Raw genomic sequence first — 56496 nt, 5'->3', positions numbered from 1 at the left:
CGCCGCTCATCACGCCGAAGTCCGCGCCGGTGCGCGCCATCTGGGCGCTGAGCAGCAGATGGCCCATGTTGGTCTGTACAAAGCGCACTTTACTGCGATCCCCTTCCAGATGGCCGTTCACCTCGCCAATCTTCACGCCAAGCTGGGCGCGCCCCTTATTCTGGAACGGCGTCAGCAGGGAGAGCATCTGCGGATTTTCAGGGATTTGCGGGGCGTAGAGTATGCGCTCACTTTTGCCGTTGTCCCAGGTCACTTTTTTCTTCAGGTTGACCGGGATCAGCTTATAGTGCACCAGCTTCATCTCGCCGTTGCGAAACTCAAAGTCGGCGCGTCCCACGTACTTGCCCCACTCGTGGGCCTGCACGATCCAGATACCGTTCTGCCGGTCCGGCGCGCAGGGCGTGCCGGGCACGTAGTCGACCTGCTTCTTGTTTTCCGAGGCCATGCAAACCGGGTCCTGCGAGTGACCGCCCACAATCATCGCCAGCGAACCGGCGGGCAGGCTGCGGGCCATTTCCACATCGCCTGGCGCGTTGGAGCCGTGGTTACCGTTATCGTAGTGCCCCATGTGGGTCGCCGCGAGAATGACGTCCGGCTTTTCGTTCTGCTGCAGTTCCTGAATCACCAGCTTCGCCTCGTCCGCCGGCTTGCGAAATTCGATATCGGTGAAGTTTTCCGGATTGCCGATTTTCGCCGTGTCGTCGGTGGTTAAGCCGATCACCGCAATCTTCAGGCCGCCGCGATTAAACAGCGCCCAGGGCTTAAACAGGCGCTCGCCGGTACTCTTCTGATAGATATTGGCGGAGAGAAACGGGAATTTTGCCCACTTCTCCTGCTGGCGCAGAACGCTGAGCGGATTGTCGAATTCGTGGTTGCCGACGGCCATCGCATCGTAGCCCACCAGGTTCATGCCGCGAAAATCCGGCTCGGCATCCTGCAGATCTGACTCCGGCACGCCGGTATTGATATCGCCGCCGGAAAGCAGCAGCACGCTGCCGCCGTCGGCCGCCACCTCGCGGCGAATGCCGTCCACCAGCGTTTTCTGCGCCGCCAGGCCGTACTCGCCGTACTCGCTGCGCCAGAAATGGCCGTGGTGATCGTTCGTGTGCAGGATGGTAATTTTATAGGTTTTATCCCGCTCATAAGCCTGCGCCTGCAGGCTGGTGAGTGACACTGCCGCCAGCATGGTCAGCGCCATGCCGCGTTTAATAAACTTCATTTTTCTCTCCCTGACATCATCAACAGCGCTGAAATTACAATAAGTAACAAGCATAGACAAAAATGTTTTCAGATTTGAGACTTTCTTCCGACGTGTTAGACGGTTATCTTAGGCAGATAATTATTAGACTCCCCAATTACTCCAACATCGCAACCAGACTTTTTGAGTGAACCCTATGGCAATCAGTGAAACCAGCCCGGCCGCGCCGGGAAACGCCGCGCCCCAGCGCAAGGCCGGAACCTCTTTCCGCATCCTCGGCGCCATCAGCCTTTCTCACCTGCTTAATGACATGATCCAGTCGCTGATTCTGGCGATCTATCCTCTGCTGCAGTCCGAGTTTTCGCTGACCTTTGTGCAGATCGGTATGATAACCCTCACCTTCCAGCTGACCTCTTCTCTGCTACAGCCGGTAGTCGGCTACTGGACCGATAAGTATCCGATGCCGTGGTCGCTGCCGATTGGCATGTGCTTTACCCTCAGCGGGCTGGTGCTGCTGGCGCTGGCGGGCAGTTTCGGCACCGTGGTGCTGGCCGCGGCGCTGGTCGGCACGGGTTCATCGGTGTTTCACCCGGAGTCATCGCGGGTGGCGCGCATGGCCTCGGGCGGCCGCCACGGCCTCGCCCAGTCGCTGTTCCAGGTCGGCGGCAACTTCGGCAGCTCTATGGGCCCGCTGCTGGCGGCGCTGATCATAGCGCCCTATGGCCGGGGCAACGTCGGCTGGTTTGTTCTCGCGGCGCTGCTGGCTATCGTGGTACTGGCTCAGGTCAGCCGCTGGTACGCCGCTCAGCACAGAATGAATAAAGGGAAGCCTAAAGCCGCCGTCGTCAGCCCGCTGCCGCGTAATAAGGTGGTACTGGCGGTCTGCGTGCTGCTGGTGCTGATTTTCTCGAAATATTTCTATATGGCGAGTATCAGCAGCTACTACACCTTTTATCTGATGCATAAATTTGGGTTATCGGTGCAAAATGCGCAGATCCACCTGTTTACCTTCCTGTTTGCCGTCGCGGCCGGTACGGTGATTGGCGGGCCCGTCGGCGATAAAATCGGCCGTAAATATGTCATTTGGGGCTCCATCCTCGGCGTTGCGCCCTTTACGCTTATTTTGCCTTATGCAACGCTCGAATGGACGGGCATTCTGACGGTGATCATTGGTTTTATCCTTGCTTCCGCCTTTTCGGCCATTCTGGTCTACGCTCAGGAGCTTTTACCGGGAAGGATCGGCATGGTTTCCGGGCTTTTCTTCGGCTTCGCTTTCGGTATGGGCGGCCTGGGAGCCGCGGTGCTTGGCGTCGTTGCCGACCATACCAGCATCGAGTATGTGTATAAAATCTGCGCCTTCCTGCCGCTGCTGGGCATGTTGACGATATTTCTGCCTGATAATCGCCATAAAGCCTAATCTGACGGCTGCCAGAGTCGCAACCTGGCAGCCGTAACCTCCTTGTTTTACCTCACAATCCCTCTCTTTAACTGCCATTATCTCCATAACGCCCCGATTCAGGTTCAAATCTCATTTTTATTCACCCTTCAACACATTTTAATAAACAAAGTCGATAAAATTGTCATAAACTATTACCAGGATTTTTGACTTCCGACAGCAACGGATCGCTGCCACGGCAAAGGAGACGCAATGCACCACGCCACACCGCTCATCACCACCATCGTCGGCGGGCTCGTCCTCGCTTTTATTCTCGGCATGATCGCCAATAAACTTCGTATTTCTCCGCTGGTGGGTTATTTGTTAGCGGGCGTGCTCTCCGGTCCCTTTACGCCGGGCTTTGTTGCCGATACGCAGCTGGCCCCCGAGCTGGCGGAACTGGGCGTTATTTTGCTGATGTTCGGCGTTGGCCTGCACTTCTCGCTCAAGGATCTGATGGCGGTAAAGAAAATCGCCATTCCCGGCGCGATTGCGCAGATAGCCGTGGCCACCCTGCTGGGCATGGGACTGTCTGCCATGCTCGGCTGGTCGCTGATGACCGGCATCGTCTTTGGCCTGTGCCTGTCAACGGCAAGCACCGTGGTGCTGCTGCGCGCGCTGGAAGAGCGGCAGCTGATTGATACCCAGCGCGGGCAAATCGCCATCGGCTGGCTGATTGTCGAAGACCTGGTGATGGTGCTGACGCTGGTGCTGCTGCCCGCGGTGGCAGGGATGCTGGATAAGGGCGACGTCGGGCTGGCCAGCCTGAGCCTCGATATGGGGCTGACCATCGGCAAAGTTATCGCCTTTATCGCCATTATGATGGTCGTCGGACGCCGCCTGGTGCCGTGGATCCTTGCCCGCAGCGCGGCCACCGGTTCACGAGAACTGTTTACGCTGTCGGTACTGGCCCTGGCGCTGGGCATCGCCTTCGGCGCCGTCGAACTGTTCGACGTCTCCTTTGCGCTGGGCGCCTTCTTTGCGGGCATGGTGCTGAATGAATCCGAGCTGAGCCACAGGGCTGCCAGCGACACCCTGCCGCTGCGCGACGCGTTCGCCGTGCTGTTCTTTGTCTCCGTCGGTATGCTGTTTGATCCGATGATTCTGATTGAGCAGCCGTTTGCGGTGCTCGGCGTGCTGGCTATTATCCTTTTCGGCAAGTCGGCGGCGGCGTTTATGCTGGTGCGCCTGTTCGGCCACTCCCAGCGCACGGCGCTGACCATCGCCGCAAGCCTGGCGCAGATCGGCGAATTTGCCTTTATTCTGGCGGGCCTCGGCATGGCGCTGGATCTGCTGCCGCAGGCCGGACAGAATCTGGTGCTGGCGGGCGCTATCCTCTCCATTATGCTCAATCCGGTGCTGTTTGCGCTGCTGGAGAAGTACCTCGAAAAAACGGAAACCCTCGACGAGCAGACGCTGGAAGAGGCCATCGAGGAGGAGAAGCAGATCCCGGTGGATATCTGCGACCATATCCTGCTGGTCGGCTACGGCCGGGTCGGCAGCCTGCTCGGCGAGAAGCTTATCGCGCAGAATATTCCGCTGGTGGTCATTGAAACATCGCGCACCCGCGTCGATGAACTGCGCAACCGCGGCGTTCGCGCCGTGCTGGGCAACGCCGCCAGCGAAGAGGTGATGAACCTGGCGCACCTCGACTGCGCCCGCTTCCTGCTGCTGACCATCCCCAACGGCTATGAGGCCGGCGAGATTGTCGCCGCCGCCCGCGAGAAGAATCCGCATATCGAGATTATTGCCCGCGCCCACTACGATGATGAGGTGGACTACATCACCGAGCGCGGCGCCAATGAGGTGGTAATGGGCGAGCGCGAGATTGCTAATACCATGCTGGCGCTGCTGACCACGCCGGCGTCAGAGCCGGCGGGAGTTTAAAGGATAAAGGGCCGGAGTGGCCCTTTTTACACCATCAGGCGTTTGGCGGCTTTACTGACGCCGAGAAAGATTGCTTCACTGATGTGCTGCGGAAAATCCTTGGGAAGCAAACGCGCGGCCTCGGCTAAAACTCGCGGCGTTTGTTCACCAAATTCCCGCAGCAGCTCCACCATGCGCTCTTCACTGAAGCCGCATTTTTTAGCTGTAGCGATAAAGTGGCGAGGAAAAATAGTGCTCCATTCATACTTCTTTCCGCGTCCGGTGGCCGTGAGCGCCATCGCCATCTTAATATCCTGCTTTGCCAGACCGCGGCCGCCAATTAATGGGTAGCAGGACATGATGTCGTAAAGAGGCGTCAGCCGATAGCCGCCTCCCGGAAGAATAGCCACAGAGTAGTTCTTCGCATGACCGTCGCTTGCCGCCAGTAGCCAAAAAAGAATGTGGCTGCGCATAAACGTTTCCCGATCCTGCTCCGCAGCATCAGAGCCCAGTAAAAATCGCATTATCGCCTCAATTCCCGGCCCGCCGTCGCTCTCATATTTTTTTGACGAAGAGACACCAAGCGCCTGACACATATCCTCCTGCGGCAGACGGGCAATCCAGCGTTCACCGTCTACAAAACGGCGATCAAAACGGCGCACGGCTAACGCTTTGGTATTTTGGGTTAACACGATTTCGCAATCTGGGACCTCGAAGCCATATAGCCGGGCGAGCAGCATACTTAGCCACTCATTCTCAACGCTATCGCGCAGGTCAAGCGTAAAACTGTGCCCCTGAATTTCACCAACAGGCAGTTTAAAAATATGGGTCGTTGGCGTAATTCCCTTCGGAACCTGCCAGTCGCCCTGATAGTGAAGGAGTGCCGTTTTCTCCTGGGCCCCTGCGATGGAGATTCGAAAATCCGGTATTTCCTGCTGACGAAAGCGAGTGGTGCTCAGATACCCTGTTAGGATCGCGTCCAGCTGAGCCTCATTCAGACGTTCACTGTAAATATGCTGTATATCCTGGATAGCCTCATCAGGAGGCTGAAGGATCACCGCGCCGACGCAGTCGCGTCCGATCTCATACAAAAGATCGAACGGACGCAGAGAGTCAGCGTGATAGCGGGCGGCAATACGCTCGCGGATTTCGCGACTGTCGGGAAGCAGATTGTCAAAAAAATTAAAGACGACCTCCCCGTCATAGGACCGCTCGCGTAAAGGTAAGGACAGCGATACGGGGCGAGCCTGCGGCGTATTCAGCCAGCTTTGGTGATAGGTAAACAGATTTGCCCCGCCAGGCTCCATGCCCAGCGTGCCGACTAAATAGCCATTCATGTACACCGACAGGCTTTTCATTTACCACTCCTCTTTCCAGCCCTGCTCCGCCTTTTTCGCCTCTCTGGGTTCAAGGTGCAGCTCCATATTTAGCGAGGAGAGGATTTTAAACAGGGTATCAATCTGGCTCTTATCGGGACTGTTCTCAAATTTAGACACCGTGTCCTGACGCAGGCCAACCCGTTCGGCGACGGTGCTCTGCGCCTGCTTCTGCTGCTTTCTGCGGTCCTTGAGGTAGATGGCCAGCTGCGCTGGTGAGGTAATTTTCATGACTGACCTTTTACTGGCAAGTGCGTGTAAAACTCAACTTAACGCCCTTCGCGTGTAAAATCAAATTTAACGCCGATCGCGTGTAAAACGCATTTTAACGCCATTCGCGTGTAAAACTCAGCGCTCCCAGTAGGCCTCCTCCAGGCTGTCCTCGCGCTCGGGCAGGCCGCGGGTCAGGCGCGGGGAGTGCTGGTTGAGCACCTGGTAGCTGACGCGGTTGGCGTATTTGCACACCTGCGCCAGCGAGGAGTAGGTCAGCCAGCCGAGGGCGTGCTTGTCCGAGTTTGGCACCGTGCTGCGGTGGTAGTTATTGGCGGCGATATCGTGCAGCAGCGCCGCCAGCGCGGCGTCGCCCGCGCCGTTGGTGTTCATGATCTTCTCCGGACCGCCCATGTAGGGCGCGATGTGGGAGTAGATGCGCAGCGGCCGATCGCACTCCCGGTAGCGCATGGCGCGGCTGAATTCGTACTGGTTAAACTCGGCGATAGCGCCCGGCAGCAGCGGATGCTGGGTTTCGCGCTTCGCGCTCTCTTCGGTGAAGCCGGCCATATACAGTCCGGCGGGTCCGGCGGTGCAGAGCACCAGATCCACCCAGTCCAGCGCCCTGTCGGCCGCCAGCAGCGGATCGCCGATGCCGGTCAGCGCCTGTGCCTCATCCTCGTTCATCGCCAGGATAGAGACGTTCTCTTTGAGGAATGTCTGCCACCACGCCGGATCGTCGGCAATAATAAATGTCGTCCCGAGGGTCAGCACCACCGGCACGCCGTGCTTTTTGGCGTATGCCACGGCCTGCATCGTCGCCTCGCGCATCGGCTCGCCGGGCCGGCTGCGCAGCAGATAGGCGGTGAGCACCAGCGCCGAGGCGCCGGCAATCACCGCTTCGGGAATACTCGCCGGGCGCAGCTGGTTCATCTGGCCTGGGCTGATGGCAAAGGTGCGCTCGCCGCTGTCGCCTATCAGGGTAAAGCAGCGGCCGATGGCGCCGTCAATGCCCTGGAGATAGTCGAGATCGGTGCGGCTGGAGGTGTTGCACAGATAGCGGTAGGCGTAGCCGCCTATTTCGATATTGCGGCACATCACGCCGAGCAGCACCGAGCGGTCGTCCGCCAGTACGGAGTAGTTGTGCAGGGTATTGCCGATGCTGCCGCCGGCGAACTGGTGGCTGATAAGCCCGCCCTGATGCAGTTCGCGATAGAGCGCCTCCGCAACGTCATCCTCAATCACCAGCGAGTGGCCGACGCTCAGCCCGTAGCGGGCGATAAAGGCGTCGTCCACCTTCGCCTCGATATCCACCAGGGTCTGATCGATGCCCACCACCCACGACGGGCTGGCCTCGCGCTCGGGCGCTGTCGACAGCAGCGGATCGCGGGCGTCGACGGGAAAGTAGTGTTTAAATTTACGCTTGCCGGGAAATTTCATACTCTGCGGTCAGGTTGGGGTAAACGGGCGGAAAGAGTAGCACATCTCCGCCCGTTTCCTCCGACGCAATCAGCGGTAAGGTGCCGTCAGGTTGACCATCATCTCAATATGGTCCGCCGAGGCGTTCAGCGCCGGAATGTAGTGATACTGTTCGCCGCCGGCCTCAAGGAAGAACTCCCGGTTCTGGACGGCTATCTCTTCGAGGGTTTCCAGGCAGTCGGCGGCAAAGCCGGGGCACATCACCTGAATATGCTTCACGCCCTTCTCGCCGAGCATTTTCAGCGTTTCATCGGTATAGGGCGTCAGCCACGGCTCGCGGCCAAAGCGCGACTGGAAGGTCATCATCACCTTCTCCGGCGGGATACCGAGCGCGGATACCAGCTCGCGGGTGGTTCTGCGGCAGCGCTGGGGATAGTCATCGCCCTGGCTGGCGTAGCGCTGGGGAATGCCGTGATAGGAGAGCAGCAGCAGGTCCGGCTCGCCGCGCTCGGCAAAGGAGGCGCGGGCGCTGTTGGCAAGCGCCTGAATATAGTCGCTGTCGTCGGCATAGTCGCGGATAAAGGAGATGCCGGGAATGCGGCGCTTGTTGACCAGGATACGCCCGAGCTCGTCCCAGACGGCGGCAACGGTTGAGCAGGAGTACTGCGGATAGAGCGGCAGCACCACGATGTGGTCCACCTCCTGATCCAGCAGCGCCTGCACGCCGCTCTCCAGCGACGGCGAGCCGTAGCTCATACCCAGCGCCACTGGCGTATCGGGCAGGCGCTCGCGCAGGGCCTGCTCCTGCTGGCGGCTGTAGACCATCAGCGGGGAGCCGCCCTCCAGCCAGACAGACTGATACAGCTTTGCGACTCTGGGCGATCGCAGCGGCAGGATCACGCCGCGCAGCAGCGGCCACCACAGCAGGCGCGGCGTATCAACCACGCGCCGGTCGCTAAGGAACTGGCGCAGATAGCGCTTCACCGCCGCAGGCGTAGGGGCTTCAGGAGTGCCAAGATTGACTAACAGAATGCCGGTTTTCGTCTGACGCATTACCGCCTCGTATTCGTTTAACTGGCTGAGAATTATAGCTGAAACGTTGCTGAGTAGTATCTATTGATACAAGAGGTAGAAATGAGATGTTTTCTCACCCGGAGGGTCCGGGTGAGAGAGAAGTCGCGCTTAGCCGAGGATTTTTTCCAGCTCGGCGCGCACGTCGGCCACCGGCTTAGTGCCGTCAACTTTGGCGTATTTAGTGTTGCCCGCCTGCGCTTCTTTCGAGTAGTAGCCGATAAGCGGCGCGGTCATCTGGTGGTACTCGACCAGGCGCTTGCGCACGGTCTCTTCCTGATCGTCTTTACGAGTGGTCAGTTCTTCGCCGGTCACGTCATCTTTGCCTTCTACCTTCGGCGGATTGAATTTGACGTGGTATACGCGGCCGGAGGCGGCGTGTACGCGGCGGCCCACGATACGGTCAACGATAAGCTCGTCCGGTACATCAAATTCCAGCACGTAGTCGACCTTAATGCCCGCTTCTTTCATGGCATCGGCCTGCGGAATGGTGCGCGGGAAACCGTCGAGCAGGAAGCCGTTGCGGCAGTCTTCCTGCGCAATGCGCTCTTTGACCAGGGCGATAACCAGCTCATCGGTCACCAGCTTGCCGGCGTCCATAATGTCTTTTGCCTGTTTGCCAAGCTCAGAACCTGATTTTACGGCAGCGCGCAGCATGTCGCCGGTGGAGATCTGCGGAATACCGTACTTCTCCATAATGAACTGCGCCTGAGTTCCTTTACCTGCGCCAGGAGCGCCAAGCAGAATAATACGCATTGCGAAAATCCCCTCAAATGTCGTTTCAATTTTTCAAAAGCGCTAAACGATACCACCAGAAGGCAGATCGCTCAAGGAAGGCGGGGCGGCTGAAACGGTTAATGGCGGGAAATAGTGCGAAGCAGATAAAAAAGCCCCTCTCCGGGAGGAGAGAGGCCGTAAAGCCGCGTTAAGAAACCAGCAGCTGGTTCATGCGCTTGATAAACAGGTTCGGGTCTTCCAGCGTACCGCGCTCGGCCAGCAGGGCCTGATCCAGCAGCAGCTCAACCCACTCGCCGAATTTCGCCTCGTCCTGCGTGTCCGCGGCGCGTTTCACCAGCGCGTGCTCCGGATTCAGTTCGAAGATGTACTTCACTTCCGGCACGCTCTGGCCCGCAGCGGCGAACAGCTTCGCCATCTGAGTGCTCATTTCGTCCGCTTCGGTGGTGACGATTGCCGGGGTGTCGGTCAGGCGATGGGTCAGACGTACCTCTTTCACGCGGTCGCCGAGCAGGGTTTTCACGCGCTCGATGAACGGCGTCAGCGCCTTTTCCGCCTCTTTGGTGGACTCGTCCACTTCATCCGCCAGCTTGTCCAGCGATTCGTCGGCTTTCGCCACCGACTGGAAGGACTTGCCGTCGAACTCGGTCAGGTAGCTCATCATCCACTCGTCGATGCGATCGGAGAGCAGCAGCACTTCGATGCCCTTCTTGCGCAGCAGCTCCAGGTGCGGGCTGCTCTTCGCCGCCGCGTAGCTGTCGGCGGTGATGTAGTAGATCTTCTCCTGGCCTTCCTTCATGCGCGACACGTAGTCTTCCAGCGAGACGGTCTGCTCGGACGAGTCGGTGTGGGTTGAGGCAAAGCGCAGCAGCTTGGCAATCGCCTGCTGGTTGGCGCTGTCTTCCGCCGGGCCCTCTTTCAGCACCAGGCCGAACTGCTTCCAGAAGGTCTGGTATTTTTCCGCGTCGTCTTTCGCCAGGCGCTCCAGCATCTGCAGCACGCGCTTGGTCAGGGCGCTGCGCAGGCTGCGGGTGACGCTGCTGTCCTGCAGAATTTCGCGGGAGACGTTGAGCGGCAGATCGTTGGAGTCTATCAGGCCGCGCACGAAGCGCAGGTAGTTCGGCATAAACTGCTCGGCGTCGTCCATGATGAAGACGCGCTGGACGTACAGCTTCAGGCCGTGCTTGTGATCGCGGTTCCACATGTCCCACGGCGCCTGCGCCGGGATGTAGAGCAGGCTGGTGTACTCCTGCTTGCCCTCAACGCGGTTGTGGCTCCAGGAGAGCGGATCGGTGAAGTCGTGGGCGATGTGCTTGTAGAACTCTTTGTACTCGTCGTCGGAGATCTCCGCCTTGTTGCGGGTCCACAGGGCCTGGGCCTTGTTGATCTTCTCCCAGGAGATAACGGTTTCGCCGTCTTTCTCTTCCTGCTTCTCAATTTCTACCGGCAGGGCGATATGATCGGAGTATTTGCTGATGATCGAGCGCACGCGCCAGTCGTCGAGGAACTCGTCCTCGCCTTCGCGCAGGTGCAGGGTGATCTCGGTACCGCGATCTTCTTTGGTGATGTCGGCAACGGTGTATTCGCCTTCGCCTTCCGATTCCCAGAACACGCCTTTGTCGGCGGCGTCGCCCGCGGCGCGGGTGCGCACGGTGACTTTATCGGCAACGATAAACGCCGAGTAGAAGCCGACCCCGAACTGGCCGATCAGCTGGCTGTCTTTCGCCTGGTCGGAGCCCATCGATTCGAGGAAGGCTTTGGTACCGGACTTGGCGATGGTCCCCAGATGGTCAACCACTTCGTCGCGGTTCATGCCGATACCGTTATCGGCAATGGTCAGGGTACGCTTCTCTTTATCAAAAGAGACGCGCACGCGCAGCTCGCCGTCGCCTTCGTACAGATCGGCGTTGGACAGCGCGCGGAAGCGCAGCTTGTCCGCCGCGTCGGAGGCGTTGGAAATCAGCTCACGCAGGAAAATTTCTTTATTGGAGTAGAGCGAATGGATCATCAGGTGCAGAAGCTGCTTCACTTCCGACTGGAAACCACGGGTTTCTTGTCCTTTCATGGGAAAATTCCTCAATGCCATATACAGGGTGAAAAAATGCGTTGAGGGTGAAATGGGGCCGGGGGGGAATTTTTCAAGCGGGAGAACGCGATTGTTCTCCCGTTTGCTTAAAAACGAATCTTCTGACGGCCCGCGAGCGAGTGCGACAGCGTGGTGCCGTCCACCATCTCCAGCTCGCCGCCCACCGGCACGCCGTGGGCGATGCGGCTGGCTTCGACGCCGTACTGGCCGCACAGCTCGGCGATATAGTTGGCGGTCGCCTCGCCTTCTACCGTTGGATTAGTGGCGAGGATCACTTCGCTGATTTGTTCGCGCTCAAGCCGCTGTTCCAGCCGGTCGAGGCCGATATCGTTCGGCCCGATGCCGTCCAGCGGCGACAGGTGCCCCATCAGCACAAAGTAGCGGCCGGAGTACTGGCCGGTCTGTTCGATGGCGTGGATATCCGCCGGGCTCTCCACCACGCAAATCTGGCCGTTTTCCCGGCGGCGCGGATTGGCGCAGATATTACACACCTCCTGCTCGGTAAAGGTGCGGCAGTCGGCGCAGTGGCCAATTTCGGACATCGCCCGGGTGAGGGCCTGGGCGAGGCGCATCCCGCCGCTGCGGTCCCGCTGCAGGAGCGTAAAGGCCATGCGCTGGGCCGACTTGGGGCCAACGCCCGGCAGGGACCGAAGCGCTTCCATCAGCGCGGTAAGGAGTGGACTGGTTTGCATTGATTGAAGGTACTTCAGGTAAAAAAAGTGGGCTATAGCCTACCATCAGCCCGGCGGGCGGGAACAGAAAAAAATGTTCCCCGGCGAAAGCCGGGGAACGGGCTGAGGATTAATCCGCGTAGGTCATCTCTTTGCCGAAGCGGCCCTGGTTGAAATCATCGATCGCCTGATGGATCTCTTCCCGGGTGTTCATCACGAACGGGCCGTAGCCGACAATAGGCTCATCAATTGGCTCACCGGTCAGCAGCAGAACGGTAGCGTCATTGTTTGCTTCAAGCGTGACGCTATCGCCTTTCGCATCCAGCACCACCAGCTGCGCTTCGCGGACCACCTCTTCGCCGTTGACCAGCACGGTGCCTTTCAGCACCACCAGCGCGGTGTTCCAGCCGTCGTTGAGATCCAGTCGGGTGATGCCGCTGGCGTTCAGGCGCAGATCGACAATGCTCATCGGCGTAAAGGTGTTCGCCGGGCCTTTATGGTCGCCAAACTCACCGGCGATCACCCGGGCGTGACCGGCATCGTCCGCCAGCGGCACGACCGGGATGTCGCTATCGAGGATGCCCTGATAGTTCGGCGCGGTCATTTTGTCTTTCGCCGGCAGGTTAACCCACAGCTGCACCATCTCCAGCGTACCGCCGGACTCGCTGAAAGCCGGAGAGTGGTACTCTTCGTGCAGAATACCGCTGCCCGCGGTCATCCACTGCACGTCGCCGGTGCCGATAATGCCGCCGTTGCCGGCGTTGTCGCGGTGCGCCAGTTCGCCCTTATAGACGATGGTCACCGTTTCAAAGCCGCGGTGCGGGTGCTGATCGACGCCGCGCTGGCCTTTACGGCTCGGCTTAAAGTCCGCCGGGCCGGCGTAGTCCAGCAGCAGGAACGGGCTGAGCTGCTGGGCCATCTGAGAATAAGAGAACATTGACCGCACCGGGAAACCGTCGCCCACCCAGTGAGATGCCGGAGCTGAATATACGCCAAGAATGGATTTCATGTTGCTTCCCCTTACGAGTTGTTTCGATGGGATAGAGCTTACAGGTAAGACGATAAGTGCGGTAGAGTGCTAAAATGAACTCAGTGTTCCAATAGCAGGACAATAGTATGCAGGATTTAAACGATTTGGCCTGGTTCGTTCAGGTGGTCGATCACGGCGGCTTCTCGGCGGCCAGCCGGGCGACCGGCATTCCCAAGTCGCGCCTGAGTCGCCGCATCGCGCAGCTTGAGGAGCGGCTGGAGACCCGGCTGCTGCAGCGCTCGACGCGCAGCTTTACGGTGACCGAGGCCGGGCAGATCTTCTATCGCCACTGTAAGGCGATGCTGATTGAGGCCGAGTCGGCCCAGGAGGCCATTGACAGCCTGCGCGCCGAACCGCGCGGGATAGTCCGCCTGACCTGCCCTATCGCCCTGCTGCACGTCCACGTCGGCGAGATGCTGACGCAGTTTATGGTCAAATACCCGCAGGTGGTGATTCAGCTGGAGGAGACCAACCGACGCGTTGACGTGCTCAATGAGAATATCGACCTGGCGATCCGCGTGCGCCCGCTGCCGCTCGACGACAGCGATCTGGTGATGCGCCAGTTCGCGACCCGCAGCATGTGCCTGGTGGCCAGCCCGGCGCTGATCGAACGGTTCGGCCGGCCCGCCTCTCCCGCCGACCTGCACGGCTGGCCGAGCCTGGCGCTCAGCCGTCCGCAGCAGATTTACCGCTGGACGCTGTTTGGCCCGGACCGGCAGGAGGCCGTCGTCCGCCACCAGCCGCGTTTTATCACTACCGACATGATTGCCCTGCGCGCCGCGGCGGTAGCGGGCGTCGGCGTGGTGCAGCTGCCGCTGCTGATGCTCGATGAGCAGATAAAAAAAGGCGAGCTGGTGCACCTGCTGCCCGACTGGCGGGCGCGGCCGGAGATTATCCACGCGGTATTTCCGTCCCGGCGCGGGCAGTTGCCGGCGGTCAGGGCGCTGATCGATTTTCTGGCGGAGCGTTATGGGGAGCTTGAGGAGAAGTAAAGGTAGCGGCCGCCCTCATGCCGGATGCGCTACGCTTATCCGGCCTACAGGTCCGGCAAGCGAAGCGCCGCCGGGCAATACCGGCGGCCTGTCAATCAGAACGGCATCTTAAAGCCCGGCGGCAGCTGCATACCGGAGGAGACGGAGGCCATCTTCTCTTTCTGGGTCTCTTCGATGCGGCGGGCGGCGTCGTTGAACGCGGCGGCCACCAGATCTTCCAGCATGTCTTTGTCATCTTCCAGCAGGCTGGGGTCGATCTCCACGCGGCGGCAGTTGTGGGCGCCGTTGATGGTCACTTTGACCAGCCCCGCGCCGGACTCGCCGGTTACTTCCAGCTGCGCGATCTCTTCCTGCATCTTCTGCATTTTGTCCTGCATCTGCTGGGCCTGCTTCATCAGGTTACCCAGACCGCCTTTTCCACCAAACATAGGCTTCTCTCTTAGATCAAGTCATCGTTAAATAAAGATCGCCACCGGGCGATCAAAGGGGGCGAATGCTCTCCTCATCCAGGTCGGCGTCGAAGAACCGGCGCAGGGTCTGGATGTTGCTATCCGCAATCACTGCCTCGCGCGCCTGCGCGAGCTTTTCTTCATAAATGGCCTGACGCCACTCCAGCGGCGTGCGCACCGCAGGATTATCATCTTCTACGATGGTCAGTTCAACCGCTGACCCCGCGAATTGGCTCATCGCCTCGGTGAGCGCCTTCAGCGCGCCGGGGTTATTGAGATGACGCTGGGAGGGGCGCAGGTGCAGACACACGCGGCTGCCCTCCTGCTCGCGCCAGGCGTTGAGCGCCACCTGTTCTACCAGTTTAGGCAATTTTAGCTGCGCGACGTCGGCCGCCCAGGGATCGCGTTCGATAGCCTCTGCCGCAAGCTTCGCCGCCAGCTCCGGCGTCTTCTCATGCTCCAGCGCCTTTTTCAGCGCCTTCGGCGTGGCGACTTCCTCTTTCACTTCCGCCACCGGCGTGGTCGCCTTCCAGCGGTAGGCCTCTTTTTTCTTTGGCTGCGCCTGCGCGGCGGCCGTCGCCGGGCGCGACTGCACGCGCTCGGTGACCGACGCCAGCCGCTCCAGCGCAGCGTTATTCACCGGCCGCGCGCGGGAAGCGGCCGCCGGTTCACTCTTTTTTGCTTTGGGTGCTCCCTGCGCGCGCTGCAGCTGGCTGCGGGCCGCCAGCACCTGGCTGGTGGTATCCGGAAGCGACGCCGGATCGTAGGCGGGCGCGCTCTGCTGCAGCGGTACCTGGGCCGGGCTCATTACCGCCGTGGGCGCGACCGGCGCGAAAGACTGCGGCTCCGGCTCGGGCAGGGGCTGGCGCGGATGAAACGCCAGCGCGCGCAGCAGGGTCATCTCCACGCCCATCCGCCGGTCGGGCGCATAGGGGAGCTCTTTGCGACCCATCAGCAGCGTCTGGTAGTAGAGCTGAATATCGGCCGGCGGCACGGTGCGGGCCAGTTCGCGCATCCGGTGTTCGACGCTTGCCATATCGCTGCCCAGCGCCGACGGCGAGAGCTGGACCATGGCAATGCGGTGCAGCAGGCTCTGCATTTCAACCAGCAGCGCCTCCCACTCGGCGCCCCGGGAGGCGGCGTCGTGCACCTGGCGCATCACCTCTTCGCCGTTGGCGGCCACCAGGGCCTCAATCAGCGACAGCGCCTGGTCGTCGTCGAGGGTGCCGAGCATGGTGCTGACGGTTTCCGCCGTCAGCTGGCCGTCGCCGCTGGCAATCGCCTGATCGGTCAGGCTCAGGGCATCGCGCAGGCTGCCGTCGGCGGCGCGGGCCAGCAGCTGCAGGGCGCGCGGTTCGGCGGCGATCTGCTCGGCGCCGAGAATATGCTCCAGCTGGTGGCGGATCTGATCGACGTCCAGCGCCTTAAGATGGAACTGCAGACAGCGGGAGAGGATCGTCACCGGCAGCTTCTGCGGATCGGTGGTCGCCAGCAGGAATTTGACGTGCGGCGGCGGCTCTTCAAGGGTTTTCAGCAGCGCGTTGAAGCTGTGGCGCGACAGCATGTGCACTTCATCGATCAGATAGACCTTGAAGCGGCCGCGCGCGGGGGCGTACTGCACGTTGTCCAGCAGATCGCGGGTATCTTCAACTTTAGTGCGCGAGGCGGCGTCGATCTCGATAAGATCGACAAAGCGGCCCTGCTCGATTTCGCGACAGTTATCGCAGACGCCGCAGGGCGTGGCGGTAATGCCGGTTTCGCAGTTCAGGCATTTTGCCAGCAGGCGCGCGATAGAGGTTTTACCGACGCCGCGGGTGCCGGAGAACAGATACGCGTGATGGATGCGGCCAGACGTCAGGCCGTTGGCCAGTGCGGTCAGCACATGTTCCTGGCCGACGACGTCAGCAAAGGTTTGTGGGCGCCATTTGCGGGCTAAAACCTGATAACTCATGGGCTGGCTCTGAAACGCTGGAAGGTGGAATACAGGGGGATAATGCTAACACAACCTCACCCGTTGGGCGAGGCTGCGGGAGAGGCCGAATCAGTGGCCGGGGAAGTTGACCAGGCTGTAGCAGTTGATGCCCATCTTCTCCAGACGCTGTTCGCCGCCGATGTCGAACAGGTTGATAACAAACGCCGCGTCGGTGACATCGCCGCCCAGACGGCGGATCAGCTTCACGGTGGCTTCGATGGTGCCGCCGGTGGCCAGCAGATCGTCCACCACCAGCACCTTGTCGCCCGGCTTGATGGCATCAACGTGAATTTCCAGCTGGTCGGTGCCGTACTCCAGCTCGTAGCTTTCGGCGAGGGTTTCGCGCGGCAGCTTACCCGGCTTACGTACCGGAACGAACCCTACGCCCAGCGCCAGCGCGACCGGAGCACCAAACAGAAAGCCGCGCGCCTCGGTACCGACCACTTTGGTGATCCCGGCGTCTTTATAGCGTCCGGTCAGCAGTTCAATGCTGAGCGCATAGGCTTTCGGGTCTTCCAGCAAACTGGTGACATCGCGGAAAAGAATGCCAGGCTTCGGATAGTCCTGGATGCTTTTGATGCTGTTTTTCAGAAATTCAAGCTGCTGTGCAGTTGCGGTCATAGGTGTATGCCTGATTAAAACGGTGTTACTCACAAGGCGCTAACGTGCGGTCAGGGTCAGAGAAGTTTAACCTTTAACCAGCGGCGCCCGTGCTCGAAAACGCCAGAATGTACTGGCAGTCCGCCATAATTGCAATAACCATTACGGTCATTGCTCTTTTTGTTGCTCTGTATCAACCACCGGGATCCGCCAGAGGAAAAACAGCAGGCAGACCAGCATCACCAGCAGCAGAATGCGTACCCACAAGATCTTCACCAGCCACAGCGAGAGGGCAAAGGTGATAATAATCACCGCGATAGCGCGCGGCCTGGCCCCCGGCGGCATCGCTTTATGCTGCTGCCAGTGGCGCAGATAGGGACCAAACCACGATCGATGAAGCAACCAATGGTGAAAGCGCGGCGAGGAGCGCGAGAAGCACCAGGCCGCCAGCAGGATGAACGGCGTGGTGGGCAGCAGCGGCAAAAACACGCCCAGCGTACCCAGCACTATCGCCAGCCAGCCGATGATGATTAGAATAGTCCGTTTCATAGCGAGAATCGTTACCAAACTGAACGGCAAATGTAGCACAGCTTATTCCCGTTCAGCGGAGAAAACATGAAAACCGATACGCTACTGCAATCGCTGGACGCCCAGCTGTCGCGGCTCGAAGCGGAAATCGCTCCGGTGGCGCAGCACGCCACCCTCGGCGCGCGCTTTGATCGCCAGCTGTTTACCACCCGCAGTCCCCGGCTGCAGGCCTGCGCCGAGGAGGCGCGCGCTAATCTGCGGTCGCTCGAACGAGCCGTTGCCCAGCAGCAACCTGCCCAGGTTCAGTGGCTGGCGGAGCGGCTGGCGGCGCAGCTGGAGGCCATCGCCCGCGAGAGCAAGGCCTGGATGCTGCGCGGTTGGGACAGCGGCTCTCCTGGCCTCACCCGCTGGCAGCGCAGGCGCCTGCAGCATCAGGAGTACGAGCGTCGCCTGCTGGAGATGACCCAGGCGCGCAGGCAGATGCTGGCGCAGGCGACTACGCTTGACGAGCAGCAGCGCCTCAGCCGGGAAGTGGAGGCCTGCGCCGCGCGCCTGGCCCGCTGCCGGGCGGCGCTGGAAAAAATCGAAAACGTACTGGCGCGCATGACGCGCTAATGAGGAGAGAAAATGTCGCTGGAAAACGCCCCGGATGAAGTCAAGCTGGCCGTAGATTTGATTATGCTGCTGGAGGAGAACGGCGTGGCGCCGCAGACGGTACTGGGCGCGCTGGCGATCGTGACGCGGGATTTTGAGCGCAAGGTGCGAGAGGGGGGCGTGCCGCCGGATGCCCTCCCTCCCGTCCCCTCTCCCTGCGGGAGAGGGGAGAAAACCTGAGTTTCCCGCCGCCGGCGCTAGGCCCGCGTCGGATCGTCTCCCTTCAGCTCGCGCTTAACCTCCGTGACCTCATCGCCCTTCTCATTGTGCAGATGCACCTCAAGCTGGTTGAAGGCGATATCGATATTGTTTTCACGGCACAGCCTGTCGATGGCCCGGTTCAGCTCGTCGACGGTATAGCTGCGATCGCGCAGTTCGCGCACGTAGAGGCGCAGCTCGTGGTCGAGGGTGCTGGCGCCGAAGGTGGTGAAGAACACCGCCGGAGCCGGATCGTGCATCACTTTCGGATGCTCTTTCGCCGCCTGCAGCAGCACCTCTTTCACCTTATCGAGATCGGAGCCGTAGGCCACGCCGAGGCTGATCACCAGCCGGGTGACGGTATCGCTCAGCGACCAGTTGATCAGGCGCTCGGTAACGAAGGCCTTATTGGGAATGATCACCTCTTTGCGATCGAAGTCGGTAATGGTGGTCGCGCGGATGCGGATCTTGCTGACGGAACCCGAGAAGCTGCCGATGGTGATGGTGTCGCCGATGCGCACCGGGCGCTCAAACAGAATAATCAGACCCGAGACGAAGTTACCGAAGATCTCCTGCAGGCCAAAGCCGAGGCCCACCGACAGCGCCGCCGCCAGCCACTGCAGCTTATCCCACGAGACGCCGAGCGATCCGAGAACGGTGGTGGCGCCGACGGCGATAATCACGTAGTTGAGAATGGTGGTTATCGCGTAGGAGGCCCCCTGACGCATATTGAGCCGCGAGAGCACCAGCACCTCAAGCAGGCCGGGCAGGTTGCGGATCAGCGCCCAGGCCACCACCAGGATAACCAGCGCAAACAGCAGGCTGCCGAGGGTCACGCTGCGCATCACGCTGCTGCCCGCCTCCGTCACGCTATAGGTCCACAGGGTAATGCTGTCGAGATAGGCAAAGACTGAAATTAAGTCAGACCAGATGGCCCAGAAAACCACGGCAAACAGGGCAAACATCACCAGCATGGTGATGCGCAGCGTCTGCTGGTTAACCTCATCGAGGCCGATGGCCGGCTCCTCCAGCGGTTCGGCGCCCTCCGCGCCCTCTTTAACGAGGTGCTGGCGGCGGGCAAGCGCGCGGCGATAGGCAATGCGCCGGGCGGCAACGCTGAGGCCGCGCATCACCGTATGCCAGAGCAGGTTCCAGAGGATAACGAGGTAAACGGTTTCAATCCAGCGTCCGGCAAGGCGCAGCGTAGTATAGAAATAGCCGGTGGCGGTCAGCACCATTAGCGCCACCGGCACGATGGCCAGCACGGTAATGGTCGCCAGCCGGAGGCCGTGGGACTCTTTGTCGCGCCAGCTTTCGCGGCACATCGGCCAGGTAAGAATAGCGATGACCAGCAGGTTGAGGAAAATAACAAACTGGCCGATGGCGTCGTCCATCAGGTGCAGCGGCGACAGCTCCGCCGCGACCGACCAGAAGTGCAGCGGCAGCAGCGCCAGGCTGATGCGGACAATCTGCCGCCGCCAGTGGCTGGTGAGCTGCGGCGGCATATTGAAGTGCCGCACGGCGACGCCGTCTTTTTCCAGCACCTTCCAGCAGAGGCCAAACACCAGCCAGAATACCGCCAGCTTCTTGCTAAAGGCCCACAGCAGATCGCTGATGTTCAGCTGCATGGTAAGCAGCACCAGCCCCACCGCCAGAATAATCAGCACCACCGGCAGGGCGCGGATCAGGTCAATGAGCAGCGCCTTCGGGGTATGCAGCTGGCTGTCGTTGCGCAGTTGCCCCACCTCAGAAGCGAGCGTCGCCTGGTAGTGTTTAAGCCACGCCAGCCGCCAGCGGATCAGGCCGCCAATCAGCAGCAGCGGCAGTCCGGCGAGAAACGCCAGGAACACCGCCGGCCAGGCCTTCTCCCAGTTAACGGTGATCTTCATTTTGCTGAACTGGTCCTGCACCGCCGATGGAAAGGCTTTAAACCACTCCCAGTCCATTGGCTTGTTGCTGTTCACCCAGAAGATCTGCTGAGTGAGGATATCGCGCAGACTCCTGGAGACGCTAACCAATTGCTGCTGGTTAATCTGCAGATTGATGGCCATCATCAGCTGGTTGCCGAGCTGCTTGTTCATCTGGTCCAGCAGCTCGCGGCGCATGTCGATAACCTGCTCCAGCGCATCGGTCACGTCGTCGTTGACTTCGCTTTCATGGCCCACTTCCAGCTTCGACACATAGTCATCGCTCTGGAAAAGCGCGTCGCGCTGCTGGTTGATTTCAAACTGCTCAAGGCGCAGATCGGCGATGCGCGAGGTCATGTCCTCCAGCTCATCGGCCGACGGAATGCGCTGCTGCTCCTGATAGAGGATCCTTGAGAGCAGTAGGCTGCCCTTGAGCATCGAGATCTGCTCTTTGATATTGCGCTCGGACTGCAAGGCGCGGTCGAGCCACGTCTTGATGCGGATATTTTGCTGGAACAGCTGGTTTCCGCTCTGGGTCGCGGCAATCAGCCGCTCGCTGAGCTGATGATTAGTTTCAAGCTCCTGCTTCACCAGCGGGTTGGCCTGAATGCGCGCCGTATCATCCGGCGTAATGGCCTCTTTCGCCGTCTGCTCGGTCAGCGTCAGCCGCTTGTTGTTCAGCGCCGACTGCAGCAGCTCGAGCTGGTGCTCCAGCCGGTTGCTGTTGGCCGTAACGTAATCCCGCTGTTTCTGCAGCGCATCCTGCAGCACGGTGTTGCCGGAGAGGCTTTTACGCTGCTGCTCAAGCTCGGCGATGAGCAATGCCTGCTGGGCAAGAAGCTGAGTCTGCTGAGTATCGCGCAGGGCGCCCTCGCCCACGGTGGTACCGTTGAGGCGGCTGCGGATCTGCTGCAACTGCTGCGAGGCGGAGTACATCGCGTTCTGCACCCGCTCGGGCTGGGTCTGCAGCGAGACCAGTTGGCTGTTATAAGAGGCCAGATCGTTCTGCGCCGCCTGCAGCTGTTCAATAACGTCGCTGACCCGGGCCTCAAGCTGGCGCACCGACAGGCGGTCCAGCGTGCGGCGGGTCTCGTCATCATTATCAACGTCGCTCAGGGCAGCAAGACCATCGCTGGCCTGGCGCATTTTTACCGGCGCCTGCTCTATCTGCTGCTTAAGTTGCGCCGTTTCATCCTTAACGCGATCTATTTTATCCAGCGTCTGCAGCGTTTCCGTCAGATCCTGTTCGACCAGCTTATCCTGCGGCGTCAGGTCTTTTTTCTTCCCTAATGCGGTCAGCTGTTTTTGAATGTCAGCGCGATCGGGCAAATCAGTGGTAGACTGCTCTTTCGCCAGCGCGGGCTGCGTTACGGCAAAGAAACAGAACAGTGTGACAATAAGTGCGAAAAGCGATTTTCGCCAGAAGAGAGTCGGCTGCATAGCGTCAGTTGTTAGTGATTTGAGAACCCGTGGTTACAGGGCGTGGAATCTGGCGAAGAATAGCACTTCTCTCCTTCGCCGAATAGCGGGAACCCGCAGGAAAATGTTACCGGTTGACAGATGCGTAAATCAGGAGCTCTCCGCCTGCGGCGCAGCGCGTAGCGTAGGGCAGAATTGATACATTTCCAGCAGAATATTCACGTAGTTACGAGCCTCTTTTTTCAGCTCAAAAGAGTCAGGCGCAAATAGCCAGTTTTCGACAATGCCGGAGATATAGCTGCGCATCAGAATGGCGGCCTGGCGGGTGAGTAAATCCTCCGGCAGCTGACCGGCGGCGATGCACTCATTGAGGATTTGCTCAATGCGGTCGTAGCTTTCGATGCAGAGATTACGCTGCTGGTGCCGTACAGCCGCCATTTCCCCGACAAATTCACATTTATGAAAGATTATCTCCATCAATAAGCGACGACGTTCTTCCATCACAGTAGCTTCAAGAATATAGATCAGTATATTGGTAAGAACAGAGAGCGGATCGCCGGGGAGCTGCGCCCGATATTCAGTCTCTTTATCGGTGATGCAGGATTCAGACAGCTGCCAGATCTCACAGAAGAGGTCGGACTTATTTTTGAAATGCCAGTATATGGCACCGCGCGTGACGCCAGCCGCTTTGGCAATCTCGGCAAGTGACGTGGATGATACTCCCTGCTGAGAGAAAAGACGCAGGGCGACATCTAAAATATGTTGCCGCGTTTCCATCGCCTGTTGTTTGGTTTTTCGTGCCATAGGTTGGTGAATTTACAGAGGTTAGATTTACATACATTTGTGAATGTATGTACCATAGTAAGATCAAAATATAAAGCAGCAATGGGTTTGTGGACATTTGTCCATCCAACATTTGAAATCGGACATTCGAGGTTTACATATGAACAAAAACAGAGGGTTAACGCCTCTGGCGGTCGTTCTGATGCTCTCGGGCAGCTTAGCGCTTACAGGATGTGATGACAAAGAGGCCAAGCAGCAGCAGCAGGTGCCAGAAGTGGGTGTCGTAACGCTCAAAACCGAACCTCTCCAAATCACCACCGAATTACCTGGCCGGACCAATGCCTTTCGCGTAGCGGAAGTGCGTCCCCAGGTGAGCGGTATTATTCTGAAACGAAACTTTACGGAAGGCAGCGATGTTGTCGCCGGCGTTTCCCTTTATCAGATAGATCCTGCCACCTATCAGGCCGCTTACAGCAGCGCAAAAGGCGATCTGGCGAAAGCCGAAGCGGCGGCAAAAATTGCCCAGCTGACGTTGAATCGCTATCAGAAACTGGTGGGAACGCAGTACATCAGCAAGCAGGATTTCGATAGCGCCCAGGCCGACGCCCAGCAGGCAGACGCCGCGGTTCTGGCAGCAAAAGCCGCCGTTGAGACAGCGCGTATCAATCTGGCCTACACCAAGGTGACCTCCCCGATCAGCGGACGCATCGGGAAATCGGCGGTAACCGAAGGGGCGCTGGTGCAAAACGGCCAGGCCAACGCGCTGGCCACCGTTCAACAGCTCGATCCTATCTACGTTGACGTCACCCAGTCCAGCAACGACTTCCTGCGCCTGAAACAGGAGCTGGATAACGGCACGCTGAAGCAGAAGGACGGCAAAGCCAAAGTCGATCTGATCACCCAGGACGGTATCAGCTACCCGCAGAGCGGCTCGCTGCAGTTCTCCGACGTGACCGTCGATCAGACCACCGGCTCCATCACCCTGCGCGCCATCTTCCCGAACCCGAATCATACCCTGCTGCCGGGCATGTTCGTGCGCGCGAAGCTTGAAGAGGGTATAAACCCGAATGCGCTGCTGGTTCCGCAGCAGGGCGTGACCCGCAACCCGCGCGGTGATGCCACGGCGATGGTGGTTGACGGCGACAATAAAGTCGCGGTGCGCCAGATAACCGCAAGCCAGGCGATTGGCGATAAGTGGCTGGTGACCGACGGCCTGAAGGCCGGTGATAAAGTGATCATCACCGGCCTGCAGAAGGTGAAGCCAGGGGCGCAGGTTAAAGCCCAGGAAGTGAATCCTGACGACAAAAAACAGCAAAACGCTCAGTCAGAACAACCTCAGTCTTAACTTAAACAGGAGACGTTAAGACATGTCGAATTTCTTCATCGATCGCCCCATTTTTGCCTGGGTGATTGCGCTGGTGCTGATGCTGGCCGGGGGGCTTTCCATACTCAAGCTCCCGGTTGCGCAGTACCCGACTATCGCCCCGCCGTCGGTTGAGATAACCGCCAGCTACCCGGGCGCGGATGCCAAGACGGTACAGGATACGGTTACCCAGGTGATTGAACAGAACATGAACGGCATTGATAACCTGCTGTACATGTCCTCCACCAGTGACTCAACCGGTACCGTTCAGATAACCGTGACCTTTGACTCCGGTACTAACGCCGATATCGCTCAGGTACAGGTACAGAACAAACTGCAGCTGGCGATGCCGCTGCTGCCGCAGGAAGTTCAGCAGCAGGGCGTTAACGTCAAGAAGTCCTCCAGCTCCTTCCTGATGGTACTCGGGATGATCAGCACCGATGGCTCCATGACTCAGGACGATATCGCCGACTACGTGGGGGCGACCATTAAGGACCCGGTCAGCCGTACCCGCGGCGTGGGTGACGTCCAGCTGTTCGGCGCCCAGTACGCAATGCGCATCTGGATGGATCCCACCAAACTCAACAACTACCAGCTGACGCCGGTAGACGTCATTGCCGCTATCAAAACGCAGAACGCCCAGGTCGCCGCCGGCCAGCTCGGCGGTACGCCGCCGGTGAAAGGCCAGCAGCTTAACGCGTCGATCATTGCCCAGACGCGACTGACCTCTACCGATGAGTTCGGCAAGATCCTGCTGAAGGTTAACCAGGACGGCTCCCAGGTGCGGCTGCGCGACGTGGCGCAGATTGCGCTGGGCGGCGAAAACTATGACGTTATCGCCCGCTATAACGGTAAACCGGCTGCGGGCCTGGGTATTAAGCTTGCGACCGGCGCTAACGCGCTGGATACCGCAAAAGCCGTTCGCGCCACAATTGCCAAGCTGGAGCCCTACTTCCCGCACGGTCTTAAGGTCGTTTATCCATACGACACCACACCGTTTGTGAAGGTCTCCATTTTCGAAGTGGTCAAAACGCTGATTGAAGGTATCGTCCTCGTCTTTATCGTTATGTACCTGTTCCTGCAGAACTTCCGCGCGACGCTGATCCCGACGATCGCTGTACCGGTCGTTCTGATGGGGACCTTCGCGATACTGGCCGCCTTCGGCTTCTCGATAAACACCCTGACGATGTTCGGGATGGTGCTCGCCATCGGCCTGCTGGTGGATGACGCCATCGTAGTGGTCGAAAACGTCGAGCGCGTGATGGTCGAAGAGGGCCTGCCGCCCAAAGAGGCTACCCGGAAATCGATGGGGCAGATTCAGGGCGCGCTGGTCGGTATCGCCCTCGTGCTCTCGGCGGTATTCGTGCCGATGGCCTTTTTCGGCGGCGCAACCGGGGCAATTTACCGCCAGTTCTCGATAACCATCGTTTCTGCGATGGTGCTGTCGGTGCTGGTGGCAATGATCCTCACCCCTGCCCTCTGCGCCACGATGCTGAAACCGGTCGCTAAAGGCGATCACGGTGAAGGCAAGAAGGGCTTTTTCGGCTGGTTTAACCGCATGTTCGATAAGAGCACCGAGCACTACACCAGCAGCGTAGGCAATATTCTGCGCAGCACCGGTCGCTATCTCGTGCTCTATATTCTTATCGTCGTTGGCATGGCCTATCTGTTCATGCGTCTGCCAAGCTCCTTCCTGCCTGACGAAGACCAGGGCGTGCTTCTGACCATGGCACAGCTTCCCGCTGGCGCCACCCAGGAGCGTACTCAGAAGGTGCTGGATGAGATAAGCCACTACTATCTGACCAAAGAGAAGGACAACGTTAACTCGGTATTTACCGTCAACGGCTTTGGCTTCTCGGGCCGCGGTCAGAACGTCGGCCTCGCCTTCGTGTCGATGAAAGACTGGGAAGAGCGCCCGGGCAAGGAGAATAAAGTGCCGGCCATCGCCAGCCGCGCCAGCGCGCAGTTCTCCTCTATCAAAGATGCGGTGGTGTTCGCCTTTAACCTGCCGGCCATTATCGAGCTGGGTACGGCTACCGGCTTTGACTTTGAGCTTATCGACCAGGCTAACCTCGGCCACGATGCCCTGACTCAGGCGCGTAACCAGCTGTTTGGCGAAATCGCCAAGCATCCTGACGTGCTGGTGGGCGTGCGTCCAAACGGCATGGAAGATACGCCGCAATTCAAGGTTAATATCGATCAGGAGAAAGCACAGGCGCTGGGCGTGTCGATCAGCGACATCAATACGACGCTGGGCGCCGCCTGGGGCAGTAGCTACGTCAACGACTTCATCGACCGCGGTCGCGTGAAGAAGGTGTACGTGATGTCTGAGGCGAAATACCGCATGCTGCCGGAAGATATCAACAACTGGTATGTGCGCGGCAGTAACGGCCAGATGGTGCCTTTTGCGGCCTTCTCTACCGCCCACTGGGAGTACGGTTCGCCGCGTCTGGAGCGCTATAACGGCCTGCCGTCGATGGAAATCCTCGGTGAAGCCGCGCCGGGTAAGAGTACCGGTGATGCGATGGCGCTGATGGAACAGCTGGTCGGCAAGCTGCCGAGCGGTATCGGCTATGACTGGACCGGCATGTCCTACCAGGAACGCCTCTCCGGCAACCAGGCGCCGTCGCTGTACGCTATCTCGCTGATCGTGGTATTCCTCTGCCTGGCGGCGCTGTACGAGAGCTGGTCAATACCGTTCTCCGTTATGCTGGTGGTTCCGCTGGGGGTTATCGGGGCGCTGTTAGCCGCAACGTTCCGCGGAATGAACAACGACGTCTACTTCCAGGTTGGCCTGCTGACCACCATCGGGATATCGGCGAAGAACGCCATACTTATCGTTGAATTTGCCAAGGATTTGATGGAGAAAGAGGGGCAGGGTCTGATCGAGGCAACGCTGAACGCCGTACGCATGCGTCTGCGTCCGATTCTGATGACCTCTCTGGCCTTTATCCTCGGCGTACTGCCGCTGGCGCTCAGCACCGGCGCGGGCTCCGGCGCACAGAATGCGGTCGGTACCGGCGTCGTCGGCGGTATGGCCACGGCAACGATACTGGCTATCTTCTTAGTACCGGTGTTCTTTGTAGTCGTACGCCGCCGCTTTAGTAAAAAGAGCGATGACCTTGAGCACAGCCATAAGGTTGAGCACCATTAATCAACTCTCGGGTTGACAGAAACAAGGGCCACAGCCAAACTGTGGCCCTTTCTTTCATCTGCTGAAAGCGGCGTCAGACGTGTGATTTAATTTAACGCTTTTTTTAGGTTATATAAGCGCCGGCATATCGCTAATGCCAATCGCAGTAATTGGCCCAACTGTTGGTTAAGAATGCTCTCAATTTTAAGCGGGTGCGAGGAAGGAAGCTTTACGCCAACCGTCGATGTGCTTTACTTAACCCTATGAAAAATAAGAAGCATTGCTGTAGTATTTCACTTATTGTCTGAATTAAACATTAAATACAGTACCTTATTTATAAATCGATCTGCGGCGAATAGCGCTAATTGTAATTTTTCGTAATAGCGCGGTGAAATCTTTTTCGGAGTATATTATAGTTAGAACATCAGTTTTACAGCGTTTGTTCCCGGTCAGACAGCAGTATCCATCCCACACCGTGTTTACGACTTAATGATAAGGGGATGCGTTATGGACGAATATTCGCCAAAAAGACATGATCTCGCACAGCTTAAATTTCTCTGTGAAACCCTGTATCATGACTGCCTTGTTAACCTTGAAGAGAACGGTGCAGGCTGGGTCAATGACCCTACGGCCGCAATCAACCTTCAACTTAACGAATTGATTGAACACATTGCTACCTTCGCACTTAATTACAAAATTAAGTATAACGAAGACGATAAATTGATCGCACAAATTGATGAGTATCTGGACGACACCTTTATGCTGTTCAGTAACTATGGCATTAATGCTGATGATTTACAGAAATGGCGAAAATCTGGAAACCGACTTTTCCGCTGTTTCATAAACGCCAGCCGTGCTAATCCTGTTAGTCTCTCTTGTTGAAAAATATGATAAATGGAAGGTGAAGTTATGTCAGATAAAGCTTTAACGAAAACGGATTATCTGATGCGTTTAAGGCGCTGTCAGAGTATTGATACGCTTGAACGCGTCATCGAAAAAAATAAGTATGAACTTTCCGATAATGAACTGGCGGTTTTTTACTCAGCAGCCGATCACCGCCTTGCGGAGCTGACGATGAATAAACTCTATGACAAGATCCCAACGTCGGTATGGAAATTTATACGTTAACGCTCCCCACCCGGTTCCTCCCCTCTGAGACAGTATGTGGAAAGTACGAGATTGAAGCTCTGTGATGGCGATCACGTCGCCATAGAGGGAACGTTACCCGTTCAGCCCGGAAGGGCTAAAGTGATCTCCCGCTAAGAGGAGAGTCACATGAGTCAGGAAAAAGAGAAGATGATCGCCGGTGAGCCTTATAACCCGGGCGATGAAGTGTTGCGCGCCGATCGGCTGCGGGCAAGGCAAATTATTCACCAGTACAACCATTCTGCTCCACACGAGAAAGCGCTGCGCGTAACGCTGCTTCAAGAGCTTCTTGGCCAGGGTGAGGGAAGCTATATTGAGCCAGCATTCCGCTGCGACTACGGCTACAACATATTCCTCGGGAAAAACTTCTACGCTAATTTTGACTGCGTCATGCTCGACGTCTGCCCTATTCGCATTGGCGACAACTGCATGCTGGCCCCCGGCGTGCACATCTATACCGCCACGCATCCGCTTGAGGCCCAGGCGCGCATCAGCGGCGTTGAGTACGGCAAGCCTGTCACCCTCGGCAACAACGTTTGGGTAGGCGGTCGGGCGGTCATTAACCCCGGCGTCACGATTGGCGATAATGCGGTTATCGCCTCCGGTGCAGTGGTCGTGAAAGACGTCCCGGCAAACGCCGTGGTCGGCGGAAATCCGGCCCGGGTACTGAAAATGCTGGCGTGACTGTTATGCTTTTCTGTTACCTGACTGTTACTTTTCGCTCCCTCTTGCGCAACGTAAAATGGCGGCTCCTGTATTCCGCTTTTACAGAGGATAACCATGAGCGAGATCCGGCGGCTGCTGACCGACACCATTGACGAACTGAACCTCCGCGAAAAGCGCGACAATCGCCCACGCTTTAGCATCAGCTTTCTTCGCCGCTTTCCGTGGCTCTGCCTTGCCATGTACCTGGGGTTTCTGGCGACGTTCATCGTGATGCAGCGTTCCGAAACCCTTGAAGACTCCGTCTGGCTTTTAGTGGTGCTGTTTATCCTGCTGAACGGCTTTTTCTTTTTTGACGTCGCCCCGCGCTATCGCTATGAAGATATCGACGTGCTGGACCTGCGCGTATGCTACAACGGTGAGTGGTACAACACACGCTTTGTGCCCCCGGCCCTCATTGACACCATACTCGACTCACCGCGCGTGGCGCAGGCGCAAAAGGCGCAGCTGCGCAAAATGATCGCGAGTAAAGGCGAGCTGTCGTTTTACGATATCTTTACCCTCGCCCGCGCCGAAAACGCCTGATCAAAAAGCGCGTGCACCTTCCGTGTTACTATCAAAACAGTTCACGTGAGGAGACAGCGATGAGTGAAGTCAATCCATTCGGGCAGCCCGTGGGGCCTCTATTGCCGGACTGGCAGCCGCGCCCACGCCCGCAGCGCATTATTCTTGAGGGGCAGCGGTGCCGCCTCGAACCTCTCAGCAGTAAACACGCTCTGGCGCTGTTTCAGGCCTATCAGCTCGCCGCGGATAGCCGCGGCTGGACCTGGCTGCCGCGGGAGGCCGACACGCGGCCGGAAACCTACCTCGCATGGGTCAAAAGCGTAGAGGCGCTTGAGGACCCCGTTCATTATGCGGTGATTGATCTGCAGACCCAGCGGCCGGTGGGTTCTCTGTCGCTGATGCGTATCGATCCCGCAAATGGCGTTATTGAAGTGGGCTATGTCCACTTTTCGCCGCTGATGAGCGGTACAGCGCTCTCTACCGAAGCGCACTGGCTGCTGATGCGCTACGCCTTCGACACGCTGGGCTATCGCCGCTACGAGTGGAAGTGCGACGCGCTGAATGAACCTTCCCGCCGCGCCGCGCTGCGCCTCGGCTTTCAGTATGAAGGGCGCTTTCGTCAGGCCGTGGTAGTTAAGGGACGCAGCCGCGACACCGACTGGTTTTCAATTCTCGACGGCGAATGGCCGCAGGTGGATAGCGCAATGAGGAAATGGCTTGCCGTCGATAATTTTGACAGCGACGGCAAGCAGAGGACAACCCTGGAAAGTTGGCGAAAGCAGGCCCGTTAGCGCCGTTTTTTACGCCCCTGAACGGCCTTAAAGCGGGGATTAGTCTTGCAGATAACGTACAGGCGGCCTTTGCGCCTGACGATCTGGCAGTCCGGATGACGATTTTTTGCCGTTTTGAGAGAATTCAGCACCTGCATGATTAGCTCCGCTTCGCGTTAAGGAAACCGCCAAAGCGCGCTTTAAATCGCGCGGCGCTGCCTTCGGTGGCGAAGGTTTTCTGTTTCCCGGTGTAGTAAGGGTGTGACTGGGAAGAGACATCGAGAGTTACATAGGGATAGGTCTCCCCTTCGAACTCAATGACGCGCTCGGTTTTAATGGTCGATCCGATTTTGAAATAGACGTCCGCGCTGGTGTCGTGAAACACCACCGGACGGTATTCCGGATGGATACCCGGTTTCATGGCTTACCTCAATTGTTACTGTATAACATTGCGATAATATAATCCCGGGCGCGGCAAACTGCAACCCCCTCCCGCCCTTAGCCCGCGGCTTTTGCTCTCTCCGCCCGCCCGTTCGCCGCGCGGCCGGCGGTGAACCAGGGCAGGAAGAACTGGATCAGCGGCCCGATAGCCAGAGCATAAATCAGGGTGCCGATCCCCACCGGCCCGCCCAGCAGAAAGCCCACCGCCAGCACCGCCACTTCGATGGCCGTCCGAATAAGCCGGATGGACCAGCCGGTTCTCGCGTGCAGCCCGGTCATCAGCCCGTCGCGCGGACCGGGACCGAAACCCGCCCCGATGTACATCGCGGTGGCCAGCGCATTCAGCACTACCGCCGCCAGCAGCAGGAGGGCCTGGAAAATCAGGGCCGAAGCCTGGGGCAGCACCGCGAGCGTCGCATCTGCCGCCAGTCCCAGCACAATGACGTTGCTGACCGTGCCCAGCCCCGGCTTTTGCCGCATCGGGATCCACAGCAGCAGCACCAGCGCGCCGGTGACGATCAGCACCGCGCCGACGCTCAGAGCCATGTGGTTAGCCACGCCAATGTGAAAAACGTCCCAGGGATCGGCGCCGAGGCTGGCGCGGATATACATCGCGATAGAGATACCGTACAGGCACAGGCCAGCATAGAGTTGAACCAGACGACGCAGCATAGAAACCTCATTAACCGTTGCGGATAAGCACATCATCGTTAAAAATGGACTTATAATTAATGGCCAGTTATATAAAAGTGGACTGAACATGGTATTACGCCGATCCGGATCCCAATCGCTGGTGAGCCTGCTGGGCCACTGGCAGGAAACGAACGCCCGCACGCCGCGCTGGCGCCAGCTCGCCGACGCGCTGCGCCTGCTGGTCCTCGACGGCAGGCTGGCTATCGACAGCCGCCTGCCCGGCGAACGCGAGCTGTCTACCGCGCTGGGCGTAAGCCGGACGACGGTGGCCAGCGCGCTGGGCCATCTGCGGGATGAGGGCTTTATTACCAGCCGCCAGGGCAGCGGATCGCGGATCGTTCTGCCGGCCCGCCAGCAGATACCAACCCGAATGACGGCAGGCGATATGCTCGATCTCTCTACCGCCGCGCTGAGCGCCGGTCCGGAGGTCCATCAGGCCTATTCCCACGCCCTGACGCTGCTGCCAGGCCACCTGGCCAGCACCGGCTACGATCCTCAGGGCCTCCCCGCCCTGCGGGAGGCGATTGCCCGCCGCTACGCCGGACGCGGGCTGCCGACAGGTCCTGAGGAGATCATGGTGGTCAACGGCGCCGTCAGCGGTCTGGCGCTGATCCTGCGCCTGATGACCGGCCCCGGCGACCGCGCCGTAGTGGAGAATCCGACCTATCCGCTGGCGATCGCCGCCATTGAAGGCGCATCGTGCCGGCCGGTCGGCGTGCCGCTGTCGCCCACGGGCTGGGATGTTGATGGCCTGACGGCAGCGTTTGCCCAGACGTCGCCGCGGCTGGCCTACCTGATGCCGGATTTTCACAATCCGACCGGCCGCTGTATGGATGCCGCCACCCGCCAGCGGGTTGCCGATCTGGCGGCCCGCACGCGAACCGCGCTGGTGATTGACGAGACGATGGTCGATCTGTGGTACAGCGCCCCCCCGCCGCCGCCGCTGGCGGCCTTTAACCCCCAGGCGCCGATCGTGACGCTGGGATCGTGCGGCAAGAGTTTCTGGGGCGGCCTGCGGCTGGGCTGGATCCGCGCCTCAGCCCGGACCATCGCCGCGCTGGTACAGGCCCGGGACACGCTGGATCTGGGGTCGCCGCTGCTGGAGCAGCTGGCTGCCTGCTGGCTGCTGGATAATGCCGAAGGGCTGCTGCCCGCCAGGCGGAAAATGCTGGCAGGCCGCCGGGATATGTGCAGCGCGCTGATGGCGGAATATTTCCCCGAGTGGCGCTACGTGGTGCCCGAGGGCGGCCTCTCTTTCTGGGTGGAGCTGCCGGATATGCTGGCAACGCGGTTTGCCGCCAGGGCCGAAAGTGCGGGCATTCATCTCGGTACCGGCACGCGGTTTGGCCTCTCCGGCGCCTTTGACCGCTGGCTGCGCCTTCCCTTTACCCAGCACGATATTGATCTGCGGTCAGCGTTTACCACCCTGCGACCGGTCTGGGAATCACTGACCGGTCAGCAGAATAATTTACGGACAAGGAAGATAATATAATAAACCGCCGGCTCACGGCTGGCGGGGAACAGGAAATCCTTTCAGTGAGATAATAAAGTTATTGCCCTGCTTTTTGATTCTGGCGCCGGTATCGCCCCAGTCCGAGACCAGGCGAAATAGCTCGTCGCTGCCAATATCCCAGTTAAGCAGAACATGCTTGACCTGCCCCGATCTGAGCAGCTCGCAGGCTTCGGCGTAGCTGCCGGCAACGCTCTGCGGCTGCTTCATCGTTTTTTCTTCAGCAATTTGCGAACGGCCTTCAGCTCTTTCGCCGTCAGCGGTGCGGTGTCTTCTTCCGTATGCTGACTGTCGATGTCGCCCGTTGCAACAACGTCACCGGCGGCGCCGTCGAGCGCGTGGCGCAGCAGAGCCTCTACGCTCACGCTGAGCGTCTGGCTGCGCGCTTCGGCGTACTGCCGCAGCGCATCTTTAAGCTCACTTTCAATTTTGACATTTAATACTGTCGTACTCATCACGTAACGTCCTGCGTTATAAATCGGCTAAACCGTAAAAAGCGCTATTACTTCTGGCCGTCACGCGGCCATGAAAACTATGACTTTTTTATGTGACAAAACGATGACATTCTGGTGACAGTGCCCGTGATGCAGTGCCTGCGACAATAACATTCCGCGCAGGCTACCGCGATGGCGAAGGTGCCATGAGCCTGCCGTTCACAGGGGCGCTGTAGGTTTAGCAGATGGAATTGATTTACACCGCGGGGCCGAAATTTATTTAAACAGCGAATGCGCATTTAATGCGCTCGCGATATTGTGCCGGACGCCGATAAATAGCGCCTTGATAACTAGAGGGACAGTAATGTTGCTGTCGGCCCGTTTTACTTGATCTCCGCGTATGTTATATTGCGCAAAATTTATCAATGCGTGGAGCGAAACTAACGGCCCCAGATACATTCATACATTGTCAAACTTATTGTTGTGAATGTAATATTTTTGTTGTGCGCTTATTGCAGATAAGAAAAATCAGAGAGTAAGACTATTCCATCATTCTATTGATGAATTTTTGCAACGTTCTGAATGCTTCTTATGCGCCAGCAATACCCGAAAACACATGAATATTTCATCCGAATAACATTATGACTTTATTTGTTAAGAAAAAAGGATTTGGCAATATCGGCCTAAAGTACGATTACAGACTTTTTGGTCTCTCAATATTTAAGATAACCCGCCATATTGGTTATGACCGCGTAACGCTGCTCTCTTTTTTGACGTTCAGGATCAAAAAAAGCAACACCAAAAAGCATATTTTTAACAACGATGCAGCATTATGCACCCTCTCCGAATCCGCGTCTAAAAAAATTGTCTTTGTGATAAAAGATCTGCAGGCGACCGGCGGTGTGGAAAGCCGGCTGTATAAGTTGTCCAGATACTTAAAGAAATTTAATTATTTACCTGTATTTATTACGCAGAGTAACGATCACTGCCAGTTAAGGCATGAGGTTAATCTGTACTGCAACTTATCCCTGCCTGAATCTGCCGGAGATCTCTGTCAGCTGCTGGCCGTCGTAAAGCCCGATGTGGTTGAGTTTCAATTTAAATCAACAAAGCTCTTTCACGATTTAAGCGACGATTTTTTTACCGCGGATTTCCTTACCGGCATCTGTATTCATGAAGAAGTTGAATTTGAGCCAGCGCAGGTTAACAAGGTCGATTACGTTATCTCCAGCACGGAAAGGCGCTGCCTGGCGACCATCGCTAATTACCGCATAATCCCGAACTGGCTCTCTTTCCCTGCGTCCCCCGTATGGTCATATAAAAATCAGCAAAAAGCGTTAATCGTCTCCCGCTTATCCAAAGACAAACTGCCGACAATTATTAACTTTGTTGATTTATGTAACTTCATGGGGATAACCTATGAAATCGCCGGAAACTTCAAGGATGAAGTGAGCGCCAGCATCGTTGATTTCCTCGTCAAAAAGGGCGTCGCCCTCAGCGCGTTTATCGGCGAAATAGAAACGATCAAATTTTTGAAAAAGAACACCGATAAATATCTGTTCGTTGCAGGAGTTGGCCAGGTCGCCATCGAGGCATCCGCCATTGGCTATCCTTTTGCCGTCACGCCGCATCACGGCGGCTACGAAAACACCATTTTTCTGGAAGAGAAAAACACCGAAACGCTGCTGGAGACCAATTTCACCATTAAAGATGGCTCCCTGAGCACGCATCGTAATAAAGAGCACTGCCCCTGTAAAAAAACCTCGCGTAACGCCATTTTTAAGAAAATGAACCAGTACTGCGGCGAGCATGTACTGGATGACTATATGCGCATCATTGCTCAGGCACCGCAGCGAAAGAGATAACCGCATAAGAATGCACAGAGGGCGTCTGCCATTGCTGGCGCATTGAGAGGATATACAGCGGAGAAGGCCCCGGAATTGGGTGGGGGCCCTGCCAGCTACATCCCGGCACCCACGTCGTCTGCCCTGGCTGCTTCCTTCCGGACCTGACCTGGTGAACAGAGTAGCGTTGCGGGAGAACCAACAGAGCCCCCATTGAGAGCGTTGTTAACCAACGCGCAGGCGCATTATCCCTGCGCGGGGCGGCAATTGCAACCCGCCGTCGCGCGTATGGCGGTTTATTGCGCACTGTTCGGGATTTCGCTGCCTTCACATCGGCCTGCGCCTGGCTTATCCTTAGCCTTTTGACGCGCGGAGAGGCTATGCAATCCAGTGATTCTTTCCCCCAGCGGGTCTGGCAAATCGTCGCCGCCATCCCTGAAGGCTGCGTCACCACCTACGGCGAGGTGGCCCGACTGGCCGGCTCACCGCGCGCGGCGCGTCAGGTGGGCGGCGTGCTGAAGCGTCTGCCGGAAGGGTCATCGCTGCCCTGGCATCGCGTCGTTAACCGCAGCGGAACCATTTCGCTGAGCGGGCCGGATCTCCAGCGCCAGCGCCAGGCGCTGCTGTCGGAGGGCGTTCAGGTGTCGGGGAGCGGAAAAATCGATATGCAGCGCTATTGCTGGCGCTATGAATAATCCCCTCTCCGGGCGGAGAGGGGATGCGGCTATCAGGGAACCTGAGTCGGCGCAGGGACGGCCGAAGACGGCGTCACTTTGGTCGGCGATGTTGACGGTACCGTCGTTACCGCGCCGCCGCTGGCCGCCATCGGCACGGCGGTCTGCTGGACCGGAACCAGAGTCAGATCGGCTTTGCGGCCACCGTCGTTGATCACCGTCTGGACGGTATCGGTAATAAACATCAGCTTGTTGTCCACGGCGATCGCCGCGCTCAGCAGGATCCGCGCGTTCGGCTTAATATCGGCCGGCTTAAACGGCAGCACGAAGCTGAACGGCGCCTGTTTGCCGTTGGTGCGCATCACTTTCTGCGACAGCACCTTAGACGGCGCGTCCGCAATGGAAGCATCGGACAGGGTAACGGTCAGCACCGCATTAGGCGGCAGGGCCACGCGCTGGCGGATCCACACCGTACCGGAAACATTAGGCTGCTGAATAGTAGACTGAGCGGCTGAGATCGACGTATTCGGACTCGGCGCCGGAACGGCAATGTCTGCGCTTTTATCCGCACAGGCGGACAGAGCAACGGCCATCGCAATACCACTTAACAGATACACGCATTTCATTTTATTCTCCTTACCATCCATGCTCCCGCAGCAAGTTTGTCTGCGAGAGTGAGTTGTTAAAATGTCAGAAACAGTTTAAGTGTGGCACAGATCTCAGATATTCGCCTGGAAAGGAACCGTTATTCAGACTATTGCACCCATCGGACCACTTCCGAAACTGCGTTATACTGACGCCATCCCCCGCGCCCGCGCGCGTTTTTTTGTTGAGGACATTTATGAGTCAGGCTCTCGCTAATCTGCTTTCCCTGCTGAATCTGGAAAAAATCGAAGAGGGGTTATTCCGGGGCCAGAGCGAAGATCTGGGACTGCGCCAGGTTTTCGGCGGCCAGGTCGTCGGCCAGGCGCTGTACGCGGCAAAAGAGACCGTCCCCGAGGATCGTCTGGTCCACTCCTTCCACAGCTACTTTCTGCGTCCCGGCGACAGCCTGAAGCCTATCGTTTACGATGTGGAGGTCCTGCGCGACGGCAACAGCTTCAGCGCCCGCCGGGTGGCCGCCATCCAGAACGGCAAGCCTATTTTCTATATGACCGCCTCCTTCCAGGCGCCGGAATCCGGCTACGAGCATCAGAAAAGTATGCCCGAAGCCCCTTCGCCCGACGGCCTGCCCTCCGAGCTTGAAATTGCCCACAAGCTATCGCACCTGCTGCCGCAGCCGCTTAGGGAGAAGTTCCTGCGCGACAAGCCGCTGGAAATCCGTCCGGTCGAGTTTCACAATCCGATGAAGGGACACGTAGCGCCGCCCGCGCGCCAGGTGTGGATCCGCGCCAACGGCCGGGTCGCCGACGATCTGCGCGTCCATCAGTCGCTGCTGGGCTATGCGTCCGATTTTAACTTCCTGGTAGTGGCGCTACAGCCCCACGGCGTCGGCTTCCTCGAGCCGGGAATGCAGGTCGCGACCATTGACCACTCGATGTGGTTCCACCGGCCGTTCGACATGAACGAGTGGCTGCTGTACAGCGTGGAGAGTACCTCGGCGTCGAGCGCGCGCGGCTTTGTTCGCGGTGAGTTTTATACCCAGGATGGCGTGCTGGTGGCGTCAACGGTGCAGGAAGGGGTGATGCGCAAGCGGAGCTAAAGCAAAGCCCTCTCCGCGCGGAGAGGGCGGTAATCTATCAGGAGTTGTAGGCGTTTTCGCCGTGGCTGTTGACGTCCAGGCCTTCGCGCTCCTGCTCTTCCGGCACCCGCAGCCCGACGGTTACGTCAGCCAGCTTGTAGGCGATGAAGGCAACAACGGCAGACCAGACGATCGTCACGCCAATGCTCTCCAGCTGGACCATCACCTGATGACCCATGGTGACGCCTTCGGCGTAGCCGACGCCGCCGAGAGAGGTGGAGGCAAAGATACCGGTCAGGATGCAGCCCACGATACCGCAGACGCCGTGGACGCCGAAGACGTCGCAGGGGTCGTCAACGCGCAGCACGCGCTTCAGCGTGGTCACGCCCCACAGGCCAGCCAGGCCTGCGATTATGCCGAGAAGCAGCGAACCGCCGACACCAATATAACCGCAGGCCGGGGTAATACCCACCAGGCCAGCAATCGCACCGGAACAGGCTCCGAGCAGAGAAGGCTTACCGCGTACCGCCCACTCGCCAAATACCCAGGCGAGGATAGCCGCCGCCGTAGCCACCACAGTGTTAACGAATGCCAGCGCGGAAATCTCATTTGCCGAGCTCGCGGAGCCTGCGTTGAAGCCAAACCAGCCTACGTAGAGGATAGCCGTGCCGGTGAAGACCATCGGCAGGTTGTGCGGTTTGAATGCCTCTTTGCCAAAACCTACCCGTTTGCCAATGAGGTACGCCCCCACCAGGCCCGCCACCGCTGCGTTAATGTGCACAACAGTGCCGCCTGCAAAGTCCAGCGCGCCGTGCGTTGCCAGCAAGCCGCCGCCCCAGACCATATGCGCAATTGGCACATAGGAGAAAGTCAGCCATACCACCACAAAAATCAGCACTGCAGAAAAGCGGATACGCTCAGCCAGGGAGCCGACAATAAGGCCCACGGTAATACAGGCGAAAGACCCCTGAAAAGCCACATGAATATACTGATAAAACGTGCCCATCAGCGCCTTGAGTTCGATACCTTTGAGCATCACCCAGTCAAAGCTGCCGAAGAAGTTGCCGCCGGTGCCGAAGGCGAGGGTATAGCCGTAAACCACCCACAGTACGCACACCAGCGCGAAAGTGACCGTGACCTGGGTCAGCATGGAGAGGACGTTTTTGCCGCGGATCAGGCCGCCGTAGAACAGGGCAATACCCGGAATACTCATGAACAGCACCAGCGCGGTGCAGATCATCATAAAGCCGTTATCTGCTTTGTCGGCTTCGGCAGGGGCCGCCATTGCCAGGGCAGGCAGCAGCGCCAGAAGACCAGGGGCAGTTTTTAACAGTATTTTTCTCATTGTTTCGATCCTAATCACTGTGTGCAGGTATTACAGCGCGGCTTCGTCGGCTTCGCCGGTGCGAATGCGGATAACGCGCTGCAGTTCGGCGACAAAAATCTTGCCGTCGCCAATTTTTCCGGTGTAGGCCGCCTTGCTGACCACGTCGATCACTTCGTCGAGCTGATCGTCGGCGATAGCCACGTCAATTTTCACCTTCGGCAAAAAGTTGACGCTGTATTCGGCGCCGCGATAGAGCTCGGCGTGGCCTTTCTGACGTCCAAAGCCTTTTACCTCGGTAACGGTCAGCCCCTGAATACCAATTGAAGACAGCGCCTCGCGGACGTCTTCGAGTTTGAATGGTTTAATTACCACGGTAACCAGCTTCATAGATCCCCTCCAGTCAGAATTCGCCAACGGCAGCAGCAGATACATGTCTGCTAAAGCAATCGGCGTGCCAGAAATAAAATCAGAGCGGATATCAGAGGGATACGGCGCGCAGATGCGCCGCGGCCTGAGCAGGTGCAGGGGAAAAGAAAATCATGGCGATCCCGGCCGGGCGGAATACGCACCGCTTTGGTGCGCATCGCCTGTCGCGACTGCACCAGGGTGCGGTGGTGTTATCAGATTGCCTGATTTTGGTGCATCAGGCGGGAAGACTCTCTTTCTGCGCGCAGGCGGCCAGCTCTTCGCCCGCCAGCTGCAGCTGATACATCTGCCAGTAGCGCCCTTTTGCGGCCAGCAGCTGCTGATGGGCGCCGCGCTCGACGATCTGCCCGCGCTGCAGGACCAGGATGGTGTCCGCATCAACAATCGTGGACAGTCGGTGGGCGATAACCACCAGCGTCGTGTGCTGGCGCACCTTCGCCAGCGCCTGCTGGATGGCGCGCTCGGTACCGGAGTCAATATTGGCGGTGGCCTCATCGAGAATGAGGATCTGCGGCGTATCGACCAGCACGCGGGCCAGGGCCAGCAGCTGCTTCTGGCCGACGGAGAGATTATTGCCCTGCTCGCCAAGCGTGGTGTAGATACCGTCGGCCATGCCGCGAGCCAGTTCGGCCAGCTGTACGGTCTCCAGCGCCTGCCAGACCTGCGCCTCGCTGATATCGCGGCCGAGGGTCACGTTAGCGAAGAAGGTATCCGCCAGCACCACCGGGTCCTGCTGCACCATCGCTACACCCTGGCGCAGCGCGCCGTGGCTGAGCGACGAAAGCGGGCGCCCGTCGAGGCGGATCTCGCCGCGGGTCAGCGGATAGTAGCCCATCAGCAGGCTGGCAAGGGTACTCTTACCGCTGCCGGTATGGCCGACCAGCGCCACAAAGCTGCGGGAGGGCACCTGCAGATTAATGTCCTTCACCACCAGCCGGTCGTCCCGGTAGGCGAAAGCGACGTTATCGAACTCAACGCTGCCGCTGGCAAGCGGCCTGTCGTCATCGCCCCACGCCTGCTGCGGCTTATCCATCAGCTCGAAAACCCGCTCGCCGGCCACCACCGCCTGCTGCAGCATCGACTGCTGGGTGGTCAGTTCGATCAGCGGCTCGTTAAGGCGGCCGAGGTAGCTGATAAAGGCGTACAGCACGCCGACCTCAATGGTGCCTTTGGCGGTGAGGCCAAACAGCATCAGCAGCCCGCAGAGAATAAGCGAAGAGAAAAGACTCAGCAGCGGGCGCAGCAGGAAGCCGTCGAGGCGCAGGGTCTGCATCCGCGCCGCATAGTGCGCCCGGCTCGCCGCCCCCAGCCGCTCGCCGAAGCGCGCCTGCTGGCGAAACTGCTGCAGCACGGTCATGCCGTTAATCACTTCATTAAAGCCGTCGTTGATGTCCGCCAGCCAGGCGCGAACCCGCCGCACAATGGGCGTACTGAAGCGCTGATAGATAATCATCACCGCGATGACCGCCGGGAAAATGGCGATGGCCACCAGCGCCATGCGCCAGTCGAGGCTGAACATCGCCACCAGCATGGCGCCAATCAGCGCCGCGCTGCGCAGCACCGTCGAGACCACGGTAACGTACAGATCGCGGATCACTTCGGTATCGTTGGTGACTCTGGAAATCAGCTGCCCCACCGGCTGGACGTCAAACTCGCTCAGGGGCTGGCGCAGGGCGGCGTCCATCACATCGGTGCGCAGCTGCTGCACCACGCCGACGGCGGCGCGGTTGAACAGCAGCGCCTGCGCGTAATGCAGCGAGGCGGCCAGCAGCTGTAGCCCCACGTAGGCCGCCGCCAGGCCGGCGATCGTCCCCCACGGCAGGTGGCTTTTCGCCACCATATTATCGATGAAGTAGCTTATCAGCAGCGGACCGGAGACTTCGGCCCCGGCGGCAATCCACATCAGCACCATGCCGATGCCCAGCGGTTTGCGCCACGGCGAGCCGTAGGCCAGCAGGCGCTTAAGGGTCGGCCACAGCTGTTTAAAGTTATGCATCGGCGGCCTCCTCCAGCGCTTCCGGCGCCTCATCGAGGGCCGCTTCCAGCTGCTGATAGCGGTACATATCGCGATACCAGCCCGCATCGGCTACCAGCTGCTCGTGCTGGCCCCGCTGGGCCACGCGCCCGCTCTGCATCACGATGATCTCGCTGGCCTCGGTCAGCGCCGAGAGACGGTGGGCGCTGATGATCACCGTCCGCCCCTCGCCCCACTGGCGCAGGTTATGCAGGATCTGATGCTCGGTGCGGCCGTCGACCGCCGACAGGGCATCGTCGAGGATCAGGATCTCGGCGTCGAGCAGCAGCGCCCGGGCAATAGAGATACGCTGCTTCTGGCCGCCGGAGAGCATCACGCCGCGCTCGCCGACTTCCGTCTCATAGCCGTCGGGCAGGCGCAAAATATCGTCGTGGACGCTGGCGAGCCGCGCCGCCTGCTCTATCTCCTCCCGGGAGGCGTCGGGCTTGCCCAGCGCAATGTTGCTGGCGACGGAGTCGGAGAAGAGGAACGGCGTCTGGTTCACCACCGCCAGGCGCCCGCGCCAGGCGTCCAGCCGCAGCCGTGTCAGGGGCAGATCCTGAAAGCGGATCTCCCCTTCGGTGATATCGAAGTGGCGCTGGATAAGCGCCAGAATGGTGGTTTTCCCCGAGCCCGTCGGGCCGCAGAGCCCAAGCATCTGCCCGGGCCGGAGGGTGAAGTGGACGTCAGACAGGGTCGGCTTCGCCGCCTGCGGATAGCAGAAGCTATCGATGTTCACCGCCAGCGTCCCGCGCCCGGCTGAAAGCGTCGCGTCGCCGTCCTGCACGACCGGCGCCTCGGCGAGCAGGCTGCGGATGCGCCCATAGGCGGCGCTGCCGCGCTCGACGATATTAAACATCCACGCCAGCGCCAGCATCGGCCAGATCATCAGGCCCAGATACATCATAAAGCTGGTGAGCTGGCCCAGCGTCAGGCTGCCCTGCACCACCATCCAGCTGCCGCCGGCGATCGCCAGCAGGTTCGCCATGCCGATGGCGATATAGATAGTCGGATCGAAGCGGGCGTCAATGCGCGCCACGCGCATGTTCTTCGCGCCGGTGTCCGCCGCATCGGCGGCAAACTGCGCCGACTGGCGCTCCTCCAGGCCGAAGGCTTTAATCATGCGAATACTGGTCAGGCTCTCCTGGGTGCGGTCGTTGAGACTGGAGAAGGCGGCCTGCGCCAGCTTGAAACGCTCGTGCAGCACGTCGCCGTTGTGTTTGATCATCAGCGCCATAATCGGCATCGGGATTAGCGCCAGCAGGGTTAGCTGCCAGCTGAGCTGAGTGGACATAATAATCAGCACCGCGCAGCCCATCACCATCGAGTCGACCAGGGTCAGTACGCCCTCGCCGGCGGCAAACACCACCCGGTCAACGTCGTTGGTAGCGCGGGCAATCAGGTCGCCGGTGCGGTGGCGCAGATAAAACTGCGGATGCTGGCGGCTGAGCTGGCGGTAAAAATCTTCCCGCAGTTCGACCGCCAGCCGGTAGGCGGCGCCGAACAGCAGCACGCGCCAGACGTAGCGCAACAGGTAGACCATCACCGCGACCAGCGCCAGGGCGCCGACCCACAGCATCACGCGGCCAGCGGTATAGTGCTCCCGGATAACGCCGTCCACCACGTAGCCCACCGCCTTCGGCGGAATAAGCTGCAGAACGGCAATGATCATCAACAGCCCTACCGCGCCGAGGTAGCGTCGCCATTCGCGGCGGAAGAACCAGCCTAGTTGTACAAATAATCGCACGCAGAAATATCCAGAGAATTATGAAATGGGCAGCGCCGTGGTGTATTTAATCTGCTCCATCGCGAAGCTTGAGGTCACATCGCTGAGCCCGGGAACGCTGTTCACCAGCCTTTTGTAAAATTCGTCATAGCGCTTCATGTCGGCGACCTGCACCCGCATCAGGTAGTCGTATTCACCCGCCATGCGCCAGAAGCCAAGCACCTCCGGCATGCCGGTGACTTGTGAAACGAAGCGATTATACCAGTCGCTGCTGTGGTGCTGGGTTTTTATTAACACAAAGGCGGTCAGCCCCAGCCCGAGCTTTTCGGCGTCCAGCAGCGCGACCCTGCCGAGCAAAATGCCCTCATCTTCAAGCCGCTTCAGCCGTTTCCAGCACGGCGTGGTGGTCAGGTTAACGGCATCCGCCAGCGCCTGCAAAGAGAGCGTGCAGTCCTCCTGCAGCAGCGAAAGCAGCTTACGGTCAATTTTATCTATCATGTGCCTTCCTGAGAGAAAATCTTTCTCCAGCAAGTCTATTTTAAAGTCTTATTAGCAACAATTTTTTCCGGCCTTTTCGCTAAGCTGGGCACAAAATAACAAACAGGAAACTATGATGAACAGCCGCTGGATCACTCACGCGATTAGCGAAATTAACGCCGACTATCAGCGCTCCGCTGACACCCACCTGATTCGCCTGACGCTGCCCGCCTTTCCCGGCGTGTCGCTCTACCTGAAAGATGAGAGCACCCATCCTACCGGCAGCCTGAAGCACCGCCTCGCCCGTTCGCTGTTTCTCTACGGCCTGTGCAACGGCTGGATCAAAGAGGGAACGACGATTATCGAAGCCTCCTCCGGCTCCACCGCCGTCTCCGAGGCCTACTTTGCCCGTCTGCTGGGGCTGCCGTTTATCGCGGTGATGCCCGCCTGCACCGCGAAGCGCAAGGTGGAACAGATTGAATTCTACGGCGGACGCTGCCACTTCGTGCAGAGCGCCTGCGAAATTTATGAAGCCTCGGAGCAACTGGCCCGCGAACTGAACGGCCACTATATGGATCAGTTCACCTACGCCGAGCGCGCCACCGACTGGCGCGGCAATAACAATATCGCCGACAGCATCTATCACCAGATGCAGCACGAGCCGCACCCGATCCCGGCCCACATCGTCATGAGCGCCGGCACCGGCGGCACCTCGGCAACGATTGGCCGCTATATTCGCTGCAAGGGACATCCGACGCAGCTGACGGTGGTCGATCCGGAAAACTCGGTGTTCTTTGATTTCTGGCAGCAGCGCGACGCCGCCCTGCGCAGCGTCTGCGGCAGCAAAATCGAGGGCATCGGCCGCCCCCGCGTCGAGCCGTCGTTTATTCCTGACGTGGTGGATGAGATGCTGCGGGTGCCGGACGCCGCCAGCGTCGCCACCGCCCGCTGGCTGGAGAGCCAGCTCGGGCGCAAGGTAGGCGCCTCGACCGGTACCAATATGTGGGGGGCCCTGCAGCTGGCGGCGCGCATGCGCCGCGACGGACAGAGCGGCGCCATTGTGACGCTGCTGTGCGACAGCGGCGAACGCTATCTCGATACCTACTATAACGACGCGTGGGTCGCGGCGAATATTGGCGATTTAGGGCCGTGGCGGACCAAACAGGCTGAACTGCTTGCCGACTGAGTTACCGGTGACGCGCCGTCCTACTGGCCCAGAAGCAGCAGGCAGGAGAGGTCGTCACCGCTGTTAATCATATCCAGCGCCTCATTAAGCTCGATACCGATGACGCTGGAGTGCATTGTTTTTTCCGCAAAGCTGGCAATGGTTTTCAGCACGACCTCCTCGGTGAGCGGTTCATTCAGCGACCTGACGGCGATCAGCTGTTTAATATAGAAGTAGTCCAGCACCAGCAGGCTGAACTGGCGCAGCAGGGTCGCCAGTGAATTTTGCGGAAAATTGCTGTGATAAATCTTATACAGCAGATAGTTGCGCAGCACGTGCGGCGCGCTAAGACAGGAGCTGCCGCACAGCGTTTGCCACTGCGCCTCGATGCGGGAAAACTTCTCCTCCAGCGCAGCAGCGCTGGAGGTAGGCTGCGGATCGATAAATTCAGCCAGCAGGCGGTGTCCTTCGCGAATATAGCGGCTACGGTTATCCCGCGATGCGACATATTTCCCCAGTACCGAAAGGGATTTAATTTTCAGCACTACCGACTCGGCGGTGTGCTGCGGCGCGAGCAGCGTTTCCTCTGCGCGCAGGGTATCCAGCAGCCCATGATAATAAGCCTCAATGTCGTCCAGACGGCGATAGACATCAAATTCAATACGCTGAAGATAGAGAATGAAATGCGCCAGCGCCATCAAATTTTCTTCAACGCGAAGAGAGGGAGATTTAATAATATTCCAGGCGAAGAGGTGGATAATCTGGCTGCGCTCGTCGTCGCGCACCCGCTGCTCGGGCCGGTTTTTCCGGGTCCACGCCTTCAGGCTGGCGCGCTCCTCCAGCAGCATGCTCTGCGGATCAAACAGCACCAGGCGCACGACCTCCGGACAGGAAAGCGTCATCGAGTGGCGCGTGGCATTTAAGTACTCTTTTTTGATGCGGGGATATACTGAGCAGGTTTTCGATAATGCTTTCGCCCCCATCTCACGCTGGATTGAGCAGAGCCGCTGTTCATCGACGAAGGGACACAGGCCCTGGTCGTTAAATTTGACGACCGAATAGTGGTTTTTCCCTTTGCGGGTTAACAGCAGATGTTCTTTCGCACTAGCGGCAATAACATCGTTACTGGCGTTTACGTAGCTGAGGTGCGTCTTTTTATCGATATAAATATTCCAGCCCTGACAGCAGGTCATTGGGCAATCGGTACCTTTACAGCTGAACTGATTAACAAAACGGGGAGCGATCTCTTTATAAATTTGCATATCACTGTCTACATGCCAAAAAAAGAGAAAAATAGCACAGTGAGGATCCAGCTTATAACCGCATAACCGCGCACTTGAGAAGGCTATTCGTCATCTAGTGGCGGGCATGAAAAAAGGCCCGGCTTCACCAGAAGCCGGGCCTGCCGGAAGGGTCTCTTTATTCGGGGGAATAAGGAAGATGTGGAGTATCCAGCCAATGGTTTAAATAGTGGGCGACCGCCTGCCCGCGGCAGTGGCCGATAACCGGCAGGTGCGGCAGCGCGGCTCTGAGTTGCGGCATGGCGTTGCCCATAATCAGGCCTCTGCCGACCGCGCCCAGCATTTCGCTGTCGTTCATCGCATCGCCGAAGGCCATGCACTCATCGAGACTCACGCCGAGATGCTCGCCGAGCTTCGCCAGCGCGCTCCCTTTATTACAGCCGGCCGGCAGTATCTCCAGACAGTCCACGGCGGAGAAGCAGATATCCGCCCGGCCGCCGATGGCGTCGTTCAGCTGAATGCGCAGGCGGGTCAGCGCCTCGCGATCGCCGCAGAAGCAGATTTTGGTGACCTCATGGGCCGGGATCGCTTTAAGCGGGCGCAGCTGGTAGCGAAAATCGCTGAAACCGTGGGCCTCCAGCAGCGCGGGCGCCGCCCGGTCGGTAAACCAGCCGTCATCGTTAAAAACGTGGAGCGTGGCCGGGGTATCCCAGCGGCTGTGGAGCACGGCTTCAGCCACGTCGGGGGCGAGATCGCAGCGGTGAAGCACCGCGCCGTCGCGGGCGTGAACGCGGGTGCCGTTGCCGGCAATCAGGTAGGCGTCGAGATCGAGATCGCGCATCAGGTAGCGCATCTCAAGGGTGTGGCGGCCGGTGGCGAACGCCAGAGTGACGCCGCTCGCCTGCAGCCTTCCCAGGGCGCGCAGCGTCTGCTCCCCCAGCCGGTGGTCCGGCATCAGCAGGGTCCCATCCATATCAAATGCCGCCAGTTTTGCCATGCTCTCCCCCGGAGTGTGATGAATGTCGCTTGCGGAAAAGTATCTCCCGGGATATACGGAAGGAATAGTGATTAGATAACTTTTATTGTTCCGGGTTTATTGCACGATGCGCCAGCTCAACCGCCTCAACCAGTTCCAGCGCCTGTGGCAGCCCTCCTCCGGCGCGCCGCAGCAGACCACCATCGCCGAGCTGGCCGCACGCTGCTTCTGCAGCGAACGCCACGTCCGCACCCTGCTGCGCCAGGCCAGCGAGGCCGGATGGCTGCGCTGGCAGGCGCAGGCCGGGCGCGGCAGGCGGGGCACCCTCACCTTCCTGGTCGATCCGGAGCAGCTGCGCAATACGATGATGGAGCAGGCGCTGGAGAGCGGCCAGCAGCAGAGCGCGCTGGCGCTGGCCCAGCTGGCGCCGGTCGCGCTGCGCGCCCTGCTGCAGCCCATTCTCGGCGGGCGCTGGCAGAACAATACAGCCACCCTGCGCATTCCCTACTACCGGCCGCTGGAACCCCTGCGCCCCGGTTTCATGCCGGGCCGGGCCGAGCAGCACCTCAGCGGACAGATCTTCTCCGGACTGACGCGCTTTAACTCCCGCGCGGACGAACCCGAGGGCGATCTGGCCCACCACTGGCGGATCGGCGACGGCGGTCTGCGCTGGCACTTCTATATCCGCTCAACCCTCCGCTGGCATAACGGCGATCCGGTCCACGCCGCGCAGCTGGCGGAGAGGCTTGAGATGCTGCTCGCCCTGCCCCCGCTGCGCAGGCTGTTTGCCAGCGTGCGGCGTATAGAAGCCACGCCCGGCCAGGGTCTGACTTTTATCCTCTCCCGCCCGGACTACTGGCTGGCCCACCGGCTGGCGAGCTACTGCAGCCGGCTGGCGCATCCGCGGCAGCCGGAAACCGGCACCGGCCCTTTCCGCCTGCAAAGGTTCGGGCCAGAGCTGATTCGCCTGGAGAATCACGATCGCTATCACCTGAGCCACCCGCTGATACAGGCTATCGAGTACTGGATAACGCCGGGCCTGTTCGGCCAGGATCTCGGCACCAGCTGCCGCCATCCGGTGCAGATAGCCATCGGCGCGCCGGAGGAGCTTTCCAGCCTGCAGATGGTAAGCCGCAGCATCAGCCTCGGCTTTTGCTATCTGGCGCTGCGCAGGAGCCGCCGCCTGAGCCGGGCCCAGGCCGGGAGGATAATCAACCTCATCCACCGCACTCCGCTGCTGCAGAACCTGCCGCTGGATGACGATCTGATCGCCCCCAGCCGCGATCTGCTGCCGGGCTGGGCGATCCCGCTTGCCGATGACGATCCGGGGGTGGCCCTGCCCGCGCGGCTGACGCTGGTCTACCACCTGCCGGTAGAGCTGCATACGATGGCCGAACGGCTGCGCGACCTGCTGGCCGAACAGGGATGCACCCTGACGGTGGTTTTCCACAATGCAAAAAGCTGGGACGACTGCCCGGCGCTGGCCGATGCCGATCTGCTGATGGGCGACCGCCTGATCGGCGAGGCGCCGGAATATGTGCTTGAGCAGTGGCTGCGCTGCGATCCGCTGTGGCCCCGGGTGCTCGGCCGCGTGGGCTATACCCGGCTTGGCGAGACGCTGGACGCCGTGCAGGCAAAAGAGGATGCAGACGTCCGCCACGCGGCGCTGCGCGAGGTTTTCCACCGGCTGATGGCAGACGGTACCCTGACGCCGCTGTTCAACTATCAGTACAAAATCAGCGCGCCGCCGGGCGTTAACGGCATCGCGCTTAACGCCCTGGGCTGGTTTGACTTTACCCGGGCCTGGCTGCCCGCAGCGGGCGGCGAGTGAGGCTGGTGGTCCTCGCCCGGAGGCGCTACCATAGGCCTCTTCGTTTTTTTTGACAGGATTTGCTATGAAACGCGCCGTTGTGGTGTTCAGCGGGGGCCAGGACTCCACTACCTGCCTGATTCAGGCTCTGCAGCAGTACGATGAAGTTCACTGCGTCACCTTCGACTACGGCCAGCGCCACCGGGCGGAAATAGACGTTGCCCGCCAGCTGGCGAAGAAGCTCGGCGCCCGCGCCCACAAAGTGCTGGACGTCAATCTGCTCGGCGAGCTGGCAGTCAGCAGCCTGACCCGCGACAGCATTCCGGTGCCCGATTATGCGCCCGACGCCAGCGGCATACCCAACACCTTCGTGCCCGGTCGCAATATCCTTTTTCTGACCCTGACCGCCATTTACGCTTACCAGGTGCAGGCAGAAGCGGTAATAACCGGCGTGTGCGAAACCGACTTCTCCGGCTACCCGGACTGCCGGGACGAGTTTGTGAAGGCGCTGAACCACGCTGTGAATCTGGGCATGGCGAAAGAAGTTCGCTTTGAGACGCCGCTGATGTGGCTGGATAAGGCAGAGACCTGGGCGCTGGCGGACTACTGGGGCCAGCTTGATCTGGTGCGCCACGAGACGCTCACCTGCTACAACGGTATTAAAGGCGACGGCTGCGGTCAGTGCGCCGCCTGCAACCTGCGCGCTAACGGCCTGAATCACTATCTGGCCGATAAGACGGGCGTGACGGCGGCGATGAAGGAAAAAGCGGGTCTGCAATAAGCGACTCTCCCGGCAGCCGCGGCTGCCGGGCGGGAATTCATCAGGCGACCATCGCCTCCACCTGCTCCCGCAGTTCGCCCTCCAGCGGCAGCGATTTTTGCGTTTTAAGATCGATACAGACGAAGGTTATCTGCGCATCGGCGACCACGTCGCCCTCCGCGCCTCGGGTAATGACCTGGCTCAGGATGCCGCTTTTGCCGTTAAGCTGCTTCAGTTCGCTGCTGACGGTCAGCAGATCGCCCAGCACCGCCGGCCGGCGGTAGTTAATATTGATGTTGACCACCACGAAGGCGATGTTGTGCCGCATCATCCACTGGAAGCTGGCGCTGTTCTCCAGCCCGTCCCAGCGGGCCTCTTCCAGAAACTCAAGATAGCGGGCGTTGTTGACGTGCTGATAGACGTCAAGATGAAAACCACGGACTTTAATTTGTGTCTGCATAGCGCAATAGCCTTATTTTTTATATAGAGTCAGAGGTCGCACACTGGTACGACCTCCTCAGTCTGGCATTTTTTCAGGTCGATGCAAACTCCGCGTTTGCTTAAAGCATCAGATGCGCCAGGTTGCGCTCCACCAGCGCGCCGCCCATGCCCGGCACCTGCCGCAGGTCGTCAAGGGTCTTGAAGGGACCAAACTCCTCCCGGTGATTCACGATCGCCTGCGCTTTTTTTAGCCCGACGCCGTTCATCACCCGCGCCAGTTCTTCCGCGCTGGCAGTGTTGATGTTCACCTTATCCGCGGCGGCCACCTGCCCCGCCGCCGCGGGCTCCGGTGAGGCTTTGACCGCAGACGGCGAGGCCGTGGCTACCGCGCTTGCGCCAAACCAGGCCAGTGAGAGGCTCAGAAGGACGGCTTTCATTCCTGCATTCATGCTGTTATCTCCTTGTTTGTTGACAGCGGGATAACCATACTCAGCGGCAGATACAGAAACAAAAGCGAAAATGCAGAAATGGAAAAGGCCGCGAAAGCGGCCTTCAGGTATTGCAGAGAGGGACAAAAATCTGCGAGCAGTATCGGAAATTACTGCTGCTGCGCCACGTCACCGAGCTTGATTTTCGCCTCTTTGCGCAGGCTGGACATCAGGGCTTCGAAGGCAATCTGCGCATTGTTCTGGGTAATGCGCTGGACCATCACCTGCTTCTGCGTTTCCGGCATGGTGCCGTCTTTGACTTCATCCAGCGCCACCAGCACCACGTTACCCTGCATATCGGAGCCGATACCGTAGTTGGCTTTCCCCTTCTCAGGAAGCGCCAGGCTGAACGCGGTCTGGCTCAGCGGATCCTGGCCGGTGCGGCTCAGGGTCTGCGGTGCGCCAAAGCTCAGCCCCGCGTCTTTCATCGCCGCATCGCCTTTACCGCTCTTCAGCGCGGCCAGCACTTTTTCTGCATCCAGGCGCGCCTGTTGTTCGGCCTTGTTGTGCTTAACGATGTCCGTGACCTGCGCTTTGACCTCGGCCAGCGGCTTCGTGCTCTGCGGCTTGTGCTCGCTGATGCGCAGCACGAAGGCGCGGTCGCCGTCGACGGTGATGATGTCAGAGTTGCTGCCCGGCGTGCCGTTCTCGCCGACCAGGCCGCCGTTGAAGATGGCATCTGCCACCGGCTTGAAGTTCAGCTCTGCCGGCAGGCTGTCGCGGCCAAACCAGCCGGTCTCAACGGCCTTCACGCCGGCAACCTGTTCGGCGCCCGCCAGGGATTCGTTGTCGTTGCTGGCGGCATCGCTGACCTTCTGCTGCAGGGCGTAGTAGGCATCCAGCGCTTTATCCTGCTTCACCTTAGCCGCAATCTCATCCTTCACGTCGGCCAGCGGTTTAGTTTTCGCCGGCTGAATATCGTCCAGGCGCGCGACCAGGAAGCCAACGCTGGATTTGATCACCCCGGAGAGCTGACCCTTCTCTTTCAGACCGGCGTTTTTCAGCTCGTCCGGCGTGGTGGAGGCCTCAAGCCAGCCCATATCGCCGCCATTTTTCGCCGAAATAATGTCGGTGGATTTGGCTTTCGCCACGGCGGCAAAATCGGCGCCTTTGTTCAGCTCGTCGAGGGCGGCTTTGGCGTCGGCTTCGGTTTTGGTCTGAATCACGCTGTAGCGCACGCGCTCAGGCTGGGTGAACTGCTCCTGGTGCTGATCGTAGTAAGACTGGATATCCTGGTCAGTGGCGTTTTCCGCCATGCCTGCCGCATCCATCTTGATGTAGCTGACGCGGAACTGCTCCGGCGCGAGGAACTGGTCTTTGTGCTGCTCGTAGTAGCCGTTAATTTCGGCATCGCTGACCGTCTGTTTCGCCGCCAGGGCGTTAACGTCGATGGTCGCTTCGCGCACCACGCGCTGCTGGGAAACCAGGGCCGCCAGCTGATTGGTTTCGCCCGGCAGCATGAATTCTGAACCCAGCACGGCGTTGACCAGCTGCTGGGTGGTCAGCTGACGGCGCAGCGCCTGAGCGTACTGATCGGTAGACATGCCCATCTGGTTGACGATGCCGGTAAAGCGCTGATTGTCGAATTTACCGTTAGCCTGGAAAGCCTGGGTCTGGAAAATCGCCTGCTTAACCTGATCGTCGCTGATGGCGAGGCCGAGACTTTTGGCGTACTGATCGAGCAGCGCTTCGTCCACCAGCTGGCTCAGCACCTGCTGGCGCATGGCTTTCATAAAGTTTTCATCGCCGGCCATTTCGGAGAAGCGTTCGCGGTCCTGCTGCTGCAGGCGGTTGCGCTCGCTGGCAACGGCGTTTTCGAACTGTCCGCGGCTGATCTCCTGACCGTTTACTTTTGCGGCATAGTTGTTGTTACCGCCAATCAGGTAGCTGCTCACGCCCGTCAGGATGAAAGACGCGATAATAACCCCGAAAATGATTTTGAGTACGAGGCTGTTGGCCGCCGTACGTAAGCTGTCCATCATGGTTTAACAACGCTCCGCTGTAGATGACTATTTCACGCACGGCAGACAACGAGGAATGCGGCGCGAGGGGGAGCTATTGTGACAAGAAAAGGCAGTGGTTGTCAGCCCTCAGGGCCGGGGAAATGTCAGAAATTAGGGCATATAAACGAAAAAAGGCACATCGGTTGATGCGCCCTTGTACTTTTAAGCTCCCCTGGAGGGAAAGCGATCAGTTTACCGCGTCTTTCAGTGCCTTACCTGCACGGAAACCCGGAACTTTCGCGGCAGCGATGGTGATCTCTTTACCTGTCTGCGGGTTGCGACCAGTACGGGCAGCACGCTCTTTAACAGCAAAGGTTCCAAACCCTACCAGCGCAACATCGTCCCCGGCCTGCAGAGATTCGGTAACGGAAGCAATTAAAGCATCTAACGCACGTCCAGCGGCAGCTTTAGAGATATCCGCACCTGCAGCAATTTTGTCAATCAGTTGAGATTTATTCACTGTTCTCTTCCTCTCGTTATAATTTATATCGCGCTGGAATCCTTCGCAGCGCGACGGCGCAGCAGTTATATCAGGAGTGTCATGCCCTTACAACACCCGTTGTATATGGCTGGGACATCCAGCAATCTAAATTAGCTATACAAAAAAAGGCTGGCAAGTGACAAATCACTTCCCAGCCCTGTTTTTATTGACGCTCTTTGCGCGAGGTCACTATTTTGCGCTAACCACCTGCATGCCGTAAGGCGCATTCTGCAAGGCGAGAGTCAGAACTTCCTCAATACTCTTAACGGGATGGATATCCAGATCGGCAATCACGTTGTCCGGGATCTCTTCCAGATCGCGCTTGTTGTCGTCGGGGATAAGAACAGTCTTAATTCCACCGCGATGCGCCGCCAGTAGCTTCTCTTTCAGCCCGCCGATAGGCAGCACCTGCCCGCGCAGGGTGATTTCGCCGGTCATGGCCACATCAGAGCGCACCGGGTTACCGGTCAGGCAGGAAACCAGCGCCGTGCACATAGCGATACCGGCGCTTGGGCCGTCCTTCGGCGTTGCCCCTTCCGGCACGTGCACGTGGATGTCACGCTTCTCGTAGAAGTCGCCGTTAATGCCGAGCTTCTCGGCGCGGGCGCGAACCACGGTCAGCGCGGCCTGAATGGACTCCTGCATCACCTCGCCCAGCGAGCCGGTGTATGTCAGCTTGCCCTTGCCAGGCACGCAGGCGGTTTCGATGGTCAGCAGATCGCCGCCCACTTCCGTCCACGCCAGGCCGGTCACCTGACCCACGCGGTTTTCGCTGTCGGCGCGGCCGTAGTCGAAGCGCTGAACGCCGAGATAGTCGTGCAGGTTATCGCCGTTGATGTCGATATGCTTGCGCGTCTTATCCAGCAGCAGCTGCTTGACCGCCTTGCGGCACAGCTTGGAGATTTCGCGCTCCAGGCTACGCACGCCCGCTTCGCGGGTGTAGTAGCGGATAATGCCGATGATGGCGCTGTCGTCGACCGTCAGCTCGCCCTTCTTCAGCGCGTTGCGCTCAATCTGCTTCGGCAGCAGATGCTGCTTCGCGATATTGAGTTTTTCGTCCTCGGTGTAACCGGAGAGGCGGATCACTTCCATACGGTCAAGCAGCGGCGCCGGAATGTTCATGGAGTTAGAGGTCGCCACAAACATCACGTCGCTGAGATCGTAATCCACTTCCAGATAGTGATCGTTGAAGGTCACGTTCTGTTCCGGATCCAGCACTTCCAGCAGGGCCGAGGCCGGATCGCCGCGCATGTCGGAAGACATCTTGTCGATCTCATCCAGCAGGAACAGCGGGTTTTTGACGCCCACTTTCGCCATCTTCTGAATCAGCTTGCCCGGCATAGAGCCGATGTAGGTCCGGCGATGGCCGCGGATTTCCGCTTCATCGCGCACGCCGCCCAGCGCCATGCGGACGTACTTGCGCCCGGTCGCTTTGGCGATGGACTGGCCCAGCGAGGTTTTACCCACCCCCGGCGGTCCCACCAGGCACAGAATCGGCCCCTTCAGCTTGTTCACCCGGCTCTGCACCGCGAGGTACTCAAGGATGCGGTCTTTGACGCGCTCCAGGCCGTAGTGGTCGGTGTCGAGGATTTCCTGCGCCTGGCGCAGGTCTTTTTTGACCTTGCTGCGCGCATTCCACGGCACCTGCACCATCCAGTCGATGTAGCCGCGCACCACGGTGGCTTCCGCCGACATGGGCGACATCATCTTCAGCTTCTGCAGCTCGGCTTCGGCCTTCTCTTTGGCCTCTTTCGGCATTTTGGCCGCGTCGATTTTGCGCTTCAGGGCTTCGTTTTCGTCCGGCGCGTCGTCCATCTCGCCGAGCTCTTTCTGAATCGCCTTCATCTGCTCGTTGAGGTAGTACTCGCGCTGGGATTTCTCCATCTGCTTTTTGACGCGGTTGCGGATGCGCTTTTCAACCTGCAGCAGGTCGATTTCCGATTCCATCATCGCCATCAGATATTCCAGACGCTCGTTAACGTCGGACATCTCCAGTACGGACTGCTTGTCTGACAGCTTCAGCGGCATGTGCGCGGCGATGGTATCCGCCAGGCGCGCCGGGTCATCAATGCTGTTCAGGGAGGTCAGCACTTCCGGCGGGATTTTTTTGTTGAGCTTGATGTAGCCTTCAAACTGGCTGATGGCGGTGCGGACCAGCACCTCCTGCTCGCGCTCTTCGATAGCCGGCGATTCGAGATACTCCGCTTTCGCCGAAAAGTATTCGCCGTTGTCAGAAAGCGCGGAAATGCGCGCGCGCTGCAGGCCTTCCACCAGCACTTTAACGGTACCGTCAGGCAGCTTGAGCATCTGCAGAATAGAGGCCACGGTCCCAACGGTGAAAAGATCGTTTACACCCGGCTCATCCGTTGACGCGTCTTTCTGAGCGACCAGCATGATTTTTTTATCATGGTCCATAGCCGCTTCGAGACAACGGATAGATTTTTCCCGCCCTACAAACAAGGGGATGACCATATGCGGATAAACCACCACATCGCGCAACGGCAATACGGGGATTTCAATGCGTTCAGAACGCTCAGGATTCATAGAGCTCTCTCTTAAGTTTAAAGTCCGCCAGGTAGTCAGTAGCGCGATACAGCGCCCGCGCCACCGTAACATGTAGTTCAGTATATGGGGATGTTTCCCACACATTCAACGGCAGGAATAGCGGAAAAGTAAAAGGGGGATAAAATATCCCCCTTTTGGCTAATTGCTTGAACAAACTGGTTAATTATTCACCAGATGCCTGCTGGGTATCGGATTTTCCGTAGATCAGCAGCGGCTTGGTCTGCCCGGCGATCACCGACTCATCGATAACCACTTTTTCGACGTCTTCCATGGAAGGCAGGTCGTACATGGTATCGAGCAGCGAGGCTTCAACGATGGAGCGCAGGCCGCGGGCACCGGTTTTACGGGCCATCGCCTTCTTGGCGATAGCGTCCAGCGCCTCTTCGCGGAACTCCAGATCGACGCCTTCAAGATTAAACAGCGCCTGGTACTGCTTGGTCAGGGCGTTTTTCGGCTCTTTGAGGATCTGAATCAGCGCTTCTTCGCTCAGCTCGTTGAGGGTTGCCACCACCGGCAGACGGCCGATGAATTCGGGGATCAGACCAAACTTGATCAGATCTTCCGGCTCGACCTGCTCCAGCAGCTGCCCTTCGCTGGCTTTTTCCGATTTACCTTTCACCGTCGCGCCAAAGCCGATGCCGGAGCCGGTTTCAACGCGGTTGGCGATCACTTTATCCAGGCCGGCAAAGGCGCCGCCGCAAATAAAGAGGATCTTCGAAGTATCGACCTGCAGGAACTCCTGCTGCGGATGCTTACGCCCGCCCTGCGGCGGTACCGCCGCCACGGTGCCTTCAATCAGCTTCAGCAGCGCCTGCTGCACGCCTTCACCGGAGACGTCGCGGGTAATCGACGGGTTATCCGACTTGCGGGAAATTTTGTCGATCTCATCGATATAGACGATGCCGCGCTGCGCTTTCTGCACATCGTAGTCGCACTTCTGCAGCAGCTTCTGGATGATGTTCTCAACGTCTTCACCGACGTAGCCCGCTTCGGTCAGCGTGGTGGCATCCGCCATGGTGAACGGCACGTCCAGCAGACGCGCCAGCGTTTCCGCCAGCAGGGTTTTACCGGAGCCGGTTGG

The 56496-nt window shown here is 59.0% G+C and carries 53 protein-coding genes, 1 other RNA gene and 1 other annotated feature (2 of these 55 only partly in view); of the genes, 19 read left to right on the top strand and 35 right to left on the bottom strand.

All coding sequences use genetic code 11. The features are described from left to right. Window positions 1–1219 carry the 5' portion of a bifunctional UDP-sugar hydrolase/5'-nucleotidase UshA gene (ushA, locus tag ENGE1_RS10860; RefSeq protein WP_048273142.1) on the bottom strand. 434 nt of this gene lie to the left of the window's left edge, so only the first 1219 of its 1653 coding nucleotides appear in the window; it begins with the start codon at window positions 1217–1219; the stop codon falls past the left edge of the window. A gap of 175 nt (window positions 1220–1394) precedes the next feature. Between ushA and ENGE1_RS10855 the strand changes: the two genes are divergently transcribed. Continuing rightward, entirely contained in the window at window positions 1395–2615 is a 1221-nt protein-coding gene (locus tag ENGE1_RS10855; RefSeq protein WP_043085542.1) for an MFS transporter, read from the top strand. A 231-nt stretch (window positions 2616–2846) separates the two neighbouring features. Beyond that, window positions 2847–4520 carry a YbaL family putative K(+) efflux transporter gene (gene ybaL, locus ENGE1_RS10850; protein WP_043085543.1) on the top strand — a complete coding sequence of 558 codons (1674 nt, stop codon included), beginning with the start codon at window positions 2847–2849 and terminating at the stop codon, window positions 4518–4520. Between the two features lie 26 nt (window positions 4521–4546). On the opposite strand, the gene ENGE1_RS10845 is transcribed toward ybaL, so the two are convergent. From ENGE1_RS10845 to ENGE1_RS10810, 8 genes are all read right to left on the bottom strand, one after another. Next, a complete protein-coding gene (locus ENGE1_RS10845; RefSeq protein WP_048253659.1) occupies window positions 4547–5857 on the bottom strand; it encodes a type II toxin-antitoxin system HipA family toxin in 1311 nt (436 codons plus the stop codon). Then, entirely contained in the window at window positions 5858–6106 is a 249-nt protein-coding gene (locus ENGE1_RS10840) for a helix-turn-helix domain-containing protein (protein WP_048253660.1), read from the bottom strand. Window positions 6107–6223: 117 nt separating this feature from the next. Then, window positions 6224–7525, bottom strand: coding sequence for an inosine/guanosine kinase (locus tag ENGE1_RS10835; protein WP_048253661.1), 1302 nt, complete (start codon window positions 7523–7525; stop codon window positions 6224–6226). A gap of 69 nt (window positions 7526–7594) precedes the next feature. Beyond that, entirely contained in the window at window positions 7595–8557 is a 963-nt protein-coding gene (gene hemH, locus ENGE1_RS10830; protein WP_043085547.1) for a ferrochelatase, read from the bottom strand. Window positions 8558–8686: 129 nt separating this feature from the next. Beyond that, window positions 8687–9331, bottom strand: a complete 645-nt coding sequence (adk, locus tag ENGE1_RS10825; protein ID WP_045288158.1) for an adenylate kinase — start codon at window positions 9329–9331, stop codon at window positions 8687–8689. Window positions 9332–9500: 169 nt separating this feature from the next. Next, entirely contained in the window at window positions 9501–11375 is a 1875-nt protein-coding gene (gene htpG / locus ENGE1_RS10820; RefSeq protein WP_043085552.1) for a molecular chaperone HtpG, read from the bottom strand. A gap of 107 nt (window positions 11376–11482) precedes the next feature. Then, entirely contained in the window at window positions 11483–12088 is a 606-nt protein-coding gene (gene recR / locus ENGE1_RS10815) for a recombination mediator RecR (protein WP_043085553.1), read from the bottom strand. Between the two features lie 109 nt (window positions 12089–12197). Then, window positions 12198–13076, bottom strand: coding sequence for a pirin family protein (locus tag ENGE1_RS10810; protein WP_043085556.1), 879 nt, complete (start codon window positions 13074–13076; stop codon window positions 12198–12200). A 107-nt stretch (window positions 13077–13183) separates the two neighbouring features. On the opposite strand from ENGE1_RS10810, the gene ENGE1_RS10805 reads away from it, so the two are divergent. Next, on the top strand, window positions 13184–14089 hold the full coding sequence (locus tag ENGE1_RS10805; protein WP_048253662.1) for a LysR family transcriptional regulator: 906 nt from the start codon (window positions 13184–13186) through the stop codon (window positions 14087–14089). 95 nt (window positions 14090–14184) lie between these two features. Here ENGE1_RS10805 and ENGE1_RS10800 read toward each other — a convergent pair whose 3' ends face one another. The 4 genes from ENGE1_RS10800 to ENGE1_RS10785 all read right to left on the bottom strand — a co-directional run bounded on the left by ENGE1_RS10800 (window position 14185) and on the right by ENGE1_RS10785 (window position 17659). Further along, complete coding sequence (locus ENGE1_RS10800) at window positions 14185–14517, bottom strand: YbaB/EbfC family nucleoid-associated protein (RefSeq protein ID WP_004858807.1); 333 nt, start codon at window positions 14515–14517, stop codon at window positions 14185–14187. Window positions 14518–14569: 52 nt separating this feature from the next. After that, on the bottom strand, window positions 14570–16489 hold the full coding sequence (gene dnaX / locus ENGE1_RS10795) for a DNA polymerase III subunit gamma/tau (RefSeq protein WP_048253663.1): 1920 nt from the start codon (window positions 16487–16489) through the stop codon (window positions 14570–14572). Beyond that, window positions 15173–15237 (bottom strand) — a sequence feature (DnaX frameshifting element). It overlaps the preceding gene by 65 nt. A gap of 90 nt (window positions 16490–16579) precedes the next feature. Continuing rightward, window positions 16580–17131 carry an adenine phosphoribosyltransferase gene (gene apt, locus ENGE1_RS10790; RefSeq protein ID WP_043085560.1) on the bottom strand — a complete coding sequence of 184 codons (552 nt, stop codon included), beginning with the start codon at window positions 17129–17131 and terminating at the stop codon, window positions 16580–16582. A 147-nt stretch (window positions 17132–17278) separates the two neighbouring features. Further along, window positions 17279–17659: a DUF454 family protein gene (locus ENGE1_RS10785; RefSeq protein ID WP_048253664.1), complete on the bottom strand. Its 381-nt coding sequence runs from the start codon at window positions 17657–17659 to the stop codon at window positions 17279–17281. A gap of 66 nt (window positions 17660–17725) precedes the next feature. Between ENGE1_RS10785 and priC the strand changes: the two genes are divergently transcribed. Further along, window positions 17726–18253 (top strand): primosomal replication protein N'', encoded by a 528-nt coding sequence (priC, locus tag ENGE1_RS10780; protein ID WP_048253665.1) that lies wholly within the window; start codon window positions 17726–17728, stop codon window positions 18251–18253. Window positions 18254–18265: 12 nt separating this feature from the next. Further along, window positions 18266–18472 carry a pleiotropic regulatory protein RsmS gene (gene rsmS / locus ENGE1_RS10775; protein ID WP_048253666.1) on the top strand — a complete coding sequence of 69 codons (207 nt, stop codon included), beginning with the start codon at window positions 18266–18268 and terminating at the stop codon, window positions 18470–18472. Between the two features lie 17 nt (window positions 18473–18489). Here rsmS and mscK read toward each other — a convergent pair whose 3' ends face one another. Next, the gene (mscK, locus tag ENGE1_RS10770) at window positions 18490–21837 is read right to left on the bottom strand and encodes a mechanosensitive channel MscK (RefSeq protein ID WP_048253667.1); all 3348 of its coding nucleotides are present in this window, start codon (window positions 21835–21837) and stop codon (window positions 18490–18492) included. 129 nt (window positions 21838–21966) lie between these two features. Next, on the bottom strand, window positions 21967–22620 hold the full coding sequence (acrR, locus tag ENGE1_RS10765; protein WP_043085567.1) for a multidrug efflux transporter transcriptional repressor AcrR: 654 nt from the start codon (window positions 22618–22620) through the stop codon (window positions 21967–21969). Window positions 22621–22759: 139 nt separating this feature from the next. Between acrR and acrA the strand changes: the two genes are divergently transcribed. The 7 genes from acrA (at window position 22760) to ENGE1_RS10730 (ending at window position 30259) form a co-directional block, all read left to right on the top strand. Next, entirely contained in the window at window positions 22760–23944 is a 1185-nt protein-coding gene (gene acrA / locus ENGE1_RS10760) for a multidrug efflux RND transporter periplasmic adaptor subunit AcrA (RefSeq protein ID WP_043085568.1), read from the top strand. Between the two features lie 22 nt (window positions 23945–23966). Next, on the top strand, window positions 23967–27116 hold the full coding sequence (gene acrB, locus ENGE1_RS10755) for a multidrug efflux RND transporter permease subunit AcrB (protein WP_043085571.1): 3150 nt from the start codon (window positions 23967–23969) through the stop codon (window positions 27114–27116). 486 nt (window positions 27117–27602) lie between these two features. Beyond that, the gene (gene tomB, locus ENGE1_RS10750) at window positions 27603–27977 is read left to right on the top strand and encodes an Hha toxicity modulator TomB (protein ID WP_043085573.1); all 375 of its coding nucleotides are present in this window, start codon (window positions 27603–27605) and stop codon (window positions 27975–27977) included. Window positions 27978–28004: 27 nt separating this feature from the next. Further along, complete coding sequence (locus ENGE1_RS10745; protein WP_043085574.1) at window positions 28005–28223, top strand: HHA domain-containing protein; 219 nt, start codon at window positions 28005–28007, stop codon at window positions 28221–28223. A gap of 147 nt (window positions 28224–28370) precedes the next feature. Next, window positions 28371–28925: a maltose O-acetyltransferase gene (gene maa / locus ENGE1_RS10740; RefSeq protein WP_048253668.1), complete on the top strand. Its 555-nt coding sequence runs from the start codon at window positions 28371–28373 to the stop codon at window positions 28923–28925. Window positions 28926–29021: 96 nt separating this feature from the next. Then, window positions 29022–29489: a YlaC family protein gene (locus tag ENGE1_RS10735; RefSeq protein WP_043085577.1), complete on the top strand. Its 468-nt coding sequence runs from the start codon at window positions 29022–29024 to the stop codon at window positions 29487–29489. Between the two features lie 59 nt (window positions 29490–29548). After that, the gene (locus ENGE1_RS10730; RefSeq protein WP_048253670.1) at window positions 29549–30259 is read left to right on the top strand and encodes a GNAT family N-acetyltransferase; all 711 of its coding nucleotides are present in this window, start codon (window positions 29549–29551) and stop codon (window positions 30257–30259) included. Here ENGE1_RS10730 and ykgO read toward each other — a convergent pair. The 3 genes from ykgO to yczE form a co-directional block, all read right to left on the bottom strand. Further along, on the bottom strand, window positions 30256–30396 hold the full coding sequence (gene ykgO / locus ENGE1_RS10725) for a type B 50S ribosomal protein L36 (RefSeq protein ID WP_043085581.1): 141 nt from the start codon (window positions 30394–30396) through the stop codon (window positions 30256–30258). The genes ENGE1_RS10730 and ykgO overlap by 4 nt on opposite strands. A 2-nt stretch (window positions 30397–30398) precedes the next feature. Next, window positions 30399–30659 carry a type B 50S ribosomal protein L31 gene (locus tag ENGE1_RS10720; protein WP_043085582.1) on the bottom strand — a complete coding sequence of 87 codons (261 nt, stop codon included), beginning with the start codon at window positions 30657–30659 and terminating at the stop codon, window positions 30399–30401. A 77-nt stretch (window positions 30660–30736) separates the two neighbouring features. Then, window positions 30737–31351, bottom strand: a complete 615-nt coding sequence (yczE, locus tag ENGE1_RS10715) for a membrane protein YczE (RefSeq protein ID WP_048253671.1) — start codon at window positions 31349–31351, stop codon at window positions 30737–30739. An 88-nt stretch (window positions 31352–31439) separates the two neighbouring features. On the opposite strand from yczE, the gene yczR reads away from it, so the two are divergent. Continuing rightward, window positions 31440–32864, top strand: coding sequence for a MocR-like transcription factor YczR (yczR, locus tag ENGE1_RS10710; RefSeq protein ID WP_048253672.1), 1425 nt, complete (start codon window positions 31440–31442; stop codon window positions 32862–32864). A gap of 12 nt (window positions 32865–32876) precedes the next feature. On the opposite strand, the gene ENGE1_RS10705 is transcribed toward yczR, so the two are convergent. Together ENGE1_RS10705 and ENGE1_RS10700 are read right to left on the bottom strand one after the other, a co-directional pair. Further along, entirely contained in the window at window positions 32877–33092 is a 216-nt protein-coding gene (locus ENGE1_RS10705) for a beta-ketoacyl-[acyl-carrier-protein] synthase family protein (protein WP_045288173.1), read from the bottom strand. Next, window positions 33089–33337, bottom strand: a complete 249-nt coding sequence (locus tag ENGE1_RS10700; RefSeq protein WP_043085589.1) for a hypothetical protein — start codon at window positions 33335–33337, stop codon at window positions 33089–33091. The genes ENGE1_RS10705 and ENGE1_RS10700 overlap by 4 nt, the downstream gene beginning before the upstream one ends. Before the next feature lie 620 nt (window positions 33338–33957). Here ENGE1_RS10700 and ENGE1_RS10695 point away from each other — a divergent pair. Further along, window positions 33958–35181, top strand: a complete 1224-nt coding sequence (locus ENGE1_RS10695) for a hypothetical protein (protein ID WP_048253673.1) — start codon at window positions 33958–33960, stop codon at window positions 35179–35181. An 86-nt stretch (window positions 35182–35267) separates the two neighbouring features. Here the strand turns inward: ENGE1_RS10695 and ffs are convergent. Then, window positions 35268–35364: signal recognition particle sRNA small type (ffs, locus tag ENGE1_RS10690), an RNA gene on the bottom strand. A gap of 176 nt (window positions 35365–35540) precedes the next feature. Here ffs and ENGE1_RS10685 point away from each other — a divergent pair. After that, window positions 35541–35855: an MGMT family protein gene (locus tag ENGE1_RS10685; protein WP_043085599.1), complete on the top strand. Its 315-nt coding sequence runs from the start codon at window positions 35541–35543 to the stop codon at window positions 35853–35855. Between the two features lie 32 nt (window positions 35856–35887). Here ENGE1_RS10685 and ENGE1_RS10680 read toward each other — a convergent pair whose 3' ends face one another. Next, window positions 35888–36460: a YbaY family lipoprotein gene (locus ENGE1_RS10680; RefSeq protein ID WP_043085600.1), complete on the bottom strand. Its 573-nt coding sequence runs from the start codon at window positions 36458–36460 to the stop codon at window positions 35888–35890. A 215-nt stretch (window positions 36461–36675) separates the two neighbouring features. Between ENGE1_RS10680 and tesB the strand changes: the two genes are divergently transcribed. After that, window positions 36676–37536 carry an acyl-CoA thioesterase II gene (gene tesB / locus ENGE1_RS10675; RefSeq protein ID WP_048253674.1) on the top strand — a complete coding sequence of 287 codons (861 nt, stop codon included), beginning with the start codon at window positions 36676–36678 and terminating at the stop codon, window positions 37534–37536. A gap of 37 nt (window positions 37537–37573) precedes the next feature. On the opposite strand, the gene amtB is transcribed toward tesB, so the two are convergent. From amtB to ENGE1_RS10650, 5 genes are all read right to left on the bottom strand, one after another. Beyond that, on the bottom strand, window positions 37574–38860 hold the full coding sequence (gene amtB, locus ENGE1_RS10670) for an ammonium transporter AmtB (RefSeq protein ID WP_048253675.1): 1287 nt from the start codon (window positions 38858–38860) through the stop codon (window positions 37574–37576). A gap of 30 nt (window positions 38861–38890) precedes the next feature. Then, window positions 38891–39229 carry a P-II family nitrogen regulator gene (gene glnK, locus ENGE1_RS10665; protein ID WP_038155077.1) on the bottom strand — a complete coding sequence of 113 codons (339 nt, stop codon included), beginning with the start codon at window positions 39227–39229 and terminating at the stop codon, window positions 38891–38893. 256 nt (window positions 39230–39485) lie between these two features. Then, window positions 39486–41264 (bottom strand): SmdB family multidrug efflux ABC transporter permease/ATP-binding protein, encoded by a 1779-nt coding sequence (locus ENGE1_RS10660; RefSeq protein ID WP_048253676.1) that lies wholly within the window; start codon window positions 41262–41264, stop codon window positions 39486–39488. Continuing rightward, on the bottom strand, window positions 41257–43029 hold the full coding sequence (locus ENGE1_RS10655; protein ID WP_048253677.1) for a SmdA family multidrug ABC transporter permease/ATP-binding protein: 1773 nt from the start codon (window positions 43027–43029) through the stop codon (window positions 41257–41259). The genes ENGE1_RS10660 and ENGE1_RS10655 overlap by 8 nt, the downstream gene beginning before the upstream one ends. Window positions 43030–43047: 18 nt before the next feature. After that, on the bottom strand, window positions 43048–43506 hold the full coding sequence (locus ENGE1_RS10650; protein ID WP_043085610.1) for an Lrp/AsnC family transcriptional regulator: 459 nt from the start codon (window positions 43504–43506) through the stop codon (window positions 43048–43050). 115 nt (window positions 43507–43621) lie between these two features. Between ENGE1_RS10650 and ENGE1_RS10645 the strand changes: the two genes are divergently transcribed. Beyond that, on the top strand, window positions 43622–44671 hold the full coding sequence (locus tag ENGE1_RS10645; RefSeq protein WP_048253678.1) for a PLP-dependent cysteine synthase family protein: 1050 nt from the start codon (window positions 43622–43624) through the stop codon (window positions 44669–44671). Window positions 44672–44691: 20 nt separating this feature from the next. On the opposite strand, the gene fliB is transcribed toward ENGE1_RS10645, so the two are convergent. After that, window positions 44692–45912: a flagellin lysine-N-methylase gene (gene fliB, locus ENGE1_RS10640; protein ID WP_048253679.1), complete on the bottom strand. Its 1221-nt coding sequence runs from the start codon at window positions 45910–45912 to the stop codon at window positions 44692–44694. Window positions 45913–46069: 157 nt separating this feature from the next. Further along, the gene (cof, locus tag ENGE1_RS10635) at window positions 46070–46888 is read right to left on the bottom strand and encodes an HMP-PP phosphatase (protein WP_048253680.1); all 819 of its coding nucleotides are present in this window, start codon (window positions 46886–46888) and stop codon (window positions 46070–46072) included. A gap of 106 nt (window positions 46889–46994) precedes the next feature. Here cof and ENGE1_RS10630 point away from each other — a divergent pair, with 106 nt between their 5' ends. Both ENGE1_RS10630 and queC read left to right on the top strand, forming a co-directional pair. Beyond that, window positions 46995–48698 carry an SgrR family transcriptional regulator gene (locus tag ENGE1_RS10630; protein ID WP_048253681.1) on the top strand — a complete coding sequence of 568 codons (1704 nt, stop codon included), beginning with the start codon at window positions 46995–46997 and terminating at the stop codon, window positions 48696–48698. A gap of 64 nt (window positions 48699–48762) precedes the next feature. After that, complete coding sequence (gene queC, locus ENGE1_RS10625) at window positions 48763–49458, top strand: 7-cyano-7-deazaguanine synthase QueC (protein WP_048253682.1); 696 nt, start codon at window positions 48763–48765, stop codon at window positions 49456–49458. Window positions 49459–49498: 40 nt separating this feature from the next. Here queC and ENGE1_RS10620 read toward each other — a convergent pair whose 3' ends face one another. The 6 genes from ENGE1_RS10620 to clpX form a co-directional block, all read right to left on the bottom strand. Then, window positions 49499–49897 (bottom strand): YbgC/FadM family acyl-CoA thioesterase, encoded by a 399-nt coding sequence (locus ENGE1_RS10620; protein ID WP_043085617.1) that lies wholly within the window; start codon window positions 49895–49897, stop codon window positions 49499–49501. Between the two features lie 100 nt (window positions 49898–49997). After that, the gene (locus ENGE1_RS10615; protein ID WP_048253683.1) at window positions 49998–50327 is read right to left on the bottom strand and encodes a helix-hairpin-helix domain-containing protein; all 330 of its coding nucleotides are present in this window, start codon (window positions 50325–50327) and stop codon (window positions 49998–50000) included. 149 nt (window positions 50328–50476) lie between these two features. Then, window positions 50477–52348, bottom strand: coding sequence for a peptidylprolyl isomerase (ppiD, locus tag ENGE1_RS10610; RefSeq protein ID WP_048253684.1), 1872 nt, complete (start codon window positions 52346–52348; stop codon window positions 50477–50479). Between the two features lie 208 nt (window positions 52349–52556). After that, on the bottom strand, window positions 52557–52829 hold the full coding sequence (gene hupB / locus ENGE1_RS10605; RefSeq protein ID WP_002444653.1) for a nucleoid-associated protein HU-beta: 273 nt from the start codon (window positions 52827–52829) through the stop codon (window positions 52557–52559). 210 nt (window positions 52830–53039) lie between these two features. Further along, a complete protein-coding gene (gene lon / locus ENGE1_RS10600; protein WP_043085622.1) occupies window positions 53040–55394 on the bottom strand; it encodes an endopeptidase La in 2355 nt (784 codons plus the stop codon). Between the two features lie 184 nt (window positions 55395–55578). Beyond that, on the bottom strand, window positions 55579–56496 hold the 3' portion of the coding sequence (gene clpX, locus ENGE1_RS10595) for an ATP-dependent protease ATP-binding subunit ClpX (protein ID WP_043085623.1). 357 nt of this gene lie beyond the right edge of the window; only the last 918 of its 1275 coding nucleotides appear in the window; the start codon falls outside the window, past its right edge; its stop codon occupies window positions 55579–55581.

The sequence above is a fragment of the Pluralibacter gergoviae ATCC 33028 = NBRC 105706 genome, from assembly GCF_001598855.1.
Taxonomy (GTDB): Bacteria; Pseudomonadota; Gammaproteobacteria; order Enterobacterales; family Enterobacteriaceae; genus Pluralibacter; species Pluralibacter gergoviae.
Note: the sequence above shows the minus strand (reverse complement) of the source record. Positions and strands in the feature narration are given on the sequence as shown.

Coding starts and splice junctions, on each gene's coding strand:
- ENGE1_RS10680 (WP_043085600.1), bottom strand. CDS start 36,460: ATGAAATGCGTGTATCTGTTAAGTGGTATTGCGATGGCCGTTGCTCTG.
- ENGE1_RS10660 (WP_048253676.1), bottom strand. CDS start 41,264: ATGCATAACTTTAAACAGCTGTGGCCGACCCTTAAGCGCCTGCTGGCC.
- priC (WP_048253665.1), top strand. CDS start 17,726: ATGAAAACCGATACGCTACTGCAATCGCTGGACGCCCAGCTGTCGCGG.
- acrB (WP_043085571.1), top strand. CDS start 23,967: ATGTCGAATTTCTTCATCGATCGCCCCATTTTTGCCTGGGTGATTGCG.
- ybaL (WP_043085543.1), top strand. CDS start 2,847: ATGCACCACGCCACACCGCTCATCACCACCATCGTCGGCGGGCTCGTC.
- tomB (WP_043085573.1), top strand. CDS start 27,603: ATGGACGAATATTCGCCAAAAAGACATGATCTCGCACAGCTTAAATTT.
- tesB (WP_048253674.1), top strand. CDS start 36,676: ATGAGTCAGGCTCTCGCTAATCTGCTTTCCCTGCTGAATCTGGAAAAA.
- ENGE1_RS10855 (WP_043085542.1), top strand. CDS start 1,395: ATGGCAATCAGTGAAACCAGCCCGGCCGCGCCGGGAAACGCCGCGCCC.
- ENGE1_RS10845 (WP_048253659.1), bottom strand. CDS start 5,857: ATGAAAAGCCTGTCGGTGTACATGAATGGCTATTTAGTCGGCACGCTG.
- ENGE1_RS10615 (WP_048253683.1), bottom strand. CDS start 50,327: ATGAATGCAGGAATGAAAGCCGTCCTTCTGAGCCTCTCACTGGCCTGG.
- cof (WP_048253680.1), bottom strand. CDS start 46,888: ATGGCAAAACTGGCGGCATTTGATATGGATGGGACCCTGCTGATGCCG.
- queC (WP_048253682.1), top strand. CDS start 48,763: ATGAAACGCGCCGTTGTGGTGTTCAGCGGGGGCCAGGACTCCACTACC.
- yczR (WP_048253672.1), top strand. CDS start 31,440: ATGGTATTACGCCGATCCGGATCCCAATCGCTGGTGAGCCTGCTGGGC.
- yczE (WP_048253671.1), bottom strand. CDS start 31,351: ATGCTGCGTCGTCTGGTTCAACTCTATGCTGGCCTGTGCCTGTACGGT.
- rsmS (WP_048253666.1), top strand. CDS start 18,266: ATGTCGCTGGAAAACGCCCCGGATGAAGTCAAGCTGGCCGTAGATTTG.
- hemH (WP_043085547.1), bottom strand. CDS start 8,557: ATGCGTCAGACGAAAACCGGCATTCTGTTAGTCAATCTTGGCACTCCT.
- ENGE1_RS10745 (WP_043085574.1), top strand. CDS start 28,005: ATGTCAGATAAAGCTTTAACGAAAACGGATTATCTGATGCGTTTAAGG.
- apt (WP_043085560.1), bottom strand. CDS start 17,131: ATGACCGCAACTGCACAGCAGCTTGAATTTCTGAAAAACAGCATCAAA.
- htpG (WP_043085552.1), bottom strand. CDS start 11,375: ATGAAAGGACAAGAAACCCGTGGTTTCCAGTCGGAAGTGAAGCAGCTT.
- mscK (WP_048253667.1), bottom strand. CDS start 21,837: ATGCAGCCGACTCTCTTCTGGCGAAAATCGCTTTTCGCACTTATTGTC.
- dnaX (WP_048253663.1), bottom strand. CDS start 16,489: ATGAGTTATCAGGTTTTAGCCCGCAAATGGCGCCCACAAACCTTTGCT.
- ENGE1_RS10800 (WP_004858807.1), bottom strand. CDS start 14,517: ATGTTTGGTGGAAAAGGCGGTCTGGGTAACCTGATGAAGCAGGCCCAG.
- ENGE1_RS10785 (WP_048253664.1), bottom strand. CDS start 17,659: ATGAAACGGACTATTCTAATCATCATCGGCTGGCTGGCGATAGTGCTG.
- ENGE1_RS10700 (WP_043085589.1), bottom strand. CDS start 33,337: ATGAGTACGACAGTATTAAATGTCAAAATTGAAAGTGAGCTTAAAGAT.
- ENGE1_RS10735 (WP_043085577.1), top strand. CDS start 29,022: ATGAGCGAGATCCGGCGGCTGCTGACCGACACCATTGACGAACTGAAC.
- ENGE1_RS10730 (WP_048253670.1), top strand. CDS start 29,549: ATGAGTGAAGTCAATCCATTCGGGCAGCCCGTGGGGCCTCTATTGCCG.
- glnK (WP_038155077.1), bottom strand. CDS start 39,229: ATGAAGCTGGTTACCGTGGTAATTAAACCATTCAAACTCGAAGACGTC.
- ENGE1_RS10840 (WP_048253660.1), bottom strand. CDS start 6,106: ATGAAAATTACCTCACCAGCGCAGCTGGCCATCTACCTCAAGGACCGC.
- ENGE1_RS10810 (WP_043085556.1), bottom strand. CDS start 13,076: ATGAAATCCATTCTTGGCGTATATTCAGCTCCGGCATCTCACTGGGTG.
- adk (WP_045288158.1), bottom strand. CDS start 9,331: ATGCGTATTATTCTGCTTGGCGCTCCTGGCGCAGGTAAAGGAACTCAG.
- fliB (WP_048253679.1), bottom strand. CDS start 45,912: ATGCAAATTTATAAAGAGATCGCTCCCCGTTTTGTTAATCAGTTCAGC.
- ENGE1_RS10650 (WP_043085610.1), bottom strand. CDS start 43,506: ATGATAGATAAAATTGACCGTAAGCTGCTTTCGCTGCTGCAGGAGGAC.
- ykgO (WP_043085581.1), bottom strand. CDS start 30,396: ATGCAGGTGCTGAATTCTCTCAAAACGGCAAAAAATCGTCATCCGGAC.
- ENGE1_RS10805 (WP_048253662.1), top strand. CDS start 13,184: ATGCAGGATTTAAACGATTTGGCCTGGTTCGTTCAGGTGGTCGATCAC.
- ENGE1_RS10685 (WP_043085599.1), top strand. CDS start 35,541: ATGCAATCCAGTGATTCTTTCCCCCAGCGGGTCTGGCAAATCGTCGCC.
- ENGE1_RS10630 (WP_048253681.1), top strand. CDS start 46,995: ATGCGCCAGCTCAACCGCCTCAACCAGTTCCAGCGCCTGTGGCAGCCC.
- ENGE1_RS10645 (WP_048253678.1), top strand. CDS start 43,622: ATGAACAGCCGCTGGATCACTCACGCGATTAGCGAAATTAACGCCGAC.
- maa (WP_048253668.1), top strand. CDS start 28,371: ATGAGTCAGGAAAAAGAGAAGATGATCGCCGGTGAGCCTTATAACCCG.
- recR (WP_043085553.1), bottom strand. CDS start 12,088: ATGCAAACCAGTCCACTCCTTACCGCGCTGATGGAAGCGCTTCGGTCC.
- acrA (WP_043085568.1), top strand. CDS start 22,760: ATGAACAAAAACAGAGGGTTAACGCCTCTGGCGGTCGTTCTGATGCTC.
- ENGE1_RS10720 (WP_043085582.1), bottom strand. CDS start 30,659: ATGAAACCGGGTATCCATCCGGAATACCGTCCGGTGGTGTTTCACGAC.
- ENGE1_RS10695 (WP_048253673.1), top strand. CDS start 33,958: ATGACTTTATTTGTTAAGAAAAAAGGATTTGGCAATATCGGCCTAAAG.
- ENGE1_RS10620 (WP_043085617.1), bottom strand. CDS start 49,897: ATGCAGACACAAATTAAAGTCCGTGGTTTTCATCTTGACGTCTATCAG.
- ENGE1_RS10835 (WP_048253661.1), bottom strand. CDS start 7,525: ATGAAATTTCCCGGCAAGCGTAAATTTAAACACTACTTTCCCGTCGAC.
- acrR (WP_043085567.1), bottom strand. CDS start 22,620: ATGGCACGAAAAACCAAACAACAGGCGATGGAAACGCGGCAACATATT.
- amtB (WP_048253675.1), bottom strand. CDS start 38,860: ATGAGAAAAATACTGTTAAAAACTGCCCCTGGTCTTCTGGCGCTGCTG.
- ppiD (WP_048253684.1), bottom strand. CDS start 52,348: ATGATGGACAGCTTACGTACGGCGGCCAACAGCCTCGTACTCAAAATC.
- ENGE1_RS10705 (WP_045288173.1), bottom strand. CDS start 33,092: ATGAAGCAGCCGCAGAGCGTTGCCGGCAGCTACGCCGAAGCCTGCGAG.
- lon (WP_043085622.1), bottom strand. CDS start 55,394: ATGAATCCTGAGCGTTCTGAACGCATTGAAATCCCCGTATTGCCGTTG.